This is a genomic window from Pseudomonas sp. TE12234, from assembly GCF_054061835.1.
Genome location: NZ_JBSSEP010000018.1, coordinates 1 through 56021, shown reverse-complemented (window position 1 = coordinate 56021; position 56021 = coordinate 1). Strand labels below are relative to the sequence as shown.

The following is a 56021-nucleotide window of genomic DNA, read 5'->3' as shown; positions in this document are numbered from 1 at the left end:
GTTACATGTGCAGTTGGGGCGCGGGTACGGCGGCAAGAGCCCAGGAACTCAAATTGGCAGGTGTTTCGCTGTATGCCGCGCGGCAAAAGATCCATACGTACAAGTTTTCCAAGTCGTGGATGCGCATGATGGCCATGGGCATCACCGAGCAAACCTACGACAGTCCCACCCGGATCAAACCCGAGGCGGTGCGCCAGAGTTTTTACAACGACTGCGTGAAGTACAAGCTGGCACGCAAATGACGGGGGGAGTAGGCTTCTGTCGGCTCGGGCGTCTGGTTTTTCAGTGGGGTCTATATTGAAGGGCCGGGTCCGTAGCAGGTAAGGCAGTGACCCCGAACAAGCGATAACCCTGTGGCGAGGGAGCTCGCTCCCGTTGGACTGCGAAGCAGTCCCTCTCTTTTCATGGAACAGGGGGACGCTGCGCGACCCAGCGGGACGGTGCGGGGTTCCGACAAGCTCCCTCGCCACAGGTTGGTATGAATGACTGGTATGAGGCCGCAAGGCCGTTTTTTCTGATTCACCTGAACGTACATCAACGACATTCAAATCAGGAGATCATCATGACCCAGCTCGACAAAGTGCTGTACACCGCCAAAACCCACACGACGGGTGGCCGCGACGGCGCCTCCCGCAGTGCTGACGGCATTCTTGATATCAAGCTCTCGTCTCCCGGCGCCGGTGGCGGTGGCACCAACCCCGAGCAACTGTTTGCCGCCGGTTGGTCAGCCTGTTTCATCGGCGCGATGGGCGTCGCGGCCAAGGAACTGAAGGTTGCCCTGCCCAAGGACGTGGCCGTCGATGCCGAAGTCGACCTGGGCACCAATGAAGGTGGCTACCTTCTGCAGGCGCGGCTGAACGTCAGCCTGCCGGGACTGGATCGCGAGACCGCGCAGAAACTCATGGACACCGGGCACAAGTACTGCCCCTATTCAAAAGCCACGCGCAATAACATCAACGTCACGCTCAAGCTGGTCTGAATTGAAAAAGGGCCTTGGCGAGTGCAAGGCCAAAAAAAACGGCGCCTCCGTTGACTGGGGGCGCCGTTTTTTCATGAAGCGTCACGAACTAGACCACCGCTCCGAACAAGCGCCCCACCAGTGCGGTCACCCCCATGGCCAGAGCACCCCAAAAGGTCACCCGCCAGGCGCCGATCAAGACCCTGGCACCGCCAGCCCTGGCGGCAATGGCCCCCAGGGCGGCAAGGAACACCAGGGACATGAGCGCTATCCATAAGCCCACGCTGTGCTCCGGCGCGACAAAGGTCACGGCCAGCGGCAAGGCGGCACCCGACACAAAGCTGGCGGCCGAGGCCAGGGCTGCCTGCACGGGTTTGGCGGTCAGGGTCTCGCTGATGCCCAGTTCGTCTCGAGCGTGAGAGCCCAACGCATCATGGGCCATCAACTGGTCGGCCACTTGGTGGGCCAATTCCGGCGAAACGCCTCGATGCATGTAAATGTTGGCGAGTTCGATGTGCTCCGCTTTCGGGTCGCTGGCCAGTTCTGCCCGTTCGCGCGACAAGTCCGCCTGTTCGGTATCGGCCTGGGAGTGCACGGAGATGTATTCACCGGCGGCCATCGACATGGCACCGGCCATCAAGCCCGCCATCCCGGTCACCAGCAGGGTGGAATGGCTGGCGCTGGCGGCCGCGACGCCGATCAGCAGGCTGGCGGTGGAGACAATCCCGTCGTTGGCCCCCAGCACGGCGGCGCGAAGCCAGCCAATTCGATCACTTCGGTGGGACTCGGTATGCCGGTGCATGAATTTCATCGTTGGGAGGACTCACTGTCAGGAGAGGGATCAATACGCAGGGCAGGGCTTCGACCCGTCGCTTCACCGCGTTTCAATCTGCGCCTGCCGTTTGCCGCCGACAATCGATATTTCCTTGAACTGCTCACCGTCGCGCAACACAAACAAGGCGTCCATCCCGCGTTCTTGAGCGAGTCGCGGGCCTTCGATTTCACCCAGCACCATCAGGGCCGTGGCCCAGGCGTCGGCGAGCATGCAGCTGTTGGCAACCACGGTGACGGCGGCGAGCGGGTTGCTTAGCGGGGCTCCGGTCGCCGGGTTCATGGTATGAGCATAGGACCTGCCCGCCACATCGACCCAGTGCCGATAGTCCCCCGAAGTGGCGATGGCCGCGTCGCCAAGTTCCATCACCCCCATCACTTCGCGCACGCCCCGGTTGGGTTTTTCAAGCGCCACGATCCATGACTGGCCCCCGGGTTTGACGCCCCGGGCGCGCATCTCGCCATCGATGCCTACCAGGTAATGGGTGATGCCCCAGCCTTCGAGGCAACGCGCCAGTTCATCGACGCCGAAGCCTTTGGCGATGCCGTTCAGGTCGAGGGTCAGCGGTGCGCGTTTGCGGACTTGATTGTGTTGCGGATCCACCTCCAGCGCGGCACTGGCCGAGGTGCGCACCGGTGGCAACGGCGCATCGAGGGCTGGCGGCGTGACGACCGGCTCGCCGGGGCCGAATCCCCAGGCTTGCACCAGGTCACCGACGGCGATATCAAAGGCTCCCCCTGATTGCTGAGCAACGCGAAGTGCCGTGGACAGCACCGTGGCCAGCTCCTTGGGGACAGCGACCCATTGCTGTTCGGGCGCGGCATTGAGGCGATTGAGGTCGGAGTCTGGCTTCCAGGTGGACATTTGCTGGTCCACCCGGCTCACGGCGCGCGCCAGGCTGTGACTGATGGCCTCGGTCGACAAATCTGGCTCCGCATAGAAAAGCGCGGTGTAACGGCTGCCCATGGTTTCGCCGTTGAGGCTGTAGCGTTGCAGCTCAGTAGACATCTTCAAGGTAGCGTCCTTGTGCCTTGAGCGTCAGCACGCTCAGGTTGAGGGGGGCCAATACTTCATCCAGGGCGTGCATCACGCCTTTGGCCATCTCGCGACTGCCACACACCAGGACCTGGGCGCCTTTTTCAATCAGGCGGCGCAAGGCCAGCGCATCGCTGATCAACCGGTCTTGCACGTAGCTGCGATCCTGAACCTGAGAGAACGCTGCCCGCAAGCGGGTGAGGCGACGGTCCGCCAGGTAGCTGTTGAGCTCCGGCTCGTAGAGAAAGTCCGACGCAGGGTGGCGTCCACCCCAGTACAGGTGCATTGGATGGCGGGCCTTGTTGTTGCGGATAAAACCGGCCAACGGCCCGATACCGGTGCCGGCGCCGATCAGGATCACCGGCTGTTTGCCCGAGGCCGGGCGAAAATGCGGATTGGGCTGGATGAAGGCTTCGATCGGGGCGCCCTCGGGCAGCTCATGGAGGAAGCCGGAACACGCGCCGCCTTCATGTTTGCGTACACAGATTTCCAGTGCGCCGTCGTCCGAGTTGCTGGCCAGGGAGTAGAACCGCGGCTCGGCACTTCCCGGCGGCACGACGCCCACCAGGTCGCCGGCCTCGAAGCACGGCAGCTCGCCCACGGCCTTGAAGCGCAGAACGTGGGTCGGTGCGTTGACCTGTTGCCCGTAGGCAATGCGTTCCACCAGTTGCAATTGATGGGTGCGCGGCCGGTCGGGGGTGTGATTCAGCACCAACTCCTGGCCCATGACAGCGCCCAGTTTCTGGCCCCAACGGCTGAATTCCTGGGAGGACTGGCGGTTGATGGTCTCCAGCGCCAGCAACGGTGTGCCGCCGGCCTGCTGCATCGCCGCGTCAACCTGATGAGCGAACTGACAGAACCGGGCAAATTGGCGATCACCAAAGCCCAGTACGGCAAACGGCAGGCCAGGCTTGAGGCCGCCCTTGCCCAGGCGTGTCAGAAACTGCGAGGCCGAAGCCGGTGCGTCGCCGTCTCCTTGGGTGGCGGTCAGGATGAACAGCTGGCGGGCATGCCCCAGGTTGTTCGAATAACTGTTCATTGGCGCGCTGTGCACTTTGTGTCCGGCGGCGTGCAAGGTGTCGTGCAGGGTCTTGGCAAAGCCCCAGGTGCTGTTGGTTTCAGTGCCGACCAGAATCACGCTGTCGGCCGAATGGGCGGGGCTGTTGTGGCGGATGTTCGGGCCAGCCTTGCGGCGGCGCCACCACAACACAATCCCGGTAACGCTCATCAGGGGTACGCTCAGGGCACAGACCCCGAGTATCAGGCCCAGCCACCAGAGACCCTGCCCGGTGTGCCATTGGTAGATCAGTTCGTAGAGCGCGCGCATCGAGTCATGGGCTTGATAGGACAGCAGGGCGCCGTTGCCTTGATCGACGTAACCGTCCCCCTGGGCCGTGCGCAGGGAAAACACGTCCTTCGGGTTGCCAGGGCTGGGGTAGACCAGTTCGCGCAGGTCGTTGAGGTCGACGTTGCGCAAGGCCGGCAGGTTGGCCACCGGCATGGCCGGACCGGCGCTGACATGGGCCGGGAAGGCCGGTTCAACCGTGCTGCCGTCCGGAATCAGACCGAAGGTGGTGGCGCACAGGAACGTACCGCTCAGCGCCGAGAGCATCAGGCCCACGAGTACAAGACGCCCGACTTCGGCATGCCAGCGCTGACTGAAGTTGCCACGTATGGGCCGCAAAAGGTTACGCCAGCCGCCCAGGCGACGGGCCAGCAACAGCGCCCCGGACACCGACAGCATCAGCATGAACAAGGCACCTGCACCGGCCACACCGTGCCCCGGCGTGCCGAGGAACAGTGAGCGGTGCAGGTCTTTCATCCAGCGTGAAAAGGCCGAGGGCTGGTAGGGCGCAAGGCCCTGGCCGGTCAGGGGATCGACCGTTTCGGCGCCGGCCTGGCCGTTCTGGTTGTAGTAGACGATCACGGTCCCGGACGCGCTGCGTTGGATCTGCTCCACGCCGGAGAAATGGCTGGCAACGCGCCCGGCCAGTTGTCCGACGTTGAGTTGACCGCTGGCGATCGGCGCCTGATGCAGTCGCTCCAGGGCCGGGTCGACCGACAGCATGGCGCCGCTGATGGCCAGAATCATGACCAGCAGGGCGGCGATCAGGCCGGGTATCGAATGGAGCTGGCGAAGCATGTTCAGCCTCCGGATAGGTCGGGTACTACAGATCGTAAGTAAAGGACTGGACGTAGGTACTGCCGGCTGCCGGCTTGCCGGCGCCTTTGGAGGTCAGCGGGACACTGACATCGGCGCGAGACTCGCGCTTGTCTTCGACGGCGCCGTCAATCCGGATCTGGTAACCGGCGTCGATCAAGGTATCCGCCAGCTCAACGCTGACTTTGAGCGTGCGTCCGCTGCCGACGCTGGCGCCGCTGACGCCGTCAAACTCGCTCGGGTTCATGCCACTGCCGCGGGCCCAATCGCCCAGGTGCTTGTAGTACTTGGCCTTCTTGCCGGCGACCCAGAGGGTTTTCTGGTACTGGCCATTGGCATCGGTGACATAGATCGCCAGGTAGGCGTCGTTGCCGCCGTAGTCCTTGAGTTGCGTAGTCAGCGTGACTTCCCGGGCCTGGGCGAGGCCCGGCAGGGCAATGGCGCCGGCGAGGCAGGTGGCTGCAATGATCTTTTTCATGGGAATGTCCTGTTGATCGTCTGGTCGAGAGCCTGAACCTGATTGCTGACAGCAACCTGAAACCCGGGAATTAATCCTCGGCAGCTCGTCATTCGGTGATGGGCCGAGCGAGGTAGTCTCCGGCATCGCCGTCGTCCTTGAAGCGGATCTCCAGCTTGCGCAAATGCAGGGAGGCCGGCGCGTAACTGGCTTCGATCGCGTTGCCCTTGCGATCCAGGCCCCTGATTTCGTAACAGCCGTCGTCGACCTTGATCCGTTGCACGCTCCAGCCATATTGCTGTTGAACCTGCTGGCGCAGCGTTTCGCGCGGCTGCCAGTCGGACACCGGGTCGCTGCAGTCTTCGTCGGCCAGCACATAACCACTGAGCGACAGGCTCAGCAGCACAGCACTGGCCATAAAACCTGATTTCATGATCTGTCTCCTGCCATGGTCGGCGTCTGTGGCATACCCTAAAGTGCAATCCTGACAACCAGCTGAATCTTCAGATTCACGTCAGGTACGGCGATTAAGGTGCTATACGTCAACCATCACAGGAGGTGCCAGATGCGGGTTTTATTGGTCGAGGATGCGCCGGGGCTGGGGGATGCGGTGCGCGAGCAGATCGCCGACGATGGCCACGCCGTGGACTGGGTGCAGCGCCTTGAGCATGCGCGCAACAGTGTGCGCAGCACGCCTTATGACTTGATCCTCCTCGACCTGATGCTGCCCGACGGTCGCGGGCTGGACTTTTTGCGCCAGCAGCGCGCAGCCGGGGATGTGACCCCGGTGATCATCCTGACGGCCCAGGATCAGATCTCCGACCGCATCGCCGGTCTCAATGCCGGGGCCGACGACTACCTGGTCAAGCCATTCGATCTGTTCGAGCTGTCTGCCCGTGTGGCGGCGGTGGCCCGGCGTTACAGCGGCAATCCCAATCCGCAAATCAGATTGGGCGACCTGCAGGTGGACGTCAGTGCGCGCACGGTGCAGCGAGCAGGCGTGACCGTGGACCTGACGGCGCGTGAATGGGCATTGTTCGAGGCCTTCGTCCAGCGCCCCAGTGCGCTGTTGTCCAAGTCGCAACTCGAAGAGCGGCTCTATGCCTTTGGCGCTGAAATCGAGAGCAACACCATCGAGGTCTACATCAGTCGACTGCGCAAGAAGCTCGGCCGTGACCTGATTGAAACCGTGCGCGGCATGGGTTATCGGCTGATGTCCGCATGAAGTCTTCCAGTCTGCAGAAACGTCTGGGCATCGGCCTGACGCTGGGCATGACCCTGCTCTGGCTGGGGGCGACGGTGGGTACATGGCTGGTGGTGCAGCATGAGTTGAACGAGGCGTTCGACAGCGCCCTGGAAGAAACCGCGCAACGCATCCTGCCGCTGGCCGTGCTGGAAATCAGCAACCGCGAAGAGCCCCGCGATGCCCAGCATGTCGCCCCGCTCAAAACCCACAAGGAATACCTGACGTACCTGGTACGCAATGGTGAGGGGCAGATTCTGATGCAGTCCCATGACGCCAACCCGGACATCTTCAGCAAGCACCCGGCGGAAGGTTTCACGACCACGGAAAAGTACCGTTTGTACGGGGCCAGTGCGTTGCGAGAAACGGTGTTCATCGAGATCGCCGAACCCCTGGGCCATCGCCGTGAAGCGGCGCGGGAAGCCTTGTTTGCCCTGTTGCTGCCGCTGTCGGCATTGATCCCGGTCAGCCTGTTGGGCATCTGGTTGTTTGTGCGCATCAGCCTGCGCAGCGTAATAGCCTATCGGCGGGCCGTGGAGGCTCGCGGGGTCGGCGATCTGTCGCCGATCAAGGTGGCGCGCCTGCCGGCGGAAATCGATCCGTTGGCCGAAGCGGTCAATCATTTGCTGGAGCGTTTTCGCAAGGCCCTGGAGGCCGAGCGCAGCTTTACCGCCAACAGTGCCCATGAACTGCGCACGCCGCTGGCGGCGACGCTCGCGCAGATTCAGCGCTTGCGCCACGAAGCGCCAGAAGGCCCGCTGCGGGTGAGGGCGGCGAAGATCGAAAAATCATTGCGCGAGTTGGCGCGGCTTTCCGAAAAACTCATGCAACTGGCCAAGGCCGAGGGGGGCGGGCTGTTGTCTGAAACACCGCAGGATCTGATTCCGCTGCTGGCCCATGTGGTCGATGAGTGGAACCACAGCAGCGGGGGCCGGGTCGAGTTGCGGCTTCCAGCGAAGGCCAGCGTGTATTCGGCCATCGACCCGGATGCCTTCGGCGTCCTGTTGCGCAACCTGATCGAGAACGCACTGAAGTACGGCGCGGCGGATCTGCCAGTCGAAGTGAGCTTGTCCGAATCGGCGCTCTTGCGGGTGATCAATGGTGGCCCGGCTGTGCCGGAACCGGTGTTGCAGCGCCTGACCGAGCGATTTGTGCGGGGCAACAGCGAGGCCAGCGGCTCAGGGTTGGGGCTGGCAATTGCCAGGACCATTGTCGACGGGGTCAACGCCAGAATGCTGCTGGTCTCGCCTGCGACGGGCCGGCCGGATGGTTTTGAAGTGTGCGTCTGGTTGCCAGTGGTGGCGACGCTCGAAGGTTGAGTTTGAGAGGCGCCATTATCCCTGTGCGGCGGCGTCATTCCTGTGCAATCCGACAACAGTGTATGTCCGCAAACCCGCTATTTAGGGGCGTGGTAAACGCTTAGCATCGTCTCTACCCGGTGAACCAAAGGCGTCGGTAGCCCTTGGTTCGCAGGTACAAGCAAGCAAACCTTGAACGAGACGGTGAATATCATGAACTTGGCAAAAGTAGCGATTTTTCTTGCTCTTGGCGGCCTTGGCGCGCCGGCCTTTGCGGGGGAAGCCCCGACAACGACCACACCTGTCGAACGCTACACCTACTCAACGGAACTGGACATCCACAAGGTCATTACCGTGGCCGATATTCCCAATGAGTGCGGACCGGTATCGGCGCAAATGATTTACGAGGACTCCAGCGGTCAACGCCACGTGCTGCAGTATCAAGTGATGGGCACTGGGTGTTCGAACGGTTGAGTGGGCTGCAGACGGTGGAGGGTCGACACTCCATTGCGACGGCACTAGCGAACCCGATGCTCTGACTGGCTGGCGATTTTCTCATCGGCTGCCAACAAGTTGGGGATGTGATTTTTCAGAAACTCCAGCCAGGTCTTTATTTTTGCGTCCACGAATTTTCGTGACGGGTAGATGGCAAACAAACTCAACTCTTCAAAATGATAGTCCGGCAGAACACGCACCAGGGTGCCCGCCCTGAGGCCGGCGACCGCGGAGGCTATGGGTTGAACCCCGATACCCATTCCGCTGGTGAGGGCGACCGTCATGGCATCCGCAGTGTTGACGTGAAAGGACGACTCCGGCGTATTGATCGTCTCCATGCCTTCGGGCCCCTCGAACACCCAGTTTTCAACCGGCATCACTGTGTTGACGATTCTCAGGCAGTCATGGGCATGCAACGCACCCGGCGAGTCGGGCGTTCCGCGTTTCTTCAGGTAGGCCGGCGAGGCGCAGAGAATGCTGTAAGTCGTGCCAAGCCGCTGAGCGACAAATCCCGAATCGGGCAGATCCCGCGCCAACACAATCGACATGTCATAGCCTTCTTCGAGCAAATCCGGCAGCCGATTGGTCAGGGTCAGATCGAACATGACCGAGGGATGTATTTCCCTGTACCGGGCGATGGCGTCGATCACGTAGTGATTGCCGATGGCTGACACCGCGTGAATTTTCAGCCTGCCCTTGGGATCGATTTGCGCGGTACCGGCTTCCTCTTCGGCTTCACGGATCTCTTCGAGGATTTTTTCGCAGCGCTGCAGATAGCGCACCCCGGCTTCGGTCAGCGCCAGGCGGCGGGTCGTGCGGTTGATCAGGCGGGTGCGCAGCCTGGCCTCCAGGCTGGAAACCGCTTTGGAAACGTTCGTCGTGGTGGTGTCCAACAACTGCGCCGCCGCCGTAAAGCTGCCGCTCTGGGCGACAGCCGTAAAGAAGCGCATGGTCTGGAAAACATCCATCGTTTCACCTCACAGGATCATAAAAAGGGGCGGCCCAATACAGGACCGCCCCTTGTCGTGTGTTACTTCATGCGCGGGATGAATCCGGGTACGCCGGTTTCCACCACCGAATTGAAGCGTATCCGCGTCGTAATATCCTGACGGATTTCATGCATGGCCCGGTGGGGCAGGGTCGCAATATCAAAGTTCTCGCGAATATGGCTCAGTGTTGCAGAGGTGGTCAGAAAAGCGACGCCGCGCTGCACCGACCAGGCCAGTGCCACTTGCGCCGGGCTCTTTTGCAAGCGTCGGGCGATGCCGGTAATGACCTCGTCTTCCAGCACGTTCGGTTCCATGCCATGGCCCAGTGGCGCAAACGCCAGGACGATGATTCCGTGAGCCTGACAGAATTCGAGCAGCTCCCATTCGGGCAGATAAGGGTGGGACTCGACCTGCACCACGGCGGGTTTGATCCGCGCCTGGGCCACGATCTCTTTTAGGGCTTGCAGGGTGATATCGGACAAACCGATGGACTTGCACCGGCCTTCATCCACCAGACGCTCCATTGCCCGCCAGGTCTCTATCAGCGTCACGCCCCCGTCGTAAATGATATGCCCGAATGGATCTCGCGGGTCCTGGTCGTCGCCGGGTTGAAAGGCAAAGGGTGTATGGATGAGGTAGCAGTCGATGTAGTCGACTTGCAAGCGTCGGCAGCTCGCCTCGAACGCCGGCAGCACCCGCTCCGGACGGTGGTTGGTGTTCCACAGTTTGGTGGTGATGAACAGGTCTTCGCGCTGGGCCTTGCCTGTCTCCAGGAACGCCTTGAACGCCGCGCCGACCATTTCTTCATTGCGATAGCGTTCTGCGCAATCGAAATGACGAAAGCCTGTTTCCAGCGCGTGTTTGATCGCTTGGGTGGTTACGCTCAGATCCTTGAACAACGTACCGAAGCCAACGGCCGGCATGTCGCCGCAACCGTTTACCAGGGGAAATCGGGTTTCGCGAAGCGCATCGAAAATGGGTTCGTAAGACATGTTTCTACTCCAGTGCCCGCTCGTGTAAATGTTCATGAGTGCGCTTTTGCACTACTGGTACGAAGGTTTCTGTTCGTCGCGAGAGGCCACCCGTTGCTCGAACACGCCGACGGAATTACCGCCGAGGGCGACAAACAAACGCACGGTGTCGAGGTATTGCGCGGTCTTCACCCGGATCTGGCCCAGCAGCGCCTGTTCGTAGGCACGTTCGGCCTCCAGCACCTGGAGGATGCTGTTCTCGCCTTGCGCGTAGGCTTGCTGGTTCAGGCGGAAACTGGTCTCGGCTGCCCGCAGCGCGTCGTCCTGCGCGAGGTTTTCCTCGGCGTCGTGGTTGATGGCCTGCAAGGTGTCCGCGACCTGGCCGAACGAAGTGATGACGGTCTGTTGGTAACCGGCGAGCGTTGCCTTGTAGCCGTCGATGGCCGCCTGACGTTCAGCCTTGAGCGTGCCGCCATCAAAGATCGGGCCGGCGATGCCTGCGGCGAAGCCCCAGAGCGCCGCACCGCCATTGCCGGAAGCGGCCTGAGCAAGCGTTGCGGACAGCGTGACATGGGGGTAGAGGTTGGCGGTTGCGACGCCAACGGCGGCATTGGCCATGTGCAGCTCGGCCTCCGCTTGCAGGATGTCCGGCCGGTCATGGGCCATCTCCGAAGGCAAACTGACGGGCACGTTGGACGGCAAGGCGAACTCGGCAAGATCGAAGTCCGGCGCGATCCAGTCAGCCGGACCTTTGCCGGTCAGGACCGACAGTGCGTGGCGCGCCGAATCGCGCTGCTGGGCGAGGGGTGGCAACAGCGTACGGTCCTGAGCGAGCCGGGTTTCGGCCAGCGACACATCGATTTGTGTGGTGCTGCCATTGGCGTGGGCCATGCGTACCAGTTCGAGGTTCTTGGCGTCATTGGCCAGCAGCTTCTCGACCGCACGCATCTGCGCGTTGGCCGAGGCCACCAGCAACGCCTGGCTGGCGACATCGCCGGTCAGGGTCAGGTAGGCCGCTTCGTAGCGATGCTTCTGCAGATCGGTGAAGGCTTGCTGTTCTTCGACCTGGCGTTTGTTACCGCCGAATACGTCGAGGTCGAAGCCCACTCGCGGGCCAATCGCATAAAAGTTGGAGATCGAAGGGTCCTTGGCATTGTGCGTCCGTGCGCGGCCAGCCTGGGCACCGAAATCGACTTGCGGATACAGCGCGCCTTCCGCCGCGGCGACGGAGGAGGCGGCCTGGCGGATCGTCGCGTCGGCGGCGACCAGTTCAAGGTTGCCGTCGATGGCCCGGCGCACCACCTGATCGAGTTTTGGCGAGCGAAAGGCTGACCACCACTCACCACCAACTTTTTTGCCCAGTTCGATGCGCTGTTCACCGGGCTTGTTGCCGCCCTGGCCAAGACGCTGTTCGGCTTGTTGGTCATAGTGCTGCGAGGTGCTGGCGTCAGGGGATTTGAAGTCAGGGCCGGCGGTGCAGGCGGACAGGAAGATCAGGGTCGACAGCGCACTGATTTTCGTTGGGAACAGATGACGGGATTTCATTTGGCACACTCCACGAAAACTAGTTGGTCGAAACGGGTTTGCGAAGAAAGACAACCAGTGGGCTCACCACCAGCATCACCACCATCAAAATCTTGAACTGGTCGAGCACGGCGATGAACGCGGCCTGGCCGGTGATCATTTCGTTGAGCCCCGCCAGCGCCGGCAAGGGGGCCGACACCAGCGAATGCGCGGCGGCGCGAAACGGAGTCAGGTTGCTGGCCAGCGCCATGTGCATCGCCTGGGTATTGTTGAAGAAGTACAACTGCACGACCGCAACGCCCAGGGTGCTGCCATAAGCGCGCATCAGATTGAAAAAACCGGTGCCTTCCGGGCGAAACTTGGGGTCGAGGGTGTTGAACGCCACTTTGCTGATCGATGGCATCAAGATGCCCAGGCCAATACCCTGGATCGCCCCGGCAATCGCCACCGGCGTCCAGTCCATCAACGGCGAATAACCGAGCATCATCCAGTTGGCGTACGCCACCAGTGCAACGCCCGCCGCAACGAACAGGCGTTGGTCGTATCGATCGGAGTAACGGCTCATCAGGATGAATGACCCGACTAGACCCGCACCGCGCGGCAGCGTCATCAAGCCTGTGGTGACGGGCGGATAGCCCAGGATCTCGTCCAGCATCGGCGAGGTCAGCGCCATGGTCGATAACAGCACGAAGCCAAGGGCGAAAAAGATCACCGTCGACAGCACGAAGTTGCGGTCCCTGAGCAGGCTCTTGTTGATGAAATGCACCTTTGTGGTCAGTACGTGCACGACAAACAGGTACATCCCCAGCACAAAGGCCACCGCTTCGATCCATATCTCGGTCGAGGCAAACCAGTCCAGACGCTCACCCCGGTCGAGGAGCATTTGCAGGCCGATCATGCTCAGGGTGAAGGTGCCGAAGCCGAAGAAGTCATACGGCGGTTTGGTCTCGGCCTTTTTTTCGGCAAGCAGTAGCGCCACCACCAGAAAAATGAACACCGACAGCGGAACACTGGCGTAGAACATCGAGCGCCAGCCGTGATATTCGCTGAGCCAACCGCCGACCGTCGGGCCGGTGGCAATGCCCAGGAGCACAACGGCGGTGAACACCGCGCCAAATTTCGGCCGCCGTGCCGGTGGCAGCGTCTCCAGGGAAATCCCCATGGAGAGCGGCCCCAGTACGCCGCTGGCGATGCCCTGAACAATCCGCGCACCGACGAACTCCAGCGGGGTGGTCGCGGCCGTGGCGAGCAGCAGGCCCACGATGAACAGGACGATCGCGGCTTGATAGACGAGCTTCAAGCCAAAGCGCCCGGCAAGCCATTGCGCAAGCGGCAGGGTGATGGCGCTGGCACCGAGGTAGGCGGTGAATATCCACCCGGCCTGGTCGTCGGTCATCGACACGCTGCCCTGGATAAACCGCAGTGCCGAGTTCGGCAACGGCAGGTTCGCCGACTGCATATAGGTCGCCAGCAACGCGGCGAACCTGAGCGAGCGCGCACCACCGTCCTGCGGGGTAGCAATCGCGTTGGCGTTCATCAGGAGTTACCTGCGGTCAACAGTGCTTTAAGCGGTTGCCACCATGGCGTGCTGTGGCCCGTGTCGACCTTGACCGTGGCGCTGGTGCCGGAATACAGCGGCAGGTCGGGGTTCACTTCGTCCAGCTCGAGACGAACCGGGACCCGCTGGACAACCTTGACCCAGTTACCGGTGGCATTTTCCGGCGGCAGCAGGGCGAAGTCCGATCCGGCGCCAGGGCTCATGCTGGTGACGTGGGCCTTGAACAGGTGATCGGGGTAGGTATCGATGCGGATGGTCGCTTCCTGGCCGGGGCGCATGTGGGTGACTTCCGTTTCGCGGAAGTTGGCTTCAACCCAGATCTCGTGGGCGGAGATCAGCGCAAACGCCGGGGCACCGTTGTTGACGAAGTTGCCGACCTGGAGATCGTCGACCTTGGCGACGATGCCATCATCCGGCGCGTACACCGTGGCATACGAGAGGTACAGCTGCGCCTCGTCGAGCTGCGCCTTGGCCTCACGAACGGTCGGGTGACTGTCGGCATCGATATTGGGGTTGCCGTTCAAGGCGACAACCGTGCTGGCGATCTGTTGTTCGATGGAGGCAATGCGCTGGCGTGCGACTTTGACGTCGGTATCGGCGCGTTCGTAAATGGCACGGGAGACGAACTCAGAGGCCACCAGCGCCTTCTTGCGGGCAAACTCTCGCTGATCGAAATCAGCCGATTCTTTGGCCGATTGCAATTCAGCCTGCTGTTGCCGATAGCTGGCCTTGAGCCCGTCGATGCGCAGCCGCGCCACGCTCAGCTGTGCTTCGGCACGGTTGACGGCAATCTGGAAGGGCTTGGGGTCGATCCGGAACAGCACCTGGCCCTTGTGAACCGGCTGGTTGTCCTCGACCGCGATTTCGATCACTTGCCCGGAAACACGAGCATTGATCGAGGACTTCGCTACCCGGGCGTAGGCGTTGTCGGTCGAAACGATGGGTTGACCCGCCATGTAGTGGGCGTAGCCCACCACGGCGAAGAGGGCAGGTACGCCCATCATCAGCCATGGCCGCAATTTTTCCTTGAGCGGTTTCCTGGCCGGTCCTGGGTGTTCAATGGCTTGCGAAGCCGGGATGTCGAACTGTTTAGTCATGATCGAATACACCTTTAACCGGGAATCGGGCGGCCGGCAGCAAGAAGCGCCTGGGGCCCTGACGTTGATAATTGCCGTTAGAAAGCCAACCGGTGGGCAGTGGGGAGGGTGGCTCCGCTGCCGCTGTTTCGTCGCCGCAATACCCGGTTCGAGCCTCGCTTCAACAAACCTGACACCGAGGAACTTTTGGTTCCTTAATTTTGTGCGATGGTGTAAGAATATCCCTGCACTCACCTTCATTCAAGGATTTTGTACAACATGGCACAAAATAAAGTTCCAGAGGGCAAAGGCCGGGGCCGGCCTCGCGCCTACGACCCGCAGACAGCGCTGCAGCAAGCGCTTGGTGTGTTCTGGAGCACCGGCTATTCCGGCGCTTCTCTAGATAGCATCGCCACGGCGGCGGGCATGAATCGCCCCAGCCTGTATGCGGCTTTCGGTGACAAACACGCGATATACCTCAAGGCGCTCGAGCAGTATTGGGAGTTCGCCGTGGCGTCCATGCATGAGGCGTTGACGGACCCGGCGCTGCCCTTGCGCGAGGCGCTGACGCGGCTTTATGAGGGGCAGTTGTCGATTTACTTTTCGGGCGAGGGCCAGCCCCGTGGCTGCTTCGCCATCGGCACGGCGACAACCGAAGCGGTGGAGGACGCGGAAATACGCGACATTCTTTCCGATCGAATCAACAGGCTCGATGCCGACCTGGAAACGCGTCTGCGTCTGGCCATTGATTGCGGCGAATTGAAAAGCGATGTCGATGTGGCGGCCCTGGCGGTACTGGCCTCATCGCTGCTGCACAGCATTTCGATTCGTGCCCGGGCGGGCAAATCCCGCGAAGAGTTGACGGCGCTCGCACGCAATGCGGTCGGTGTGATCTGCGGTGGCTGAACGACTCGAAGATATTCTGGCCGAGCAGCTTGCGGTGATTTTCTGCGGGATTAATCCAGGTGTGATGGCCGCCGCCCAAGGGCATCATTTTGCCGGTCGCGGCAATCGCTTCTGGCGCACCCTCCATCTTGCCGGTTTCACGCCCCAGGAGTTGCGTGCAGAAAACGACCGAACGATCCTGCAGTATCAGTGTGGATTGACAGCTGTGGTCGAACGGCCAACGGCGCGAGCGGATCAGTTGTCGATGCATGAGTTCACCGCAGCCGCTGCGGCTTTCGAGGAGAAAATCACCCGCTACGCGCCGCGTTTTGTCGCGTTTCTCGGCAAGGCGGCGTATTGCGCGTTATCCGGCCAACGGGACGTTGCGTGGGGCCTCCAGCCCCGGACCTTCGGTAATGCTTCGGTGTGGGTCCTGCCCAATCCCAGTGGGCGCAATCGCGCATTCACCCTTGAGCAACTGGTGGACGCGTATCGCCAGCTCAATGACGCAGTCGGCGTGGACCGGGTTTCGGCGTTTCAGGGCTGACGATCGGCCAGTTCTTCCAGCAGGTCGGAGGATGGCGCGAAGAACAGGCCTCCAGTGACTGCCGTGCTGAAATCCAGCAAACGGTCATGGTTGCCTGCGGGTCTGCCGGCAAACATGTTTTCGAGCATCTGTTCGAGGGGGTCGGGCGAGCGCGCATAGCCGATGAAGTAAGTGCCGAATTCTCCCGCACCAGGCTCGCACCTGACTGGCACGCTCACGGCCCGGCACCAATGTTGCAACGATGACGATCGCGCTGCTGGAAATTGGCTTGCAGATGGATTGAGGCTCGGGGGATGGGTTGTCCGTTGGCATTGACGTAGGCGTGGGCGGTTCCGTGAGCAGCGGGGCAGGGTTGAGAGACATGGGCAAAGATTAGCGGTGAGTCCGCCATCGAGGCGGAGGGCAAACGTTAAACCGATGAAAATCTGTGCGTCGGTTTTCCGCCATCCTCAATGTCAGTGTTCAGGCGCGGCATGAACCGGCTCGCATTGCATGGATTTTGGTCTGTATGGACGTAGCGGTTTTGAAAAAAAACGGCTGATTTGCACCGAAGTTGGATCCACATCGACAGCTGTAACTGCCGGAAATCTTGAAGTTTGTTTTCAAAGCCAGCGCTAACTTTCGAAAAGATAACGATAAAGTTATTTGAGAGCGTTTCCTGTTCCAACCTAATACCCAAGTCACCACTGAGAATGGGAAAACAGTGCATTTGATGCAGGTCAGTGTTGATTGGTTTGTCGGTATTTTGACGCCATTCTGCGCTGATTTTTATTTTTTTTTATTATCGTGACGAGCTATTGACGTGCTGGCTATGTGCTTATACGCTCAATTTACGCTGATGGAAAAGTCCTCTACTCAACAAACAATTCACCTCTGCGCAGGGAGGCTGTGCTATGCGACCAACACTTGTCATTAAATCCGTTTTGATTCTGATGCTCGCTAATGGTGCGGTTGCTTTTAATGCGCAGGCGTCGACTTTTTTCAATGAATTTAATCGCATGAACAATTCATGCGATGCATTAAGGTCGCAAGCGGGGAATGCGCTGGAAGAGCCTTCCGGTAGCGAGCTACTTACGCTTGGAAACGGCCTGGGTGTGCCTTCACTGGTCACCGATGTCTACTTCGATGGCGCTCAATCGGCGAAATTCAGCAGCGTCGTACATCACTCCGGCTCTACGGAAAGTGTCAATGTTCCTGCTTGCGACGGATTAATGGCGGGGACCACCAATGATCAGGTAATGGTTGATCTTAAAAGCCAGGTTACCGAGTTGACGGGAATAACCAATCAGCCGAAAGCTGTCCCGCTTTCTGCAGTGGCCTGGCTGTTCTCTTCGGCGTTATTTGGTTTCATTATGGTAGCCAACCGTCGGAAAGTTTAACTAGTGCCTGGGTTCGTTTAGGCGCCAGTTGATTTTTTAAACAAATATTTTTCCTGGTCGATATGTGTTTTTCCTTGTTTTTCTATCGGGGGATGGCGTCGATTAGTTGAGTTGTAATAGATGCACTGGGGGCGGTGTTCAGGCAAATGGATTTTGATGGTGGCCTGAATGAAATTAATTTGACGCGCTAACTAGAGGGTCGATTGCAAGGATTCAAGTCGCTGTAAAATAACAAAAATTTCTCTGGCTGAGGTAGTGCCGAATGAAATTGACCAACGACAAGCCCGAAGCGATTACAGTCTCGTGTTTTTTTTGGCATGAAGGGGGAGATAGTGATTTAGCTCCGCTTTTGTGTGAAACTCCTGACAAGGCTACTTAGGCGGAGGGATCCCGATGTTGCGTTTAATGCTACCTGCGCTCTGCGCGCTGGCTGTTTGGCCCAGCATTTCCAGTGCCAACGAAAAAGACGCGGCTTACCTGCTCAATCCGGGAGATGTCATCCATGTCTCCGTTTGGGGCGAGGCCAACATGGATCAAGACGTCACCGTACTTCCCGATGGCAGGGCCTGCATCAAACTGGTGAAATGCATCCAGGTGGCAGGGCTTGAAACCGCCGCCGCCGAATCGGCCATCGCCGCCAAACTCGTCAAATACATTCCGGATCCCGACGTCAGCGTCAGCATCAAGGACCCAAAAGGCTATCTCTTCTACTTGCAGGGCAAGGTACTAAAGCCCGGGCCAGCGCAGATGACCGGCCCAACCACCGTGCTGCAAGCCTTGAGCATGTCGGGTGGGTTGGACAAGTTTGCGGATAAGGATGGCATCAAGGTTATTCGAAACAACGGAACTACCCAAAAGTTATTGCCCGTTCACTACAGTGACTTGATCTCCGGGCGTGACATGTCCACCAACTTTGAACTTCAGGCCGGCGATACGTTGGTCGTGCCTTGATTTTGCGTGAGGTATCGGGGCTTAGCCTGCTTATGCTGCGAACAACTGGAGCTGCGACGGCATTATTGTTTTTGCCGTATTCGGGGGTGGCCTGTGCGGCCACCTGGCAATCGACGGTAGCCGTGCCGACGACTGTCGAACACGATAGTAATCCCCTGCTCGTCGGGAACAACAAAAAGGCCGTGACCCGTACGATCATCGCTCCCGATGCGACGATCGTGGGAACGTCCGACCGGGATCAGTTGAACATCGGTCTGGGAGTGAACGTCGTGCATTCATCTGACACCTCCGTCGTTCGGGATCGTGAAGACCCCAACCTGCGGTTGGGCTGGCAGCGTGACACCGAAACCGGTGCGTACGGGCTGACGGCGAGCTATGTCGAGAGTTCGACGCTCTCCAGTACCGTTCAGGAAACCGGCGTGATCGCCCCCGACGGCACCCAGAAGCAATCCACGGTGGGGGGCAACTGGCGTAGCGCGCTGAGCGACCGGACGACGTTGGCCGACGAGGCCGAATACACGGACGTCAGATATGACATTAATTCCCTGACCAGCTATGACGAGCTGTCGAACCGAGTGAGCCTGAGCTATGCCTGGAGCGATCGTCTCGAGCTGTTCACGCGTTTTGGCGCCAGGCGCTACGAGCCGACGTCCGGCTCCGGTGTTGCCTCTTCAAACAGCTATACGCCCACCGCAGGTTTCAACTTCAAGATCTCCGAAAATCTCGAAGGGTCGGCGTACGCGGGCGTCAACCAGGTCTCGGGTACGAACAGCAATCCGACGGGGCAGGGCGGGTTCAACCTGCATTATGCCGGCGAGCGCTTTGACACGACATTCGACGCCAGTCGCAGCACGATCGCCAACGGTGATGGCGGCTTCGTCGAGAGTGACAATCTGCGGGCTACATGGAGTTATTCCGTCGATGAGTTGATTCGTACCGGTATCGATACCTCATGGCAAAAAACCACAGGAGTGTCAGCCAGCACCCTTAAAAATTTCAATACCTGGGTCAGTCGTGATCTCTCGCCTTTTTGGGTTGCGCGCCTATCCTTCTCCTACAAGCAACGCCTGCAAAGCGGTTTTGCCGATGCCAGTGCCAACGTCGTGGGGTTAACCCTGACCTATAGTTACCCCGAACTCTGAAATTCAGCTGTGTGAGAACTATGGCCTCTGAATACGAAATGTCGGTTAACGATTACATCGCGATAGTCAAGCATCATGCCGTATTGGTGGTGGTGAGTATCGCTGTGATATTCGCGGTAAGCGTCATGGTGGCGATGGCCATACCCCCCGTCTATCAGTCCTCCGGCACGATCCTGGTCGAGTCCCAGCAGATTTCGCCCGACCTGGTGGCGGCAAACAACAACACGTTTGCCGACGAGCGTATTGAGGTCATTCGCCAGCGCGTGATGACCCGTGAGCACCTGGAAGCGATCATCGACAAATACAATCTCTTTGCTTCGGAGAGCCGTCGGCTAAGCATTACCGAGAAAATCGATGAGATGCGTAACTCGATTACCGTTTCCCTGGTCAGTGCTGCCGTCAAGGGGCGCGGAGAGGTCACCATCGCGTTTCGCCTGGCTTTTGAACACAAGCAGCCGGAGGTCGCGAACGAGGTCGCCAAGGAACTGGTGAGGCTGTTTCTGGATGAAAACATCAAGCAGCGTACCGAGCGAGCCAGTGAGACGACCGAGTTCCTGACCCAGGAGGCCGACAAGCTCAGGGTTGAACTGGAAACCCTGGAGAACCGCCTGGCGGACTTCAAGCAGGCCCACAGCAACGCGCTGCCCGAGCACCAGGAATTGCGCATGAACATGTTGTCGCGCGCCGAGACCGAACTTAAAGAGGTCGATCGCGACTACAAGGCAGCCCGCGAGGAGTTGCGCTTCAACGAGCTGGAAGTTTCCGCAGCCAGTGCCGGCGTAGCGAGCAAACCCGGAGCGTCGGGTACGGCGGCTGATCAACAGCAGGATTTGCCCAGCCTCAAGGCGGAGTACGCCCGGTTGTTGTCGCTGTATACGGAAGCCCACCCCGATGTGCGCGCCGTCAAACGCAAAATTGCCGCGCTCGAGTCTGCCAATGGCGGGAATAGCGGTGCAATGACGTCGGTCAGCATGGATGTTGCCAAGGCTCAGGCGCGGGTCGCGGCATCCGAAGCACGGATCAGCTCTCTGGCCGATCAGAAGAAGGAAATCCTCGCCAAAATCAATGCCTATGAGGCGCAGATTCTTGAGACGCCGCAAGTCGAGCGCGGGCTGGTCACACTGATGCGCGACCATGACAACGCGCGCAAGAAGTACGAGGAAATCCGCACCAAGGAAATGGGGGCGAAAATCTCCGAGAGCCTGGAGCAGGAAAACAAGGCCGAGCGTTTTGTGCTTCTCGAGGCGCCGTTGATGCCCGAGAAACCGGTCAGGCCCAATCGTAAAAAAGTCGTTGCCATGGGCTTTGTACTTGCCCCGGTCGGCACTGGCGCACTGGTGATGCTGCTGGAAATGTTGAACCAGCGCGTGCGCGGTGTGGAGGCGCTGACAAGCGTGTTGGGTAAACGCGTATTGGGTACCATCCCCTATATTCACACCAAGGCAGAACTTGCACGCCGCAAGCGTTGGCGCCAGTTTCTGATCCTCGGTGGAGTCGTGCTGATCGCCGTCCTTCTGGTGCTCGTGCACTTGTTCTACATGCCTCTGGACCTACTGGTGTTTAAGGCTCTGGCACGGTTTGAATAAGGAATACAGCCATGGAAATAATCAAGCCAGCGAGCGATAAAGGGGAGCCACAGGCTTCGTCGAGTCTCGTGACTACCTCGAGCGGACAGCCTGCCCCAGCCCCCACGCTCAATGCCCTCAGTTATGTGCAAACCAAGGTCGTTCCGCTACGGGCCGACCACCTTGAGCGTCACCGCATCGTGGCCTACAACAAGAACTCCCCCATGGGCGGGGCGTTCGATTTGCTGCGTACGCAGGTTCTCAAAGCCATGGAGGAAAATGGTTGGCGTACGCTGGCCATCACCTCGCCGACACCGGACTCCGGTAAAACGGTATTGGCGATCAATCTGGCGATGAGTATTGCGCATCACACCACCAAGACGGCGTTGCTGGTGGACTTCGATTTGCGTCGACCGAGGGTGGGTGCCTGCCTGGGCCTGCCGATGGAAAAGTCGCTCAATGAATTGCTGGCCGATGAAGCCGAACTGCAAGAAGTGCTGGTCAATCCGACATTGCCGCGTTTTGTGGTCTTGCCAACACGGGAACCGATCCCGCTGTCCACCGAAGTGCTGTCTTCGCCCGCGGTCAGTCATTTGATTACCGACCTTCGCGATCGCTACAACTCGCGTATCGTGATTTTCGACTTGCCACCGGTGTTGAGCTCCGATGATGTGATCACGGTCTTGCCTAAATTCGATTGCGTCCTGCTCGTGGTCGCCAATGGAATGAACAGCAAGAAAGAGATCGAGGAAAGCCTGCATCACCTGGGCTCGGCCAACCTCATTGGTACGGTGCTGAACAAGGCCGAACCCCAAAACCGCTCTTACTACTAGAACGTCAGTCTCGGGCGCTCGGCGTTTATCGCCAGCGCCTGCTGTTAATGCCAGGGGTGCTTCTGCTCCCACTTCCAGGCGTGCGTCACTATTTGCTCAAGCGAGGCAAACCGCGGCTGCCATCCCAGTAATGCCTGGGCCCGGCGTGGGTCGGCCACCAGGCGTGGCGGGTCTCCGGCGCGGCGTGGCGCGTCGCTCACGCAGATGTCCTGGCCAGTGACCTGGCGTACGGTGTCTATGACTTGCTGCACCGAGAAACCTTGACCATTGCCAAGGTTGAACGCCGTGCTGGCACCCCCTTCCAGAAGATAGTCCACGGCGAGTGCGTGAGCGGCGACGAGATCTGCAACGTGTACATAGTCGCGAATGCAGGTGCCATCGGGTGTGTCGTAATCACGGCCAAACACCGTGATCGATGGGCGCCGGCCCGAGGCCGCTTGCAGGATCAATGGCAGCAGGTGGGTTTCAGGTTCATGGCGTTCGCCCAACTGGCCTTCGGGGTCTGCTCCAGCGGCATTGAAGTAACGCAGGCAGACCGATTTGAGCCCGTATGCGCGGTCGAAATCTTCAAGCATCTGCTCCACCATCCACTTGCTGCGCCCATAAGGGTTGATCGCGGCCTTGGGGTGTTGTTCGTCGATCGGCACGTACAACGGGTCGCCATAGACGGCGGCGGTCGAGGAGAAAACGAAGTGCTTGACCCCGGCACGGACCATGGCCTGAAGGAGCGTCAGGGTGGCGGCGAGGTTGTTTTGATAGTACTTGGCCGGTTCGGCGACAGACTCTCCCACTTGTATGAATGACGCGAAGTGAAACACGGCATCGAAGTGGTGCCCGGCAAACAGGGCGTCCAGCGCCCGTGCGTCGGCGATGTCCAGTTCGACCAGGCTCCCGCCCGTCAACGCGCTGCGATGGCCGGTTGAAAAGTTGTCTGCCACCACCAGTTCATGACCGGCGCCCAGCAGCTGCTTGACCATGTGCGAGCCGATATAGCCCGCGCCCCCCACCACCAAAAATTTCATCCTGATCTCCATTCTCCTGGAAACTGTTACTGAGCCATTGAGCTTGTGACATTGCCTGGCGTGGCGCCTTTTTTCAGAAACAGCCAGTTCGACGCCTGCACGCCGTCGAAGTTGATTGTATAGCGGCCATCTGCGTAGGTGGCGGGCAGCTTCTTGATTTGCCCTGGGGCGTCTTGAGAAAACAGGGTCAAGCCCTGTGGTGCCTGGATGGTCAGCGTGCCTTCCAGGGGCTCGACATAAAACGGTGTCTTGCCGTCATCCTGGGGGACGGCACGCGCGCCCAGTGAAATCAGTAGATCCTGCGAACGGCCCACAGGCATGTCGTCCAGACTTTGTACCACCACACTGGCGTTGGCGGTCTTCACGTTCACCTCGATCTTGCCAAGGGCGATCGACTTACCGCCGATCCAGCCGGTAGCGGCCTGGGTGCGCGGCGTATTGATGGTGTAGACGCCTTGTTTCCAGTTGCGCTTGAGCTCGCCGGTGTCTGTGGTGGCCTCGCTCGCGTTGGCGTCCAGCAGCGACTGATTGGGGTCGTGAAACACCTGGGCATCGCCCGGAATCGTACTCTGCTGCAACCAGGGCAACTCCGGTGTCGATGGCATCGCGATTTCCAGCTTGCCTTTCTCCATGGCGGTGCGCAGCAGTGCCGAGTTGGCCGCGCTGATCGACTGGTTGAACAGGGTGTCCGGCGTCGGTGCGAAGACGTAGGTTGTCCTGGCTGGTGCAACGTCGCCGCGGCGATACAGCAAGGCAGCGGCGGGCAGGGTGGCCAGCAGCGCCGGATCGTTGTAGGCATGCCAGTTGTCGGCCGTCATCCAGCCACCGGTCAACGGCTCCTGACTGTAGGCATATTGCATCAGCGCATCCCAGCCCTGGTGACTGGCAGTGCCCGCCATGTACAGCGGCAACGAATGGCGGTCAGGGGTCGGGAAGGGTTCGTTGTTCCACTCGGTGACCGTCAGTGGTTTGCCGACGACCTGGCCGGCGGCGATCCAGTTGACGATGCCTTCGCTGGTGAGCGGATTTTTTTCCAGTTGGCCAAGCCCCCCATAGCTATGGACGTCAATCACATCGCCGGCGGTCAGTGCCGGTAGCGAGTTCAGGCCGTTACCGCCCCAGCTGCTGGTCGTGGCAATGGGAACCTTCACACCGAGGGTGCGCAGGTACTGAATCATGTCGACGTTGAAGCGCTGCTCCAGGTCGTTGAGGAACAGCTTGGAGGGACCGGGCTCCCATGAGCGCCAGGTCTGGCTGGCAGACAGGTTGTGCTGCCGGGCAAAGGCCTCGGCCTCGGCCATGTAGACCTTGTTGTGCTTTGGCACCTTTTTGTCGGGCAACAGGGCATTGCCGTAGTGGTGAGTCACATCGTTTTCGTTGGTGATCAGTATGGCGGCGATCGCCGGATCGTCTTTGTAAGCGAGGCCGGTATAGGTGTTGACGTGGGTCAGGTAGCTTTCGGCAAAGCGCTTCATCGCTTGCTGGATAGTGCTGTTCACATAGGCATAGCCCTTGAGATCAGCGGTGTTCTTACTGTTTTTCGGCATTTCCTCGAAACCGAAGATATTGTCCTTGGCGCTAACGGCTCGCTCGACGTGCATATCGAGCCACACGTAAATGCCTTCGTCCTTGAGGCACTTGATCCACCAATCGATTTTCTTCAGCGATTCCGGGCTGAGTTGCTGGGTGTCCTGTATGACGTTGCCGTCGCCAAAGATGTTCGGAAAGACCCAGGGTGAGTCATGGTGATGCAGTCGCACGAGATTGAAGCCCAGTGCCGACAAGCGTTTGGCCTGCAGCTTGATGGCATCGTCAGGCGTGCGGTACAGCGCATAGGCGGAGAGGTTGGTGCCCCAAAAGCGCGCCGGGGTGCCGTCCGCGAACAGCAGCTGCTCGCCGGCAGCTTTGACGAAGCCACGCTTGCCCGCGGGCTTTTCCTGAGCGTTGAGAAAGGACAGGTCGACCGGTGAGGTTTTCCAGTCGAGCTTGTCTGTCGGCCAGTTCTTTGGCTGGTCCATTCCGAAGCGCTCGGAAGCGGTAGGGCCGAGCGTCACATCGCCCGAGACACTCAAGGTGGCGGTGAAATTCTGGCGACCGGGTTCGATCGAGTTCTTGTAGAAAAAAGCGCGTACCTGAGATTTATCACCCGGTTCAAAGTACACACTCTCCAGCGCAGGCTCGAAACGCATTTCGATGCGCCGCCCTTGTGCGTTGCCCCAGGACCAGCCGCGATTGTCGGGCAGCAAGGCAGGCTCGCCCATCTCACCCGGGAACAGGGCCGGGTCGAACCGGAAGACAATGCCGCCACCGATCACGTCCTGCTTCAGGCTGTGTGCGTCCACGGCAAAGTTCCAGGTCAGTTTCTGCCCGTCTTCTTTCTGGACCTGCGCGCTCAAATCGAAATCCAGCGCTTTGTTCTGCCCGGCCAGGGAATAACGATAGGGCCCGTCGACCTTGAACTGACCCGCCAGATACGTCCAGGCCCAGTTTTTGTCCCAGAAGGTCAACGCACTGACAAGGGCAGGGCTGCCACCGCGCACCAGCATCGGCAGACCACTTCGTTCATCGACGCTGGCGACCCAGTCCGAAGCCCAGATACGTAACGGCCAAAACGCAGAAAACAGCAGGAGCAGGAGCAGTATCTGGGGACGACGAAACAATGGGGCCATGGGTTCTACCGGAGTTGGAGGTGGGCGCTCGCTGTGACGGCTGGGGAGGTCTGTTTGAGCCTGCGTGCCATCTGAGCATAGGCGACGCCCAGACCGGCCACCGACCAATACACCACGGGGATTACCGTGATACTGCTGACAGTCACGATGGTGATCAGGATCCCGGCCAGTGTTGCCAGGAGCGCACGTCCGAGTCGGCGTGCCTCATTTTCCTTGTTGGGGAACGAACGCATCCCCTTGCGGATGCCGTGCAGAACGCAGACGAAGAACATGACGAAAAGTGCCAACCCGATCAGGCCGACCGACAGCGCCACGCCGATATAGGTGTTCACGATATCGATGATGCCCTGGCCCTGGATCAGGGACTGCATTTCCGGTGTGCTGCGATAATCGAAGGACCCCAGCCAGGGGTTGCGCTGGATGACGATCACGGCGTTGTCGATCAGCTGCTGCCGGTAGGTGATGTTTTCCACTTCCACCGTGCCAATGAACGGCAGCAGATCAAGCACTTTCTGCCCGCCCGGCACCACGGCCAGCAGGGGTAGGGCAAGCATGCCGGCCGCCCCCAGCAGCATCAGGCGCTTGAACGCTTTGCGGCCGGTGCTGATGAACGCCACGATCATTACCGCGGTGCCGATCCAGGGACCACGCGACAGTGGCGCGAACAGGCCGCCAGCGAGCAGGAGCGCGCCGAGGCTGCGTTGCAGTTTGCTGCGGACTTCCTCCTGCAAGTACAGATAAAAACCGATGGCGACACTGATGACGAAGCCCAGCGCGATGGCCTGGCCGGTGGTGACACTGGCGCGTAACGAGCCACCGCGGGTCAGGTAGCCGGACATCTCCCAGGGTACGCCCAAGGCACCGTTCAGCGCGCTGTAGAGCAGCCAGTTGCGGGTGTACTCGAAGAGGCCGATCAGTGACAGCAGCATGGCCGCCAGAACAAAGCCGAACAGGGCGTCCTTGAAGTCGCTGAGGTTGCGCAGTGCCCGGCTGGCCACGTAGTAAGGCAAAAAAACTTCGATGAACAGATACAGCGTTTGCCGCAACGTATCGGTGACGGTGGTTTCGCGCAGGTACAGCAGGCTCGTCAACAGGATGTTGGCGGCCAACAGTCTGTCCGGCCAGGTGCGTCCGAAAGGTACCGTGTCTGCTCGTCTGCGCAGGGCGAAAAAAGCCGGAAGCAATACGCACAGTGCCAGGAGGCGAACATGGTTCAGGCCGAAAAAATAATTGATCACGCCGAAGCCGGGGATCTCCACCGTGGCGGGGGGCATGAGGAACAGCAGAAAGAAAAAAAGCGCCACGGGATTGCGCTCGCGTTTACGGGCAACGGTCAGCACGATCGCGGCGACGCCCGCGTAAATCCAGAAGCTGTGCGAGAAGAACGCCAGTAACGTCAAGGCAAACCACAGATTGCGCCGACGCGTGAAATCACGGTCGGGAATCAGGTCTGCGGCGGGTCGGCGAGCCATGGCAAAAACGACGCCGGCGAGGACCAGAATGACGATTAACGCGCGAAAGTGCTCAGGCATGGTGGGTCGTTCTTATCTGATTGATGAGCGACGGCTAGTCGAATGGCAAAATGCGACTATAGTACCTTTCGTGCCATTGAGTCCGGGGTTGATGTTATGCCGTTAGCCGATTCATCGCCATCAGTCGGTCTTCGCAAGAAAGCGATATCTGCGGGGGTATGGAATATCGGGGCGCTCGTAACGTCCCAAGCGTTTCGCCTCGGCGGCAACCTGATCATGGCCCGCCTGCTCATGCCGGAAATGTTCGGCGTCATGATGATCGCCACCACGGTCTCCGTGGTTCTGCACCTGCTTTCCGATGTGGGGTTGCGTCAGAACATCATCCAGAGCCCACGTGGCGACGACCCGGTTTTTCTCAACACCGTGTGGACCGTGCAGATCGTTCGCGGGCTTATCCTGTTTGCCTCGACCCTGCTGATCGCGGGTGTCGCCTGGTTTGCTCAAGCCCTCAATCTGTGGGCGAACAATTCGACTTACGCCGCACCCGAGTTGCCACTGGTACTGGCCGTGACAGGTCTGCTGGCAATCATCTTTGGCTTGCAGTCGACGAAAGTCGATTTGGCCGTGCGCGCTTTCCAGCAGAAAAAAGTGGTCATCGCCGAGTTCGTGTCGCAGTTCGCCGGGCTGTTGGCGATGCTGGCCATCGGTTATTTCACCCGGTCCATCTGGTCACTGGTGGTGGCGGGCCTGGTCTCGGCGATCGTCAGCACGGCGATGGGGCACCTCTGGTTCGAGGGGCCGCCCAATCGTCTGAAGTGGGAGCGTGATGCGCTCAAGGAACTGGTCGTCTTCGGCCGCTGGATTTTGCTGTCGTCGGCACTGGGCGTATTGGCCTTGTACGGTGACCGCGTCTGGTTTGGCGGCAGCATGACGGCTGCCGAGCTGGGGGTCTACTCCATTGCCGTACTGATTTTGGGAGCACTGCAGCTGGGCATACAGAAGGTTTTCGGGGCCGTGGCATTGCCGGCCTTCAGCGAGGCCACCAGGACCCATGACACTGCACGTCTGCAGACGTTGTATTACCGCCTCAAGATGATGTTCGATCTACTCTGTCTGTTTTTCTGTGGCTTGTTCTGGACCGGCAGTCCACTGCTCATCCACGTCTTGTACGATGAGCGTTATGCCCAGGCTGGCGACATGATGGCGATCCTTTCACTGTCTTTTTTCACCATGCGCTATATGTTGGCTCATCAGGTCTGGATTGCCCTGGGGTTCACCAAGTACCAGGCCATGGACAACATCATTCGGGTGGTCTCGCTGTGGGTGCTGCTGCCTTTGCTGCTGGCCATCGGCGGGGTCAAATACGCGATCTGGGGTGCCGCGCTGCACACATTCCCTACGCTTATCCTGGTTTTCTATGTCAACTATCGTCTGGGGATGCTGGATCTCAAGCGTGAACTGATCGTGCTGCCCATGCTGGTCGTGGGGGCCTTGTGCGGAGAGTTGTTGACGAGCCTTGCCAAGTGGCTTTGATTTGAACTATCTCTGTTATTACCGGTTCCGTGGGGGAGTCAATGCGGGTTGCTCACAAAAATCGTGACGTTGACGTTTAGTTGAAATTTCCAACGCAACCTGGCTGTCGTGGAGCTTTGAATCGTGAAAGAAACTGATTTGAAAACCTCTGTGATGGGGCGCAGAGATTTCCTCCAGGCATGTGCCCTGTTGAGCCTCGGAGGGCTTGTGTTTGGCGTCTCCGAAGTCGTTGCCCGGCCTACTCCTGTCAAATCCGAGTTTGTTGTCATCAACGGATGGGTGCTGCCTGCCCAGCATTTTCGGCAAACACAAGCATGATAAAAGATTACCGGACGCAAAAAGAACTGCGTGACCACTATGACGTCTGCATCATCGGTGGCGGGCCGGCCGGCATTACGCTGGCGTTGCGTCTGGCCGGTAACGGGCGGCATATCGTGCTTGTAGAGGGCGGTGGGCACGAGTATTCACCGGTTTCGCAGGAACTCTACCAGTGCCCGTCGACAGGCCTCGATGTCTACGCAGCGGAAACACGCCTGCGCTTTCTGGGCGGAACCTCCAATCACTGGGCCGGACGATGCCGCCCATTCGAGCGCTCGGACTTTGCCGTGGCCCCTCCCATACACTTGCCCGGCTGGCCCATCGCGTTTTCCGAGATCGAGCGCAATCTGGAGGCGGCCATGGACATTGTCGATCTTCCACCGCACTCCGGGTTCAAGGCGATCAATGCCAATCTGGATGGCGACGACTTTGTAGCCGATCGCTTCCTGCTCAGCCCACCGACGCGATTTGCACAGAAATATGCCAGGGAACTCAATGAAACCGAGGGCCTCGATGTATTCATCAACTGCAACTGCGTCGATCTTGAGTTCGATAGCAAGACCGGCCGCATCGAGACGATAGTCGTCTCCGATTACGAAATGCATCGGGAAAAAGTCAGGGCCAAACAATTCATTCTGGCCACCGGCGCGATCGAGAATGCCAGGCAGTTGCTCAACAGTGAGTCCCTGGCCGCTGGCGGTATCGTCAGCAAGGACGGTTTTGTCGGCAGATGCTTCATGGAGCATCTGAACGTGGACATGGGCACCTTCATCCTCAAGGACGGGCAGGGGACGGATGCCCGGCAGTACTTCACGACCGATGCCTTCGTGACGGAGCACGAGTCGGGTAAAGGAAACGTGACGGCCTCGCTGGTATCCGAAGTGAAAGCCTATGGGCGAACGGCGGCGATCAAGGATTTTTTCGAGAATCTCATCTGCGACATCGGGGCGGAGCACAAGATCGAGTTCATTACCCGGTTCGATTGCCCGGGGGATGGAGTGCTCGGCACATTGATCGAGCAATTCCCCAACCCCAATAGCCGCATCTCGTTACTTGACGAGCGGGATGCGTTGGGGATGAAAAAAATAAACGTTCACTGGGAGCTGACCCCGGCAGACAGAAATACCGTCAAGTCCATAGGGCTCGAAGTGGCCAAGTGTTTTGCCGATACGGGGCTGGGCTTTGTCAAACTGGAAGAGTGCGTTTATGACGTCGAATTGCCGCTGAAGGTCAATCCCCATGCCCACCACATGGGCACCACACGGATGGCGGCCTCGCCTGAATTTGGTGTGGTCGATGAAAACTGCAAGGTGTTCGGGGTCGAGAATCTTTACGTGGCGGGCAGCAGCGTCTTTGCGACGGGAGGCGCCTGCAACCCGACGATGCCGCTTCTGCAACTGGCGTTGAGGCTGGCGGACCATCTGAACCAGGAGATGGGCCCATCGATAGGAAGGTATTCCGGAACGGGAGAGTTTGTCGATTTTCCGAGTTGAAACTTAAAGAGGAGTCTACGCTTAGGGTAGTGGTAATAAAGATCAGGGTCGTCGAACTCTGGCACGGATGTATATCGCTGAATATTGAGGCTGACAGGATGATTGGTCTACTAAAACGCGCTATCGCTCACTACGCCAAGACAACAGGGCGTGGAACTTCACTCTATAAAAAGTTTTGTAAACCGGACGGGTATGAATGGGCTCAACACATGGGGCGCTGGGGAGGACTGCACTCCGTCGGTAAGGGGGCCTGGATCAACCTGGGGTGCAACATCACCGACCCCGCGATGCTTCGACTCGGCGACAACGTAGGATTGTCCGATTGCACGATATTCGGCCATGACGGCATCGTCCATGTCATCAATGCGCGTGACGGAACCAAGCTCGATTCTGTCGGCGGTGTCGATATCCGTGCCAATTCCTTTGTCGGCCATGGCGCGATCGTCATGCCGCGCGTAACGATTGGCCCGGACTCAGTGGTGGCCGCTGGCGCGGTGGTACTGAGAGACGTTCCGCCCGGGATGGTGGTCGGGGGTAATCCAGCCAGGGTTATCTGCACGATGGAAACCCTGGTGAAAAATATCAAGGAGCGTTGCGCCGAGTACCCCTGGATGAGCCTGATCGAGAATCGTGACGGGTTGTTCGACCCTGAGCTGGAACCGAAGCTGCAAGCCATGCGAGCCGAGTATTTCTTTGGCGAAGAACAACACAATGGTTAGTGCCGAACTTGATGTGTTGGTGGTTAATTACAATACAGCCACTTTATTGCAGCCGATGTTCAATGCGTTACGCCAATCAAATAACGCGGATCGCACGCGTTATTTGGTGGTGGACAATGCCTCTGCCGATAATTCACTGGAGTGTCTGGCCAATGTTTGTCCAGAGGCATTGCAAGTGGCCAATGACAGTAATGTCGGTTTTGGCCGGGCCAATAATCAATTGGTTGAACACCTTCAGGGCAAGTACGCGTTACTGCTCAATACCGACGCCTTCGTTGCGGCGGATACCCTGAACAAGACCCTCGAATACATGGAGGCGCACCCGGATTGCGGAATCCTGGGTGTTCGCCTGGTGGGCCGGGACGGGGATTTGCAACCCTCCTGCCGCTATTTTCCAACGCCATTGAATGTCTTCATGGCGCGTACGGGGCTTGAGCGTTTTTTCCCCGGGGTGAAGAAAGTCGATGACATGACCTGGGACCATAACTCGGTACGTGAGTGCGACTGGGTGCCCGGATGCTATTACCTGATTCGTCGAGAAGTCATCGATCAGGTTGGCCTGTTCGATCCACGCTACTTTCTCTACTACGAAGAAGTTGACCACTGCAAACGCGTCAAACAGGCCGGCTGGAAAGTGGTGTATTACCCGCATACCACGGTGGTGCACATCGGCGGCGAAAGTGCCAAATCCGTCGATGCACTCAACGCGGCCAGTCGACAGATACCCAAGCTGCAAATCGAAAGCGAGCTTTTGTACTTCCGCAAACATCACGGTTTGCTCGGGCTGGCCTGGCATATGTTGCTGGTGAGCCTGGGGGATCTGATCCTGGCGCTCAAGGCGCTGTTGAAGGGCCGAGGTCGAGCGGCCATCGGGGCGTGCTGGCAGCATGCCCGTGCTACCTGGGCGCTGCTGCGTGACACCCGACTCGCTAGCCAACCAACACGGTAGATCAATTCATGTTCGAAAACATACGTGCGGACTTGCGTGCATACGCGGGTGATTGGGCCGCTCAGGGATTCTGGGTGATGTTGGTCTACCGGTTTGGCCGCTGGCGCTACGGCGTGCGGCCAGCGCCATTACGCAAGGTGTTCTCCTTTATCTACAAAGTACTCTTCAAGTTTGTGCAGATCATCACGGGCATCGAATTGCCCTGTGAAGTCGTGGTCGGCCGCAACTTCGTCATCGATCACTTTGGCGGCATCGTCATCAGTGGATACGCGCAGTTCGGCGATGACTGCCGCATCCGCAACGGCGTGGTCGTCGGGCTGAAGAATGTGAAGGACCCGATTGCCCCGGTGTTCGGCAACAACGTGGACATCGGCACAGGCGCCAAGGTGTTGGGCAATATCCGCATTGGCAACAATGTGGTGATTGGTGCCAATGCGGTGGTGCTCACCGATGTGCCGGATAACTCGATTGCAGTGGGGGTGCCTGCGACGATCAAGACCAGGCAGAGCGCAGAAGCCAGGGAATTCACTTGAACGCCATGGCTAACGGCATAGGCGTGGTCGTGATCGGGCGCAATGAAGGCCTGCGGCTGGAGCGTTGCCTGGCGTCGCTGGCCGGCATGGCACAGCAGATTGTCTATGTCGATTCGGGCTCAACCGACGGTTCCGTGCAGTTGGCACAGAGGCTTGGCGTCGAGGTGGTCGAGCTGGACATGACGATTCCCTTTACTGCCGCGCGTGCGCGCAATGAAGGGTTCGCCTGCGTGAAGCGTCTGTTGCCCACCGTGCGATACGTGCAATTCGTCGATGGTGATTGCGAGGTCGTCGCGGGCTGGCTGAGCCGGGCACAGGCCTTTCTGGAGGCACAGCCCGAGGTGGCAGTGGTGTGCGGACGGCGTCGTGAACGTTTTCCGCAACGTTCGATTTACAACCTGATGTGTGATCTCGAATGGGATACGCCGGTGGGTGAGGCCAAGGCTTGCGGGGGCGATGCCCTGATGCGCGCCGATGCCTTTGCCGCGGTGTCCGGTTTTCGCCCGGATCTCATCGCCGGGGAAGAGCCTGAACTCTGTGTACGACTGCGCGCCAGGGGCTGGAAGGTCTGGCGCCTGGCAGACGAGATGACCTTGCACGATGCCGCCATGACCCGCTTCGGCCAGTGGTGGCGGCGCACCTTGCGCGGTGGCTATGCCTTTGCCGAGGGCGCGTTTCTGCATGGGGCGCCGCCGGAGCGACATTGGCGGCGCGAGTCTCGACGTGCCTGGTTCTGGGGGTTGTTGATCCCGCTGCTGACCTTGATCACCAGCCTGCTGATCGGATGGTCCGGGCTGCTTCTGCTGCTGGTCTATCCGTTGCAGGTCGTGCGTCTGGCGCGTCGGGGGGACGGAGCGTCTGGCAATAATTGGGTGCTGGCTTTCTTTCTTGTGCTGGGAAAATTTCCCGAGATGCTCGGGCAAGTCAAGTTTCTACTGAACAGATTCGGTGCCGGAAAGTCGGCTTTGATCGAATACAAGTGAGACTTCTATGAATAACTGGCTGGCACTGAAAAGCATGTTTTCCTTACATGCCGGGTATTCCCTCAGGGCAATGAAGAACAAGCTCAAGATGCTGGTTCTGGTGATCAAGAACCGCGCCGAGTTAAAGGTGTTTTTATCGCGCATGTCCAATGCCCTGGGCAAAACCGGTCTGGAACGGTTGGGCGGCGATTGCCTCGGTGTCGTTCACTGGCCCTATATCAGCAAAAGCTGGACCTCCCGGGATCGCCTTGGCGTATTGGCCTCGCACTACGAAGTGGTGACCAAAAGCTGCCCGCAATTACTGCTGTATGGGCGAGACGAAAGTCTGGTCTTGAGTGATCTATCGGATTTTTCGGCGGGTTGCTCGCTGGTTCTGGATCGCCCTGTATGGTTCATGCGCGAAGGAGAACTGGTGCTGAACCTGTTTCAGGAAGACTTGCGCATCGCCTCAATCGCCTTCACGTTGTGCATTGCAGAGGGTGAACTGTGCATCTTCATCGGCGCGGTGCAAGGGATACACAAAGGCATTGAAAGTGAGAAGTCCCTGGGCATTTACCGGGACCTGACCAAGGACTTCGAAGGTCTGCGCCCCAGAAGCTTTCTCATAGAAGTCATCAAGTACATTGCAACGAACATCGGTGCGGAAAAAATTTATGCCGTAGGGGATGGATACCGTCACCATCGCCATCCGTATTTTGGTGCTCACAAAGCTCAAGAATTGTTGGCCGATTATGATTCGATCTGGCTGGAACATGGAGCGATTCCCTCCCGGCGCGAAGATTTTTTCGAGATCCCCCTGGCCTCATCCAGGAAGCCGCTTGATGCCATCGCTTCAAAAAAACGCGCCATGTACCGTCGGCGTTACGAGCTGCTCGACAGCACTTTCACAAAAATAGATAACGTCTTGAAAGGCTGCTATGCCGCGCATTGACGCTCAAGGCGCCTGTACTACTGTGGAAGTGACTGCAGTAACCACCCATCGAAACGACAACTAAGCTTGGTCCCTATGCGTATCGCTTACTTCATCAATCAATACCCGAAGGTCAGCCACAGCTTTATTCGTCGCGAGATTCTGGCACTGGAACGCCAGGGCTTTGTCGTGCAGCGCGTTGCGTTGCGTGGCTGGGATGCCGACGAGTTGGTGGATGCCGAGGATGTGTCGGAACGCGATAAAACCCGTTATGTACTGCAAGACGGTGTCAAAGGCCTGTTATCGCCAGTGCTGCAGGTGCTGCGTGCCGAGCCGCGACGCTTTTTTTCAGCGCTGTGGCTGGCGTTACGCATGAGCCGGCGTGCCGATCGTGCCTGGCCTTACCACCTGGTCTATCTGTTCGAAGCGTGCCGCCTGCACACCTGGTTACAGGACTGCGACGCCGGGCATGTGCATGCGCATTTCGGCACTAACTCAACCGAGGTGGTGATGCTGGCCAACGCACTCGGCGGGCCGGCGTACAGTTTCACCGTGCATGGCCCGGAAGAGTTCGACAAACCACAGTTCATTCATTTGGGCGAGAAAGTCCGGCGTTCGGCTTTTGTTGCGGCGATCAGCGCCTATGGGCGCAGCCAACTGTTTCGCTGGGTGGATCATGCCCATTGGCCGAAAGTGAAAGTGGTGCATTGTGGCCTGGAGCAAGCGTTCCACAATGTCCCGGCGGTGGCTGTGCCGTCCGCGCCGCGCCTGGTGTGCGTGGGGCGCCTGTGTGAGCAGAAGGGCCAGCTGCTGTTGCTGGAAGCGGCCCGCATCCTCGCGGCACAAGGCGTGGCGTTCGAGTTGGTACTGGCGGGCGATGGCGAAATGCGCGGGCAGATCGAGGCATTGATCACCCAGTACGGTTTGCAGGCCCAGGTGCGAATTACCGGCTGGATCAGCAGCGAGCAGGTGCGCGCGGAAATCCTGGCGGCGCGGGCCATGGTCCTGCCCAGCTTCGCCGAGGGCTTGCCGGTGGTCATCATGGAAGCCATGGCCTTGCGCCGGCCCGTGCTGACGACCTATGTCGCCGGCATTCCCGAGCTGGTGCGTCAGGGCGAGAACGGCTGGCTGTTTCCCGCCGGCGACGTGGACGAATTGGCGGCGGCGCTGGCCGATTGCCTGGCGCAACCGGTCGAGGTCTTGCAACGCATGGGCGAGGCGGCTTATCAGCGGGTACTGGAGCGCCACGATATCGATACCGAAGCGGCCAAGCTGGCTGCCTTGTTCAGGGCGCACGCATGATGACCTTGTTTAACGGGCTGTTCAGCGCACTGTTGATCCTCATCGTCCTGCCGGTGCTGGTGCTGTTTGTCCAGGTGCTGCTGGCGTGCCTGCCGGCGCGGTCGCTGCCGCCGGCGAGAGGATCGCGCCCCAGGGTGGCGGTGCTGGTGCCGGCGCACAATGAGTCCTCGGTGATCGTCGCGACCTTGAACAGCATCCTGCCGCAATTGGCGCAAGGCGACCGCCTGTTGGTGGTCGCGGACAATTGCTCCGACGACACGACGGCGCTGGCGCGCGCGGCGGGCGCCGAAGTGGTCGAGCGCAGCAATCTGCAGCAGCGTGGCAAGGGCTATGCGCTGGACTTCGGGGTACGTCACCTGGCCAGCGCCGCGCCGGATGTCCTGATCATTGTCGATGCCGACTGCCAAGTGAGCGAAGGCTTTATCGAGCGGTTGGCCATCTGTTGCATCGACGCCGGGCGACCCGCCCAATCGCTGAACCTGATGCTTGCACCGGCGGGCTCCGGGTTGAAAGTGCAGATTGCCGAGTTCGCCTGGTGCGTGAAGAATCTGGTGCGTCCACGAGGCTGGGCGCGGATCGGGTTGCCCTGTCAGTTGATGGGCACGGGAATGGCATTCGCCTGGCGCGACCTGCCTTTGATCGAATTGGCCAGCGGCCACATCGTCGAAGATTTGAAGATGGGCCTGGATTTCTGTCGCAGTGGCAAGCCGCCGTTGTTTTGCCCCGATGCGCGGGTGACCAGTTATTTTCCGCGCAGTGAAGAGGGCCTGACGACCCAGCGCACGCGCTGGGAGCATGGCCATCTGGGCGTCATCCTGGGCGATACGCCAAAGTTGTTTATGGAATCGATTGGCAAGCGTAACGGCAGCCTGCTGGCCATGACCCTGGATCTGCTGGTGCCGCCGCTGGCCTTGTTGACCCTGGTCCTGGTGGCGGCATTCGTCCTTTCATGGCTGGTGTTTCTACTGGCCGGAATGTTGGCGCCGGCGTTGATTGCATCGGTCGGGGTCGCGCTGTTGGGGGTGACGATCCTGTTGGCGTGGAGCCAGTTCGGCCGGCAGATCATTGCCTTTTCGGCCCTGATGTACGCGCCGTTCTATGCCGTCAAAAAAATTCCCCTGTACATCGGCTTTCTGCTCAAGCGCCAGGTTGAATGGGTACGTTCCAAGCGAGACGACAACTGATGCGCACTTTGGCCTGGCTGCACAAATGGCAGACGATCATCCACAAACTCAGGGTGGTCAATGAGGGTGATGACGAACACGCGCTGATCGATGCGTTATCCCACCCTGAGACGGCGACCGTATTGGGGTTCGTCAACGCCCACGCCATGAACCTGGTGGCGGCCAACACCGCTTACTACGACTCGCTGTCGGCGGCTGACGTGTTGCTGCGCGACGGTTCCGGCATGGCCATTCTCTTGCGCAGACTCGGCCTGGCGCCGGGGCTGAACATGAACGGTACGGATTTCATCCCCAGACTGCTGGCCGCTTACAAGGGGCGGCGCGTGGCGTTCTGGGGCACTGAAGAGACGTATCTGCTCAATGCCGTGCGGCACTGCGAAGCGACGTATTCAGTGAACGTTGTTTCAGCTCACCACGGTTTTTCCGATGTGGACGCCTATATCGCGCTGGCCCGGGAGTTTCAGCCGGAGCTGGTGGTCCTCGGCATGGGCATGCCCAAGCAAGAAGCCGTTGCCGCAAGGCTCGCGAACAGTGGCGTGCCGTGTCTGATCGTCTGCGGTGGGGCGATTCTGGATTTTCTCGGCGGCAAAGTGAGTCGCGCCCCGCAATGGATGCGCCGTCTCGGTTGCGAGTGGGTGTTCAGGTTGATCAGTGAGCCGAAGCGACTGTTCACGCGCTATGTGGTGGGCAACCCGATGTTTCTGCTGCGCACATTGATTTTCCGGGAGCGCGCGGCGGCGACCTGACACGCGAGCGATCACCCTCGCCGCAAAAAGGCGCGGATAAAAACCGGGCCGTGGTGCCTCACCTGCCTTGCAAAACCCAGGCACAGCATCTTTACTCCTCGGGGGTAATATCGAATTGATGGCCTATTTTTTTGGGGGGCTTCTCCAGGATTGTTGCCGGAACTCTTGTCGGGCAGTCCTGACACCATGCAGGAAGAGGCGGGTAATCGGTCCTTCCTGTCGAGTCCGAATATCGTTACTTGCAAACTAATTCAACCTCTTCTCGACGTGTGCAAGTGAGCCAATGAAAGAAAATATAGCGGCACTGATACGCAAGCTAATTTCTCCTTCTTTACGATTCGAGATAAGAAAAGCGGTTTCCTGGTTGCGAGACATATTGAGTCGGGCCTGTTTCTGGCGCTGGGAAATCGTCAGATTCAAGCTACGGGAAAATAGCCCCTTCCACGTCATCTATGTCGGCAGGAAAGCCCAGCGCGAATTCGCGAAAGTGCTCATGGGAGCCGATTCCGCCGCCTCCGATACTCCACTGAAATCAGACTCGTCAAGCCAGGCGGTGCTGGTCAGTGAAATGCCGACCCCGGGCGCATTGTGTGTGCCTCAATATTTGAGTGCCGTTGTGCCGCTCAGCCGATCAATCGACGAGATCACCGCGCGATACAACACCGAACTACGGCGAAACCTGCGCAAGAACCGTCTGCGCTATCGCATGCAGCAGGCGTTGAACGACGACGAAATCGAGATCGCCGATCTGCAGATGCTGCAGCCCTACGCCAAGGCCAGGCATGGCGCAGCCGCCTCTCAGATCGAAACCCATGAAGTTCGACGGGTGGCGAAAAACGCCGGGCGTCTTGATCTGGTGCTGCTCGAAGACGAAGTGGTCGCCTGCCATCTGGGGTGCGTGATTACCCGCGCCGGCAAGCGCTACTGGAGCACCATCCGCTTTGGCTACCCTGAAACCGTGTATTCAGACGCCAAGAAACTGCGCGAAATAAACTCGATCACCACGTTCATGGCGCTGGAATGGGCGCTGGAAAACGGTTTTGACTATTACGACATCGGCACTTGCCTGGCGCGCCCGGACGATGGGCTTCTTGAATGGAAAAGAAGACGCGGCGGGGACGTCGATACCCTGGGTAACTACGGATATATGTTTGTAAGACTGCCCAAGACCGGTGCTGCGCAATTTCTCTGGGAGACCCCGCTGTTTGCTGTGGAAGGTAAAAAACTGACCCTTCATTTAGGGCTGCCCGACGGGCCGAGTGATGACGAGATCGCGAGCCGCTACCGTGAAATGGGTTTTGGTGGACTGTCCAAAATATATCTCCACTGTGCGCGCAAACCGCAAGAGTCAGTGCTCGAAACCCTGCGTGGCCGCTACAGCCATCTGAAGACTGCCCCAATCATGGAGTGCGTTATATCCGCCTGAATGGATTTCGGAATTAAACGAGTACAGCTTCAAGTGTCGGATATAAGCACTAATTCTGTATAAGCACATTAGAGTGGACGTTCATATGTCGGATATAGAAGCAGTGGCGAGTGGCGGTCCCGCGAAGTGGAGCCTGGCTGCCTATAAACACATGTTGAAGACGCGACTGACGCGAAAGCCTTCATTGTTGCTGCAAAATGTCGCCGTCAAGTCCTGGGAAATCGCCCCGGGCGAGACGGCCATCGCTCCACCCGCCTTTTACCTGCCCAACCAGCTGGAGCGCGTGACGGGTTGGGCCGGGGACCTCTTTTATCCCTTCGAACATCCCCGCCGCACAATGGAAGGTATCGGCCGTGTTGAACACGGACCTACCCGTGGCTACCTGCTCAAGGACGCCTGGCTGATTGATGGCGCGCTCTACAAGGGCAATGCCAAATCCTGGCTGTCGCCGCGATCGGGATGGTTGCCCAGGATTCGTGTGGAAAACGAAATTGACCGTGGAGCGCTGTATTGCACGGCGGGTGGCAATAAATGGTTCGGTTCCTGGTTGATGGATGATTGCATCACCTACCCATTGGCCTGCGAGGAAGGCGTGCCGGTGACCACGGCCACCTCGGACAAACTGGTCTCTACCTCCCGCCACGGCATCCTGCATGCCCCCGGGTATGAGGAGTGGCTGGGGATGAAGCCGGTTCGTTTACGCAATGCGTTTTTCCGTGAACTGGTGATTTTTGACGACCTCAGCCAGAACCGCCACAAGCACCTGCGCTTCCGGGAAATGGGTAACAAGTTGCTGTCCCACGTCAATGCCAGTTCTCACCCCGGAGTGTTCATTCTGCGCGGTGACAAGGGCGAGTTGCGCTTGTTGCGCAATGAACTGCAACTGGCGGAACGCCTGCGCGACCGCCGGGGCTTTCGCATCATCGATCCGGCCAAATCCGATGTACCGACCATTGTCGCGGCCTGCGCCGGGGCCAGAACCGTCGTGGGGATCGAGGGCAGTCATCTGATCCATGGCGTCAACGTCCTGCAGCCGGGTGGTTCGCTGCTGGTTCTGCAGCCGCCTAACCGGTTCCTCTGCTTTTTCAAATACCTGACGGATCGCGACCAGCAGAACTTCGGTTTCGTGGTGGGGACCGAAGAGGGCAATGGTTTCAGTATCGACGCCGATGAGGTCGAGCGAACCCTGGACCTGTTCCCGGCAACCGCTTAATGAGGCTGGCCAGCAAAGCTGGCCACGCCCATCGATAACAGCCCCCGAAACCCGAGATCGCCCCGGTCCTCAAATCCGGCTAATAGGCATGTTTGCCGGAGAAGGCCAGCACAGTGCGCGCCAGAATGGTGAAGTCGAGCCACAGCGACCAGTTGTTGATGTATTCGATGTCCGAATCAACCCGCCGGATCATCTGCTCGATATCCCTGGTTTCACCGCGAAAGCCCCGTACCTGAGCCAGGCCTGTGATGCCGGGCTTGATGTTGTGACGGGCAAAGTAGTCCGAGATGTCGGGCGAGTATTGCGCGTCGTGCGCAATAGCGTGCGGCCGCGGACCTACCAGCGACATTTCCCCCATCAAGACGTTGAACAACTGTGGCAGCTCATCCAGGCTGGTTTTGCGGATAAAGGCGCCCACCCTGGTTTTGCGTGGATCGTTCTTTTCAGCCTGCTTGACGACACCGTCATCCGGCTGATGGACAACCATGCTCCTGAATTTCCAGATCCGGAAGGAATCGCCACTCCAGCCCATGCGTTCCTGGCGAAAGAACACAGGCCCCGGACTGTCGAGCTTGATCGCAATGGCGACCAACGCCAGTACCGGCGCCGCCACTAACAGGATGAGGAAGGCCAGGACCTTGTCCTCGAGGTTCTTCATGAACAGTCGCATGCCCATCAATGGCGTTTCAGACAACGTCAGCACGGGAATCCCGGCAATTTCCCGAACGCTGTGATTGATCAGGCGCAGCGAGAAAATATCAGGCACCCAGTTAACGGAGATGTGCTTGTCGAACAGCTTCAGGTAAACGTCCTTGATCACGTGCGAACCATCCAGCGGTGTCACGAAATACACGGTACGGATGGAATGTTGCACAACCAACTCATCCAGGTCGGAGATATGGCCCAGGATCGTCAAGCGTTGTGCGCTCTTGGAGCCGTCCTTGCCTTGATCATCGCTGCCGCCGATCAACACGGAACCGACCACCCGTTCACCCAGCCAGGGGTTGTTGCTGATTTTCTGGTGCAGGAAGTTGGCCAGCTCGCCCGTGCCGATGATCAGCGCGTTTTCCCGTTGAGCGGGGTGAGCCAGGAATTTCTTCTGTAGCTCGCGGGTGGCCAGGTGCAACAGCAGTTGAGCGAAGTAGCCAATCACGAACAACTCGCCCACCAACAGGCGCGAATATTGTTCGCTGGTTTTGGTTAGAAAGGCCATGGCGACCAGAAAACAAAAAGCGGCGGTCCATGCCTTGAGCAGCTTGAAAGCTTTGACGGCGAACCCGACGTTGCTTCGGTAAATCGCATAATGGTCGTAGACGACGGCCAGGGCCCCAAGCAGTAGCAGGACCATGATGACATAGGCCTGCGAGATGTAGCCGATGTGATAGTTGATCAAATACCACGCGACGCCGGTCACGGCGAGACCATCGAGACCGGCCTGAATAACGATACTGGTGCTGCTTCTTCGCTGGAGTACGGAACGGCTAGTGTTAGGCTCAAATATCATATTTAGACCTCATTGCTGCCCCCCATCGCGCTGACTGATAACGCGACTCAGACCAAAACTGCCCTCGTTAGAGAGCGTTCGCGTGCGCGTCATCACAAGCATCCCCCGCTCGTGGTACGCCACCTTCCATCCCGATTGCAGACCTGGGGCAGAATGTGACAACGCGTGGTATCACTTTAGCAGTACGCTGGAATCCTTCACGGAATCGTCGCAGTTTTCTAACACTCATTTAAGCATCCGCCAGGCAGGGGATTGACGTTGCTTATCGGCCAGGCACGATGCCGACCACCGCCAAGGCGTGTGCTCGGGATTGACGGGGTTTTGCGGGGAGAGTCTGGGCGATCAGCGCCCGGTGCCGTTCGTCGAATGACCGGCGGAGGCGGGGGCCATGGCCCCCGTTGTAACATTTTCGTTTTTGCAAGCCGTTCTCAGTCGTTCATGCCGTCTTCAATGGCGATGCCTTGCGCACGCATTTGCTTGATCAGTTCAGCACGGGTGCCGGGCAGGTTGAGCATGGTCTTGGCACGCAACGCCGCCACTTCTTCGGCGCTGTAGGGCTGGTAATCATCCGGCGTGCTTTTGCCCGCCAGGCCGTCTTTGCGCATCAACCAGTTGAGCAAGTCCGCCAGCTGCGCATTGTTCAGCGCCGACTGCGACATGCCCGGCACACGCACCAGAAACTCGCGGCCACCGGGGACTTTCAGGAAGTTACCGACAAAGCCCGCCATGCGCGGCGTGTCATTGGCCGCCGAACCCATGCCGTTGCCCAGGTGACAGCCGGCACATTGCAACTGGTAGTTGACGCCGACGCTGTAACCGGCCTCGGCGATGGGCTTTTGCGGTTCTTCGTTGCCCGGCGCGTGACGCTGCGCCGGGTTGGGAATGGCGCGGGCATACACCTGTGGGGTGATCAGGAGGCAGGCCAGGCCCAGGGAAAGCAACATACGCATGACATGTACCTTTTGCGGGTGGCAGGTCTTAACAAAGAAAAAAAACAGCAGACACCAAAAGAAAAAACCGCCGATTGCCAGGCAACCGGCGGTAACGCGCGTGTCAGACCGCCACGCCGCGGATGATCGAAACGGTGCAGTGGTAGATGTGCGATTTGGCGGCCAGGCACCAGTTCACATCGTTGTTGTTGAACGGGCGATAGGCCGGTTCTTCACTGTCGTTACGGGTACAGGCGCACTGGGCGCAGCTTTGCTTACCGCAGCAGTCGTTGTACGAAATGATGTAGTCCTTGCCGTCGGCCGGGTTGCGGCAGGTGCCGATCCAGGTCACTTGCGAGGCTTCGGTACCCGGTGGGCAGGAGGTCACCGAACCACCACAGCAGCTGCACAGAAAGCCGTCGATGGAGCAGTAGCGCCAGTAGTCGCAGCTGTTCGGATCACCGGGGTCGCCGGCTTTCGGGTCGGTGGCGGCCAGTGCCTTGCTGGTGCGATCCAGTGGCAGCAGCAGGGGCAGGGCGGCACCGGCCACCATCAGCGAGCCCATGCGCGACAGCAATTTGCGGCGTGAGGTGGTGTCGGCGACACGGCGAGTCGAGCGCTCGAACAACAGATCCAGCAGTTTCATAAACGTCTCCCTGCCTTATCAGTGGCTATGGCCGTGGCTGTGGTCGTGATCATGGGTGTGAGGTTGGGCATTGAGGTACTGCTGCAAAGTGGCGTGCTTGAGGTGCTCGACTTCGAACAGGCTGTCCAGGTGCTCGCGGGAGTTGACCAGGCCTTTGGCGCGCAGGGTGCCGGCCTTGTCGATCAGCGCGGCGTAGGGCAGCTTGCCGATCTGGTAAGTCATGCCGACTTCCGGGCCGACCACGTAGGTGGCGTCTTCGAGCTTGTGTTCGCGGATCAGTGCTTGCTGGGCATCCATGTCGCCATCGCTGATGAACACCACGTCGAGCGTACCGGCCTGTTCCCTGGCGATGGACTTGATCGCCGGCAGCAGCGACTTGCAGATCGGGCAGGTCGGCGAGAGGAAGAACAACAGTTGCGATTTTTCACCGGCATAGCCGAAGTTCACCGGGCGGCCTTTGCGGTCGGTGGCGGTCACTTGCGGCGCGGCTTCGTTGACGGCCACGCCTTTGTCGACCATCAGTGCACCGGCCGGGGCCAGACGACCGTGCAGCACGCCAATCTGACGAACCAGGCCCATGACGACGAACGCCACGGCCACCAGCAGAACCCAGAGCAGAACGTTGGAAACAATCAAGCCTTCCATTGGATCACCTACCAATCAATTTGAGCAGAAGAGGGGAGTTCGCCAGCAAGCCATCGGCTGCGGCGTAAATGAGCAACGCGACAGCCGCCGCGGCAACCGTGACAAAACCATCGAATAGCGTCATGTCGCGGGCAATCGGCGCGACGCTGGCCAGCAGCGCCAGCACCACCAGCACGCTGTTGCGCAGCAGCAGGACCGGGCGCAGCGGTTGCGCCTGATCCGGGCCGGCACAGCCACAGTCGATGTCGCGACGACCGCGCCACAGGTTGATGCCAATGGCTGCGGCATACAGCGCCAACAGACCGGCCGCGCTCAACGCGGCCCAGCCACGGCTGACCGGCACCAGCAGCGCGAAGGCGATGGCCAGTTCCAGCAGCGGGATCAATCGGGCGACCGGGCGCGCCAGCGAATCGGGCAGCAGTTGGTAGTCCGCTAGCTGTCTGGCGAAGCGTGCCGGTGCTCGCACCTTGTGGGTCGCGGCACTGGCCAGCAACACCGCGATGGCGACGGCGCTGGCAATGATGAAGATCGGATCTGAGTGCATGGCCGAACCTCTTAGTAGCTCATGACCTGAGTCGCGGTTTTTGCGACTTTTGCCATGCTGCCGGTGTGCTGGTTGGTCTTGAGATCGAAAATCTGCAAGCCGCCTTCAACGTCGGCACCCAGCAGCAACGGTTTGTCGTCGCCGGTGGCCTGCATGCTCCACACCGGTGCCGGTGCTTCCAGGGTCGCGATCTTCTTCTGGGTCTTGAGGTCGTAGGCCCAGATGAAAGTGCTCGGGTCTTCCCACTTCATCGGTTCGTGAGCGTCATGCATCAGCACGTACAAACGATTGAGCTTCGGCGCGACCGCCATCAACTGCCAGCCGCCCGGGGCCCAACCGGACTTCTTCTCGGCATCGGTGACCAGCGACCAGCTCGGCAGGATCTTCGGCGTGTCGCCGGAGAAATCCACTGCGCGCACGGTACCGGTGGTGGTGGTGAAGTAGTAGGTGTCGCCGACGTTGACCGCGCGCTCCACCAGTTTCTCCGCGTTGGGGTCGAAGAACGGCGTGCGGTTGCGCGCGGTTTCCTGGCCCTGGTCGTTGAGGGTCACCACCTGCAGGCTGCCGTCGCCGCACAGCGAGGCGAAGCGGCGCTTGCCGACCGGGTAGTTGAGTACGCAACCCGGAATCGCGATTTCCGTGGCGACGGCCTTGGTCTGGGTGTCGACCACGGTCACCGACGTCGACGGGGTGAAGTTGTAGACGTAGACAAAACGGTCATCGCCGCTGGTCTTCAGGCCGTAGCGCTGGGTCAGCGACTCGGCGCGCTTGTTCGGAATCAGCACTTCCCAGGCAGGCGACAGGGTCGAGCTGTCCCACGCCGTCAGCACATCGGTGCGGGTGCCACGGGTGCCACGGGAGTACCAGATGTCGGCGCTGTAGATCAGTTTGCCGTCATGGCTCAGGGCCGAAGGTGCGGCGAAACCGGTCGGCACCATGCCCAGTATGCGTTTCTGGTCCGGGTCGACCACGGTGATGCGGCCGGCGACGAAGCTGTCGAACTCGACATCGACGACGAACGCCCGGTGTGCTTCAGCGGGGAACGGCAAAACGGTCTGACCGATCGTGTCGGCGGGCAGGTCCGCACGGGCACTGTTCAAACCGAGTACAAGCAGGCTCAGGCCTAGCGCTGACTGTACGGAGATCCTGTTTGTTCGCATAAGGGGAACTTCCTGAATTGTTGGTAACGCGGATCGCGGGTGAGTGGGCAGATTCTGACGATTGAATAGTGCCTCGCCCGGCAACCCCGGGAATTGCCCTGCCTGCCAAGTGTTTGTGTATCTGTGCCAGTGTCACGGACGCGCCACAAAACCGGGGTATGCGATCCCCTGTGGGAAGGGGGCTTGTCGGACCGCCGCACCGCCCCGTTCGGCTTCGATGCATGCGATCCCCTGTGGCGAGGGAGCTTGCTCCCGCTCGGCTGCGCAGCAGTCGTCAACCCTGACAACTCGGTCTGTCGGGAGAAAGCCGGGGGGCCGCTTCGCGACCCAGCAGGACGGTGAGGCGGTCCGACAAGCTCCCTCGCCACAGGGGTTTGTGCGTCAGGCGAGGGGGAGGGAGAAGGTAAACACCGCGCCACAAGGCGCCTGGTTCTGCGCCCAGATGTCGCCCCGGTGCCGGCCGATGATGTTTTTGCACAGCGCCAGGCCAATGCCATTGCCGCTGACCTTGGACGAGAAGAAACCGTCGAACAGCTTTTCCTGCGCCTGGGCCTGAATCCCGCGTCCGCAGTCTTCGATGCGCACCAGCGCCATGCCCTTGTCGGCGCTGGCATGGATGCGCAGCAAACGCCGCTCCAGCGGCAGATCGGCCATCTCTTCAATCGCATTGAAAGCCAGGTTGAGGATCACCTGACCGATCAGCACCTTCTCGCAACTCACCCGTAGCGGCTCGGGCGAGGTCACGACGTCCACGCGTACCAGGCTCGGATCGGCACGCAGGCTGATGAAATATTGGGTCTCGCGCAGCAGTTCGTTGAGGTCGATCAGCTCTTCGCTCTGCTCCAGCTTGACCACGTAATCGCGCACGCTCTTGATGATCACCGAGGCATGCTCGATCTGCCGCACCGCGCTCTGCAAGCCCCAGGCGACGCCTTCGTCGGCGTCGGCGGCTTTGCCCAGGCGAATCACCGCGCCTTCGATGAAGTTGCGGGTGGCGGCCAGGGGTTGGCTCAACTCATGGGCAATCGCCACGGCCATTTCACCCATGGCGTTGTAGCGCGCCAGGTACTCGAGTTTTTGCTCGCTGACCCGCCGTGCTTCTTCGGCCTGCACCTGCTCGGTGACATCGCGGAACAACAGCAGGTGGCCGACCAGATCGTCTTCGATTTCGATAAAGCGGCAGGTCGCATCGTGCCAGCGCCACTCGCCGTCACGCCGTTGCACCTGATAGTGCACGCTGAAGGGCGCGTGGTCCGGCGTGACATTGGCCAGTTGCTGCAGCAGTCGCTGGCGCGAAGGGTCGTCGCACCAGGCCAGGAAATTCTTGCCGAGCAAGCTGTGCACGTCGCTGTTGAGCAAGTGGGCGGCAGAGTCGCTGAGAAAGCGGATGTCCCCCTCGGGCCCGAGCACCGCCACGCCTTCGGCCAGGTCCTGCATAAAGGCCTTGAGTCGGCTTTCGAAGCGCTTGAGATCGCGCTTGACCTTGTCCTCCCTGGAGATGTCGCGGAACTGCACCATCAGCACATCGCGACCTTCCAGGTGCACCAGGGTCGCCACCGCCTCGGACAGAATCTCCACCCCTTGCTTGGAGCGATAGCACCACTCGATGGCGCGCTGGCCGGTGCGGGCGGCGCCTTCGAGCCAGCGCAAACCCACCGAGCGCCGGTATTTCGGTGCGTCGCGGGTCATGTCCGGCGCCTTCAGCGGGGTCAGTTCCTCCAGGGTAAAACCCAGCGCCGCCAGGGCGGCCGCATTGGCCCAGAGAATCTCCTTGGTGTGCGCATCGTGAAGAATGATGCACAGCGGCATGGCTTCGATCAGCGCATAAAAGTCGTTCGGTTTTGGCAAATACATCACACAGCCCTTGGCGGCAGAGGGTTCTGATCGGCGAAGTCAGAAGTATGGCTTTTTATACCGTCTCGCGCCCATGGATGCGCTCAGAGGTAACCGGTGTCGGCCTAGGGGTTTTCTTTAGTCGGGGGGCTGCACGCACCAATAGTTGCGCCGGGGTGGGGTTTTTACACTGGACCGCAATGCAAGGGTGAGCACGTCGATCCCCTGTAGGAGCGAGCCTGCTCGTGATGAACCTGAAAGCGCCGCGGGGTGCCAGGTTTCCAGCGTCATCGTTGACGACCATCGCGAGCAGGCTCGCTCCTACGGAGTAGCTGTCGCCCTGCCAACAATAAGCAAAAACGGAGAAAGCCCATGCTGCGTTCAGCGGTCGCGCAACAAGACGCTCTGCCAGGCGTTGACCAGAATATCGTCGAGAGCCCTGCCTTTGCGCAGGTGCTGGAAGAAGTGCGTCAGCGTCGCAGCGAATTCGACAGCCTCTCCCACGTACCAAGGGACATGATCGAGCGCTTCAAGCAGGTGGGCATCTACCGCGCCGCCACGCCGAAATGCTACGGCGGCGACGCCCTGGCGCCGGCACTGTTCCTGCAAATGATCGAACGCATCTCCGAAGCCGACGGCTCCGCCGGCTGGGTCGCCAGTTTCGGCAGTGCAGGCGTCTACCTCGCCGCATTGCCACCAGAAACCCTGGCTGAAATCTATGCCGACAGCCCGGACCTGGTGTTCGCCGGCGGCCTGTTCCCGCTGCAACCCGCCGAGGCGGTAGAGGGCGGTTGGCAGGTCAACGGTACCTGGAAATTCGCCAGCGGCTGCAAGGGCGCAGACTTGCTCGGTGTGGGTATCGGCGCGGCAGGCGGCAAGCCGCGCACCGCCGTATTCCGTCCGGAGCAGGTCGACATCGTCGAGAACTGGGACGTGGTCGGCCTCAAAGGCACCGGCAGCCATGACCTGCGGGTGACCGACAAGCGCATTGATGAGCGCTGGACCTTCATCCGTGGCGGCGCCGCGACCATCGACGAGCCGTTGTTCCGCTACCCGTCGATTGCCTATGCCGCGCAGGTGTTGGCGGTGGTCAACCTGGGCCTGGCCCGTGCCGCCCTCGATGAAGTCAGCCGCATGGCCGGCGGCGGTGGCATCACCGGCGCTCCGAAACTGGCTGACCGCGCTTATGTACGCATCGAGATCGCCAAGGCCGAAGCCAAACTCAGCGCCGCGCGCGGTTTCTTCTACGGTGCCACCGAACAGGTTTGGCAATCGATCCTGGCCGGCAACCCGGTCACGCCCGAGCAGACCAGCCTGCTGCGCCTGTCGGCGATCCATGTTTCCCAGGCCGGGGCCGACGTGGTGCAAAGCGCCTACAGCCTGGCCGGCACCACCGCCATTTACCTGCGCCATCCGCTGCAACGCTACCTGCGCGACTCGATGGTGGTGACACAGCACGCCTTCCTCAGCGAAGGGCTGTACGACGGCGCCGGCTCGGTGTTCCTCGGCGTGCCGCCGTTCCCGGGCTACATCTGAACCCTTTTTTCAGCGCTCTCCATTTCAAGGATCAACACCCATGACCCAGACCACTCAAGAACCCTTGCGCGTCGTCTTCTGCATCGGCATCACCCAGAATTTTTTCGACCTGCCCACCGGCGAAGGCCTGAGCGTGTGGAAAGGCTTCAGCCAGATGATGGGCTCCCTGGGCGCGATGCCGGGCATCACCGTACTCGGTGCCATGGATGACGATCGCCTGATGGTCGGCCCGTCCACCACCTCGCCCTGGACCGTGTACATCATGGCCGACGTCGACTGCCACCAGTCGGTGATCGACGCCTGCAACCTGTTCCGCACCACGCCGGTCGGCGAATACAGCCTGTGGCGCTACGCCAAGGTCGAAGCGCGCATCGGTCGTCCGCTGACCATTCCCGACGCGGCCAGGGTGTAAGCCATGGACGAGGCCTTGCTGCAGCGTCTGGCGACGCTCGAAGGGGAAAGCGCGGTGCGGCGCTTGATGGCGCGCTACATGGACCTGTGCGATGTGCCGAGGGCGGTGACTCAGGTCAGCGAGTTGGCCCGGTTGTTCACGGTCGATGCGATCTGGGAAGGCGTTGGCAGCGCCACCGCGCAGATGTTTGGCCAGCACCAGGGTCGTGAAGCGGTTGCCGCATTCGTCGGCGGTTACCTGCCACCGTCGGCGCACTTCCGGCTCAACCTGCATTACCTCACCAGCGAGTCGATCTTGGTCGACGGCGGCACGGCGCAAGGGCAGTGGATCATGCAGCAGATTTCCACCTACGCCGATGGCCGCAGCGAGTTGTTCGGCACCCGGCTGAACATCGATTTCCGCTGTGTCGACGGTGTCTGGCTGATCGCGCATTTCCGTACGCAACGACTGTTCAACAGGGAGCTGAGTGCATGAGTACGTTCATCAGCGAATTCCTCCTCGGCGGCAGCGGCAAACGCGTGGCCATCAAGGATTCCATCGACATCGCCGGCCATCCGACCCGTTCGGGCAGCCGTGCGTTCGCCGATGCACCCGCCGCGACGAAAAACGCCGAGGTGGTCGACGCCATTCTCGCAGCCGGCTGGCAGATCGTCGGCAAAACCAACCTGCACGAACTGGCCTTTGGCGTCACCGGCATCAACGACTGGACCGGTACGCCGATCAACCCGCAAGCCCCTGACCGGGTGCCGGGCGGATCCTCCAGCGGTTCGGCGTCAGCGGTCGCGGCGGGCCTGGCGGACATCGCCATTGGCACCGACACCGGTGGTTCGGTGCGGGTGCCGGCGGCGTGTTGCGGGGTGGCCGGGCTCAAGCCGACTTTTGGTCGTGTCAGCCGTGTCGGTGCGCATCCGCTGGAATCGAGCCTCGATTGCGTCGGGCCGTTCGCCAGGCGCATGGACGACCTGATCGCGGCGATGCAGGTGATCTGCCCGGGCTTTGAAGCGCAGAGCTTGCCAAACGCCAGTGCAAAGGTCGCTTTCCTGGAAGTGGGCTGCGATCCGCACCTGCAAGCCAGTCTCGGTGCCGCCGCCGACCGTGCCGGATGGCGTCGCGGCAACCTTCGGCTGAGCGAATTCGAAGCCGCGTTCGCGGCCGGCCTGACTGTGATCAATTTTGAAAACTGGGCCGCGTTCGGTCATCTCACCGGCAAGGGTCTGATCGGCGCCGATGTGGAAACCCGTTTGCTGGCCGCCAGCCGCACCACTCGCGAAGAACTGGCCCATGCCGAAGCCGTGCGCACGCGCTTCACGCAACAGGTGGACGCCGCGCTGGAAGACTTTGCAGTGCTGTTGTTGCCAACGCTGCCGACCTTGCCGCCGACCCTCGGCGAAGCCCGCGCCGGCAGCAAGGCCGTGGCCGGCATGACGCCGCTGGTACGGCCTTTCAACCTCAGTGGCCATCCGGCGCTGACGGTGCCGGTGGAACTCGATTGCGGCGGGCTGAAAGTCGGCCTGCAAATCATTGGCCGCAAAGGTCAGGACGAACTCGTCTGCGCCTTCGGTGCGCAACTGCAAGCCTCTACCAATCAATCATAAAAAGAAGCCATGAGGAGAACCGCATGAGCACTCATGAATACCGGCTGATCGCATCGACGAAAAGCCCGGAAGATCTGGTCCAGCACGACCGCGTCGATGTCTCGCTGTACAACGACCCGGCGCTGTTCGAAGCCGAGCTGGAGAAGATTTTCTACCGCACCTGGGTGTGGGTCGCCCATGAAAGCGAAGTGCGCAACGCCGGTGACTTCAAGACCGCCACCATCGGCCGTCGCCCGGTGATTGTCGTGCGCGACAAGAAAAACACCATCAACGTGCTGGAAAACCGTTGCCGGCATCGCGGCGCCACCGTGTGCGAGAAGCACAAGGGCAACGCCACCGGTTTCACCTGCCCGTACCACAGCTGGTCCTACGGCCTGGATGGCAAGCTGCGTGCGCTGCCGTATCCGGATGGTTATGAAGGCATCCTGGAAAAATCCGAACTGCCGCTGACTCTCCTGCGCGTCGAGAGCTACGCCGGCATGATCTTCGCCAGCTACAACGACGAGATCGAACCGCTGGAAGACTTCCTCGGTGGCGCCAAACACTGGATGGACCTGTTCATGAAGCAGGGCGCCGGTTACCCGATCAAGACCCAGGGCGAGCACAAGTTCAGCTTCAAGGGCAACTGGAAGATCCAGCTGGAAAACACCACCGACGGCTATCACTTCCCGATCGTGCACAAGTCGTTCATGTCCTCGGTGGATGAAGAAACCTCGGAAATGCTCTCGTTCATGACCGATGAGCAAGCCGTCACCCACTCCCTGGGCAACGGTCACAGCGTGATGGTGATGGTGCCGGAGCACGTCGACCTCGATCACGACGACGGCACCGAGCAATTGCAGGAGCGTTTCGCCCACGTCACCGAAGAACTGTCGAAAACCCTGCCGCCCGAGCAGGTACGTCGCATCGTGCGCTCGCTGCACGGCGCCGGGTTCAACCTGAACCTGTTCCCCAACGTGGCGATGTCGATGTCGTTTTTCCGCGTGCTGCGCCCGGTGTCGGTGACGGAAACCGAGATCCGCCACGTCGCCCTCGGCATGGACGGCGGCCCGGAAATCGCCAACCGCGAACGCATGCGTATCCATGAACACTTCCAGGGCCCGTTCGGTTTCGGCAGCCCCGACGATGCCGAGGCCTGGGACCGCGTGCAGCGCGGCTCGTATGCCGGCGTCGACGCGCCGATCCTGGTCAACCGCGGCCTCAATCGCGAAATCACCGCTGAAAACGGCGACAAAGTCAGCCACGCCACCGACGAGGGCGGGATGCGCGGTGCCTACGACATGTGGAAAAGGATGATGAGCCAATGAGCAATCACGACACCCTGAACGGTTTTTCCGGCCCGCTGGCCCAGGCCATAGAATTCATCTGGCGCGAGGCCGAACTGCTCGACCACAAACACTATGCCGAGTGGGCGACCTTGTGGAGCGAAAGCGGCAAGTACATCGTGCCGATCGACCCTGACACCGAGGACTTCGAAGCGACCCTCAACTACGCCTACGACGATGCGCGCATGCGTGACTTGCGCATCGAACGCCTGACCGCCGGCTACTCGCCGTCGGCGGTGGACGCGGCAAAAACCATCCGCACGGTCTCGCGTTTCCGTCTGGTGGAAGCGGCCGGCGACATCGTCGAAGTCAACTCGGCGCAGTTGCTGTACGCCTACAAGCGCGGTGTGCACACGCCGTTCGTGGCCGACCTGAATCACCGTATCCGTTTCACCGATGGCGTGCCGACCCTGGAGCGCAAAGTGGTGCGGCTGATCAACTCCACCGACAGCCTGAGCGCGCTCGGCTTCCTTTTGTGAGGGCAACAGCATGAGTCGAGTAGCCCTTGTAACGGGTGCCTCGCGCGGACTGGGCGAATGCATCGCCCGCCGTCTGCATGGGGCGGGGTATCGTGTCGCGCTCGCCGATGTGCGCCTCGACGGCGTGCAGCAACTGGCCGCCGAGCTGGACGGCAGCGGCGCCACGGCCGTAGCCATCGAACTGGACGTGCGCAGCAAGGCGGATTTTCAGCGGGCCCGTGACCTGCTCGCCGAGCGTTGGGGCGGCACCGACATTCTGGTGAACAACGCTGGCGTGTCGAAAGTCGCGGCGCTGATGGACATCACGCCGGATGAGTTCGACGAGTCGATGGCGATCAACCTGCGCGGCACTTTCGTGGCCTGCCAGGTATTCGGTGCGCATTTCGCCCAGCGTGGCTTTGGCCGCATCGTCAACATCGCCAGCCTCGCCGGGCAGAACGGCGGCACGGCCACCGGCGCGCACTATGCGGCGGCCAAGGGGGGCGTGGCGACGCTGACCAAGGTCTTCGCCCGCGAACTGGCACCGCAAGGGGTGACGGTCAACAGCATCTCGCCCGGTCCCCTGGACTTGCCGGTGGTGCGCGAAACCGTGGCCCCGGAGCGCCTGGAACAGATCCTGAAAATGATCCCGGCCGGCACCCTCGGCGACCCTGCGTACATCGCCGACAGCGTCCTGCTGTTGATCGCCGATCACGCAACGTCGGTAACCGGCGCGTGCTGGGACATCAATGGTGGCCTGTTCATGCGTTAAGCAGCAGAAAAATGCCTCCCTGTAGGGGCGAGCTTGCTCCTACAGGGGGGATCGGCCCAAGCCGCAGTGTTAAATCAAAACAACAGAATTCAGGTGACCCAATGATGAAGGTGAAGATCGAAAGGATCGTCGACGAAGCGCTGGATATCCGTTCCTTTCGCCTCGTGCGCAGTGACGGCCAGCCGCTCGACACCTATGAGCCGGGTGCCCACGTCGACCTGACCGGGCCGACCGGGGTGACCCGCCAGTATTCCCTGTGCAGTCCGCCGCAGGACCGCCGTGCCTACCTGGTGGCGGTGAAGAAAGAGCCGCAATCGCGCGGGGGTTCGCTGGCGCTGCACGAACAGGTCGAAGAGGGCATGGAGCTGGAGATGGGCGCGCCGCGCAACCTGTTCCGTCTCGACCCGGGCGCCACCGAGCATGTGTTGTTCGCCGCCGGAATCGGCGTCACGCCGCTGCTGAGCATGGCCTATCGGCTGGCGGAAAGCGGCCAGCCATACCGCCTGCATTACTTCGCCCGTTCGGCGCAGTACGCGGCGTTCAGCGAATTGCTGGCGACGAATTTTGCCGACCACGTGGAATTCCACTATGGCGTCGAACCAGCGGATCTGGACGCCGCACTGAGCGAGTGCCTGGACCGCGCCGGCAATGCCGCCCATGTCTACACCTGTGGCCCGGCGCCGTTCATGAACAAAGTGGTGGAAGTGGCGGCGCGCAGCCGTGCGGATGACGCCATTCACCTGGAGCACTTCGCGGCGGACCCGGCAGCCAACAGCGCCCCGGCCGGCAGCTTCGAAGTGGAACTGGCCAGCTCCGGGGTGGTGCTGCAAGTACCGGCCAATACCAGCCTGGTCGATGTGTTGCAGGCCCATGGTTGCGACATCGACACCGAGTGCCGCGAAGGCCTCTGCGGCACCTGCATCGTCGACGTGCTCGACGGCGTGCCGGAGCACCGTGACAACTGCCTGTCGAACAAGGAAAAGGCTTCCAACCAGCAGATTTGCGCCTGCGTTTCCCGGGCACTTTCCGCTCGTCTGGTATTGGACATCTAAGCGCTTTCTTCACTGGAAAGCAGACGCCGGAGCTTGTTGAATGGCGCCCGGCGACCTTCGAGGGAGGCGAGGGCAGGAAGACGAAACAGGTTCACCGAGCCGCTCGACGAAGCAGCCGGCAATAACAACAAAAACGTGAGGCTTTGCGGACATGACTACAGCATCGGCGGTGCGAAATGGGGCGTTCGAAAGTTGGTTGAGCCAGGTGAACCAGGCCTGTGGGCGTTTCGATGCCCGCGCGCTGGACACCGATTTTTATGGCGAGCTGGCGGAGTTTCGCAGCGGTGCGATCAAGCTCAGCGTCGTCGACATGGCGCACGTGCACCTGTATCGCACCAGCAAGGATGTCAGTCTCAGCAGCGACGGGCACTATTACGCAGTGTTCCAGATGCGTGGCAGCTCGCAGCTGGAGCAGGGCGACAACCGCGCGCAACTGGGCTACGGCGACATCGCCCTGATCGACGCCTGCCGTCCGAGCGACATGACCTACAACGAGGACTCCCGACAGCTATCGCTGATCCTGCCGCGTCAGGTGGTTGAGCGCGGCTCGCACTTCACGGCGGTCAATTGCGCCACGCGCATCGCCGCCAACAATCCCCTGGCCGCGATGGCCAACAAGCTGGTACTGGAGACCCGCCAGCAGGAAGGGCTGGACATGCAGGAAAGCGAAGCCGTACTCGACGCCCTGGCCAGCCTGCTGCTGCCGGGGATCAGCGCCCGTGACAGCGGCAGCGATGCCCATGAGCGGCAGTTTCGCAAGATCATCGCCTTTATCGACCAGCACATCAGCGACGAAGAACTCTGTCCGGAACTGATTGCCCGTGAGGTGGGCGTTTCGGTGCGCGGCCTGTACCGCATGTTCTCCAAGCGCGGCCTGGTGGTGGCGCAGTACATCAAGCACCGACGCCTGGACTTCTGCGCGGAAAACCTGCGTCGCAGTGATGTCGATCAGAAACTGTCGGCACTGTGTTACGCCTGGGGCTTCTCCGACTCCAGCTACTTTTCCTCGGCCTTCAAATCCCGCTTCGGCGTGTCGCCGGGGGCTTATCGCAAGCGGTATAGCCAGAACTGACATCCGCCATTGCTGTTGCATGGTCCGACCCCATCGCGAGCAGGCTCGCTCCCACATTTTCTTTGTGGTCACAAATGCCCTGTGGGAGCTGGCTTGCCAGCGATGGCGGTGTGTCAGGCGCCATTGATGTTGGATGGTCCGACCCCATCGCGAGCAGGCTCGCTCCC

Annotated in this window: 54 protein-coding genes and 1 pseudogene (1 of these 55 running past the window's edge); 34 read left to right on the top strand and 21 right to left on the bottom strand. The window is 60.2% G+C overall.

All coding sequences use genetic code 11. The features are described from left to right. Nucleotides 1-242: the 3' portion of a hypothetical protein gene (locus ACVWYU_RS23825; RefSeq protein ID WP_090319728.1), read on the top strand. 88 nt of this gene lie to the left of the window's left edge; only the last 242 of its 330 coding nucleotides appear in the window; its start codon lies beyond the left edge, outside the window; its stop codon occupies nucleotides 240-242. A gap of 320 nt (nucleotides 243-562) precedes the next feature. Further along, nucleotides 563-979, top strand: a complete 417-nt coding sequence (locus ACVWYU_RS23820; protein ID WP_457373810.1) for an organic hydroperoxide resistance protein — start codon at nucleotides 563-565, stop codon at nucleotides 977-979. Nucleotides 980-1067: 88 nt separating this feature from the next. Here the strand turns inward: ACVWYU_RS23820 and ACVWYU_RS23815 are convergent, their stop codons facing one another. The 5 genes from ACVWYU_RS23815 to ACVWYU_RS23795 all read right to left on the bottom strand — a co-directional run bounded on the left by ACVWYU_RS23815 (nucleotide 1068) and on the right by ACVWYU_RS23795 (nucleotide 5876). Beyond that, nucleotides 1068-1769 carry a VIT1/CCC1 transporter family protein gene (locus ACVWYU_RS23815; protein WP_248914221.1) on the bottom strand — a complete coding sequence of 234 codons (702 nt, stop codon included), beginning with the start codon at nucleotides 1767-1769 and terminating at the stop codon, nucleotides 1068-1070. A 63-nt stretch (nucleotides 1770-1832) separates the two neighbouring features. After that, nucleotides 1833-2798, bottom strand: a complete 966-nt coding sequence (locus ACVWYU_RS23810) for an FAD:protein FMN transferase (RefSeq protein WP_457373856.1) — start codon at nucleotides 2796-2798, stop codon at nucleotides 1833-1835. After that, nucleotides 2788-4968 (bottom strand): PepSY domain-containing protein, encoded by a 2181-nt coding sequence (locus ACVWYU_RS23805; RefSeq protein ID WP_457373809.1) that lies wholly within the window; start codon nucleotides 4966-4968, stop codon nucleotides 2788-2790. Before ACVWYU_RS23805 ends, ACVWYU_RS23810 begins: the two co-directional genes overlap by 11 nt. A 25-nt stretch (nucleotides 4969-4993) precedes the next feature. Continuing rightward, a complete protein-coding gene (locus ACVWYU_RS23800; protein ID WP_247255098.1) occupies nucleotides 4994-5464 on the bottom strand; it encodes a DUF2271 domain-containing protein in 471 nt (156 codons plus the stop codon). Nucleotides 5465-5552: 88 nt separating this feature from the next. Next, nucleotides 5553-5876: a PepSY domain-containing protein gene (locus ACVWYU_RS23795; RefSeq protein ID WP_457373808.1), complete on the bottom strand. Its 324-nt coding sequence runs from the start codon at nucleotides 5874-5876 to the stop codon at nucleotides 5553-5555. A gap of 132 nt (nucleotides 5877-6008) precedes the next feature. Between ACVWYU_RS23795 and ACVWYU_RS23790 the strand changes: the two genes are divergently transcribed. From ACVWYU_RS23790 to ACVWYU_RS23780, 3 genes are all read left to right on the top strand, one after another. Further along, nucleotides 6009-6668, top strand: coding sequence for a response regulator transcription factor (locus ACVWYU_RS23790; RefSeq protein WP_090319747.1), 660 nt, complete (start codon nucleotides 6009-6011; stop codon nucleotides 6666-6668). Then, the gene (locus ACVWYU_RS23785) at nucleotides 6665-8005 is read left to right on the top strand and encodes an ATP-binding protein (RefSeq protein ID WP_457373807.1); all 1341 of its coding nucleotides are present in this window, start codon (nucleotides 6665-6667) and stop codon (nucleotides 8003-8005) included. The genes ACVWYU_RS23790 and ACVWYU_RS23785 overlap by 4 nt, the downstream gene beginning before the upstream one ends. A 192-nt stretch (nucleotides 8006-8197) precedes the next feature. Then, nucleotides 8198-8458, top strand: coding sequence for a DUF2790 domain-containing protein (locus ACVWYU_RS23780; protein WP_090319753.1), 261 nt, complete (start codon nucleotides 8198-8200; stop codon nucleotides 8456-8458). A gap of 44 nt (nucleotides 8459-8502) precedes the next feature. On the opposite strand, the gene ACVWYU_RS23775 is transcribed toward ACVWYU_RS23780, so the two are convergent. The 5 genes from ACVWYU_RS23775 to ACVWYU_RS23755 form a co-directional block, all read right to left on the bottom strand. Next, entirely contained in the window at nucleotides 8503-9447 is a 945-nt protein-coding gene (locus ACVWYU_RS23775; RefSeq protein ID WP_248914226.1) for a LysR family transcriptional regulator, read from the bottom strand. A gap of 62 nt (nucleotides 9448-9509) precedes the next feature. Beyond that, nucleotides 9510-10460: an aldo/keto reductase gene (locus ACVWYU_RS23770; RefSeq protein ID WP_247255095.1), complete on the bottom strand. Its 951-nt coding sequence runs from the start codon at nucleotides 10458-10460 to the stop codon at nucleotides 9510-9512. A gap of 51 nt (nucleotides 10461-10511) precedes the next feature. After that, the gene (locus tag ACVWYU_RS23765; protein ID WP_457373806.1) at nucleotides 10512-11984 is read right to left on the bottom strand and encodes an efflux transporter outer membrane subunit; all 1473 of its coding nucleotides are present in this window, start codon (nucleotides 11982-11984) and stop codon (nucleotides 10512-10514) included. A gap of 19 nt (nucleotides 11985-12003) precedes the next feature. Then, nucleotides 12004-13500 carry a DHA2 family efflux MFS transporter permease subunit gene (locus tag ACVWYU_RS23760; protein ID WP_457373805.1) on the bottom strand — a complete coding sequence of 499 codons (1497 nt, stop codon included), beginning with the start codon at nucleotides 13498-13500 and terminating at the stop codon, nucleotides 12004-12006. Continuing rightward, nucleotides 13500-14618 carry an HlyD family secretion protein gene (locus ACVWYU_RS23755; protein WP_248914229.1) on the bottom strand — a complete coding sequence of 373 codons (1119 nt, stop codon included), beginning with the start codon at nucleotides 14616-14618 and terminating at the stop codon, nucleotides 13500-13502. The genes ACVWYU_RS23760 and ACVWYU_RS23755 overlap by 1 nt, the downstream gene beginning before the upstream one ends. A 258-nt stretch (nucleotides 14619-14876) precedes the next feature. On the opposite strand from ACVWYU_RS23755, the gene ACVWYU_RS23750 reads away from it, so the two are divergent. After that, a complete protein-coding gene (locus ACVWYU_RS23750; RefSeq protein WP_247255091.1) occupies nucleotides 14877-15503 on the top strand; it encodes a TetR/AcrR family transcriptional regulator in 627 nt (208 codons plus the stop codon). After that, complete coding sequence (gene mug, locus ACVWYU_RS23745) at nucleotides 15496-16029, top strand: G/U mismatch-specific DNA glycosylase (protein WP_457373804.1); 534 nt, start codon at nucleotides 15496-15498, stop codon at nucleotides 16027-16029. The genes ACVWYU_RS23750 and mug overlap by 8 nt, the downstream gene beginning before the upstream one ends. On the opposite strand, the pseudogene ACVWYU_RS23740 reads toward mug, so the two are convergent. Next, a pseudogene (locus tag ACVWYU_RS23740) lies at nucleotides 16020-16223 on the bottom strand (Dyp-type peroxidase); the annotation flags it as partial. The gene mug and the pseudogene ACVWYU_RS23740 overlap by 10 nt on opposite strands. A gap of 699 nt (nucleotides 16224-16922) precedes the next feature. On the opposite strand from ACVWYU_RS23740, the gene ACVWYU_RS23735 reads away from it, so the two are divergent. The 5 genes from ACVWYU_RS23735 (at nucleotide 16923) to ACVWYU_RS23715 (ending at nucleotide 21899) form a co-directional block, all read left to right on the top strand. After that, the gene (locus ACVWYU_RS23735; protein ID WP_390955476.1) at nucleotides 16923-17408 is read left to right on the top strand and encodes a hypothetical protein; all 486 of its coding nucleotides are present in this window, start codon (nucleotides 16923-16925) and stop codon (nucleotides 17406-17408) included. A gap of 393 nt (nucleotides 17409-17801) precedes the next feature. Further along, the gene (locus tag ACVWYU_RS23730) at nucleotides 17802-18359 is read left to right on the top strand and encodes a polysaccharide biosynthesis/export family protein (protein WP_247255087.1); all 558 of its coding nucleotides are present in this window, start codon (nucleotides 17802-17804) and stop codon (nucleotides 18357-18359) included. A 26-nt stretch (nucleotides 18360-18385) separates the two neighbouring features. After that, nucleotides 18386-19501, top strand: coding sequence for a porin family protein (locus ACVWYU_RS23725; RefSeq protein ID WP_390959901.1), 1116 nt, complete (start codon nucleotides 18386-18388; stop codon nucleotides 19499-19501). A 20-nt stretch (nucleotides 19502-19521) separates the two neighbouring features. Next, nucleotides 19522-21087 carry a GumC family protein gene (locus ACVWYU_RS23720; RefSeq protein ID WP_390955477.1) on the top strand — a complete coding sequence of 522 codons (1566 nt, stop codon included), beginning with the start codon at nucleotides 19522-19524 and terminating at the stop codon, nucleotides 21085-21087. Between the two features lie 11 nt (nucleotides 21088-21098). After that, nucleotides 21099-21899, top strand: a complete 801-nt coding sequence (locus ACVWYU_RS23715) for a CpsD/CapB family tyrosine-protein kinase (protein ID WP_247255085.1) — start codon at nucleotides 21099-21101, stop codon at nucleotides 21897-21899. Nucleotides 21900-21943: 44 nt separating this feature from the next. On the opposite strand, the gene galE is transcribed toward ACVWYU_RS23715, so the two are convergent. The 3 genes from galE to ACVWYU_RS23700 are packed head-to-tail and all read right to left on the bottom strand — an operon-like array spanning nucleotide 21944 to nucleotide 27122. Beyond that, nucleotides 21944-22921: a UDP-glucose 4-epimerase GalE gene (gene galE / locus ACVWYU_RS23710; RefSeq protein WP_457373803.1), complete on the bottom strand. Its 978-nt coding sequence runs from the start codon at nucleotides 22919-22921 to the stop codon at nucleotides 21944-21946. Nucleotides 22922-22947: 26 nt separating this feature from the next. After that, the gene (locus ACVWYU_RS23705) at nucleotides 22948-25590 is read right to left on the bottom strand and encodes a glycosyl hydrolase family 5 (protein ID WP_457373802.1); all 2643 of its coding nucleotides are present in this window, start codon (nucleotides 25588-25590) and stop codon (nucleotides 22948-22950) included. Nucleotides 25591-25595: 5 nt separating this feature from the next. After that, entirely contained in the window at nucleotides 25596-27122 is a 1527-nt protein-coding gene (locus tag ACVWYU_RS23700) for an O-antigen ligase family protein (RefSeq protein ID WP_457373801.1), read from the bottom strand. 96 nt (nucleotides 27123-27218) lie between these two features. Here ACVWYU_RS23700 and ACVWYU_RS23695 point away from each other — a divergent pair, with 96 nt between their 5' ends. The 13 genes from ACVWYU_RS23695 (at nucleotide 27219) to ACVWYU_RS23635 (ending at nucleotide 40371) form a co-directional block, all read left to right on the top strand. After that, nucleotides 27219-28595 (top strand): oligosaccharide flippase family protein, encoded by a 1377-nt coding sequence (locus tag ACVWYU_RS23695; protein WP_457373800.1) that lies wholly within the window; start codon nucleotides 27219-27221, stop codon nucleotides 28593-28595. 123 nt (nucleotides 28596-28718) lie between these two features. After that, complete coding sequence (locus tag ACVWYU_RS23690) at nucleotides 28719-28913, top strand: twin-arginine translocation signal domain-containing protein (RefSeq protein ID WP_247255080.1); 195 nt, start codon at nucleotides 28719-28721, stop codon at nucleotides 28911-28913. Beyond that, entirely contained in the window at nucleotides 28910-30406 is a 1497-nt protein-coding gene (locus tag ACVWYU_RS23685) for an FAD-dependent oxidoreductase (protein WP_457373799.1), read from the top strand. The genes ACVWYU_RS23690 and ACVWYU_RS23685 overlap by 4 nt, the downstream gene beginning before the upstream one ends. A gap of 98 nt (nucleotides 30407-30504) precedes the next feature. Next, nucleotides 30505-31125: an acyltransferase gene (locus ACVWYU_RS23680; protein ID WP_090327263.1), complete on the top strand. Its 621-nt coding sequence runs from the start codon at nucleotides 30505-30507 to the stop codon at nucleotides 31123-31125. Continuing rightward, nucleotides 31118-32074, top strand: coding sequence for a glycosyltransferase family 2 protein (locus tag ACVWYU_RS23675; RefSeq protein ID WP_090319815.1), 957 nt, complete (start codon nucleotides 31118-31120; stop codon nucleotides 32072-32074). The genes ACVWYU_RS23680 and ACVWYU_RS23675 overlap by 8 nt, the downstream gene beginning before the upstream one ends. 8 nt (nucleotides 32075-32082) lie before the next feature. After that, nucleotides 32083-32607 carry a serine O-acetyltransferase gene (locus ACVWYU_RS23670; RefSeq protein WP_090319817.1) on the top strand — a complete coding sequence of 175 codons (525 nt, stop codon included), beginning with the start codon at nucleotides 32083-32085 and terminating at the stop codon, nucleotides 32605-32607. Nucleotides 32608-32612: 5 nt separating this feature from the next. Continuing rightward, nucleotides 32613-33590, top strand: coding sequence for a glycosyltransferase family 2 protein (locus ACVWYU_RS23665; protein WP_247255076.1), 978 nt, complete (start codon nucleotides 32613-32615; stop codon nucleotides 33588-33590). A 7-nt stretch (nucleotides 33591-33597) separates the two neighbouring features. Continuing rightward, on the top strand, nucleotides 33598-34521 hold the full coding sequence (locus ACVWYU_RS23660) for a DUF535 family protein (protein ID WP_247255075.1): 924 nt from the start codon (nucleotides 33598-33600) through the stop codon (nucleotides 34519-34521). 75 nt (nucleotides 34522-34596) lie between these two features. Beyond that, nucleotides 34597-35802 carry a glycosyltransferase gene (locus ACVWYU_RS23655; protein WP_457373798.1) on the top strand — a complete coding sequence of 402 codons (1206 nt, stop codon included), beginning with the start codon at nucleotides 34597-34599 and terminating at the stop codon, nucleotides 35800-35802. Further along, nucleotides 35799-36986, top strand: a complete 1188-nt coding sequence (locus tag ACVWYU_RS23650) for a glycosyltransferase family 2 protein (protein WP_248914239.1) — start codon at nucleotides 35799-35801, stop codon at nucleotides 36984-36986. Before ACVWYU_RS23655 ends, ACVWYU_RS23650 begins: the two co-directional genes overlap by 4 nt. After that, nucleotides 36986-37732 carry a WecB/TagA/CpsF family glycosyltransferase gene (locus tag ACVWYU_RS23645; protein ID WP_457373797.1) on the top strand — a complete coding sequence of 249 codons (747 nt, stop codon included), beginning with the start codon at nucleotides 36986-36988 and terminating at the stop codon, nucleotides 37730-37732. Before ACVWYU_RS23650 ends, ACVWYU_RS23645 begins: the two co-directional genes overlap by 1 nt. 283 nt (nucleotides 37733-38015) lie before the next feature. Beyond that, a complete protein-coding gene (locus tag ACVWYU_RS23640; RefSeq protein ID WP_457373796.1) occupies nucleotides 38016-39158 on the top strand; it encodes a hypothetical protein in 1143 nt (380 codons plus the stop codon). Between the two features lie 85 nt (nucleotides 39159-39243). Beyond that, complete coding sequence (locus ACVWYU_RS23635) at nucleotides 39244-40371, top strand: glycosyltransferase 61 family protein (RefSeq protein WP_457373795.1); 1128 nt, start codon at nucleotides 39244-39246, stop codon at nucleotides 40369-40371. Between the two features lie 79 nt (nucleotides 40372-40450). On the opposite strand, the gene ACVWYU_RS23630 is transcribed toward ACVWYU_RS23635, so the two are convergent. The 7 genes from ACVWYU_RS23630 to ACVWYU_RS23600 all read right to left on the bottom strand — a co-directional run bounded on the left by ACVWYU_RS23630 (nucleotide 40451) and on the right by ACVWYU_RS23600 (nucleotide 47653). After that, on the bottom strand, nucleotides 40451-41875 hold the full coding sequence (locus ACVWYU_RS23630) for an undecaprenyl-phosphate glucose phosphotransferase (RefSeq protein ID WP_090319839.1): 1425 nt from the start codon (nucleotides 41873-41875) through the stop codon (nucleotides 40451-40453). Nucleotides 41876-42303: 428 nt separating this feature from the next. After that, nucleotides 42304-42825: a cytochrome C gene (locus tag ACVWYU_RS23625; RefSeq protein ID WP_090319841.1), complete on the bottom strand. Its 522-nt coding sequence runs from the start codon at nucleotides 42823-42825 to the stop codon at nucleotides 42304-42306. 103 nt (nucleotides 42826-42928) lie between these two features. After that, nucleotides 42929-43450: a methylamine dehydrogenase light chain gene (locus ACVWYU_RS23620; RefSeq protein ID WP_027620621.1), complete on the bottom strand. Its 522-nt coding sequence runs from the start codon at nucleotides 43448-43450 to the stop codon at nucleotides 42929-42931. A gap of 18 nt (nucleotides 43451-43468) precedes the next feature. Next, nucleotides 43469-44095 carry a methylamine dehydrogenase accessory protein MauD gene (gene mauD, locus ACVWYU_RS23615; RefSeq protein WP_090319844.1) on the bottom strand — a complete coding sequence of 209 codons (627 nt, stop codon included), beginning with the start codon at nucleotides 44093-44095 and terminating at the stop codon, nucleotides 43469-43471. 4 nt (nucleotides 44096-44099) lie between these two features. Continuing rightward, a complete protein-coding gene (locus tag ACVWYU_RS23610; protein WP_457373794.1) occupies nucleotides 44100-44639 on the bottom strand; it encodes a MauE/DoxX family redox-associated membrane protein in 540 nt (179 codons plus the stop codon). Nucleotides 44640-44650: 11 nt separating this feature from the next. Continuing rightward, nucleotides 44651-45799 (bottom strand): amine dehydrogenase large subunit, encoded by a 1149-nt coding sequence (locus tag ACVWYU_RS23605; RefSeq protein ID WP_457373793.1) that lies wholly within the window; start codon nucleotides 45797-45799, stop codon nucleotides 44651-44653. Between the two features lie 381 nt (nucleotides 45800-46180). Further along, nucleotides 46181-47653, bottom strand: a complete 1473-nt coding sequence (locus ACVWYU_RS23600) for a sensor histidine kinase (RefSeq protein WP_247255066.1) — start codon at nucleotides 47651-47653, stop codon at nucleotides 46181-46183. Between the two features lie 351 nt (nucleotides 47654-48004). On the opposite strand from ACVWYU_RS23600, the gene ACVWYU_RS23595 reads away from it, so the two are divergent. The 9 genes from ACVWYU_RS23595 (at nucleotide 48005) to feaR (ending at nucleotide 55854) form a co-directional block, all read left to right on the top strand. Next, nucleotides 48005-49168, top strand: a complete 1164-nt coding sequence (locus ACVWYU_RS23595) for an acyl-CoA dehydrogenase family protein (protein WP_247255065.1) — start codon at nucleotides 48005-48007, stop codon at nucleotides 49166-49168. Between the two features lie 40 nt (nucleotides 49169-49208). Next, on the top strand, nucleotides 49209-49580 hold the full coding sequence (locus tag ACVWYU_RS23590; RefSeq protein WP_090319860.1) for a hypothetical protein: 372 nt from the start codon (nucleotides 49209-49211) through the stop codon (nucleotides 49578-49580). Nucleotides 49581-49583: 3 nt separating this feature from the next. Beyond that, nucleotides 49584-50054 (top strand): nuclear transport factor 2 family protein, encoded by a 471-nt coding sequence (locus ACVWYU_RS23585; RefSeq protein ID WP_457373792.1) that lies wholly within the window; start codon nucleotides 49584-49586, stop codon nucleotides 50052-50054. After that, nucleotides 50051-51175 (top strand): amidase, encoded by a 1125-nt coding sequence (locus ACVWYU_RS23580; RefSeq protein ID WP_457373791.1) that lies wholly within the window; start codon nucleotides 50051-50053, stop codon nucleotides 51173-51175. Before ACVWYU_RS23585 ends, ACVWYU_RS23580 begins: the two co-directional genes overlap by 4 nt. Nucleotides 51176-51198: 23 nt before the next feature. After that, nucleotides 51199-52482, top strand: coding sequence for an aromatic ring-hydroxylating oxygenase subunit alpha (locus ACVWYU_RS23575; protein WP_457373790.1), 1284 nt, complete (start codon nucleotides 51199-51201; stop codon nucleotides 52480-52482). Then, nucleotides 52479-52979: an aromatic-ring-hydroxylating dioxygenase subunit beta gene (locus ACVWYU_RS23570; RefSeq protein ID WP_247255061.1), complete on the top strand. Its 501-nt coding sequence runs from the start codon at nucleotides 52479-52481 to the stop codon at nucleotides 52977-52979. Before ACVWYU_RS23575 ends, ACVWYU_RS23570 begins: the two co-directional genes overlap by 4 nt. A gap of 10 nt (nucleotides 52980-52989) precedes the next feature. Beyond that, a complete protein-coding gene (locus ACVWYU_RS23565; RefSeq protein WP_457373789.1) occupies nucleotides 52990-53730 on the top strand; it encodes an SDR family NAD(P)-dependent oxidoreductase in 741 nt (246 codons plus the stop codon). A gap of 101 nt (nucleotides 53731-53831) precedes the next feature. Then, nucleotides 53832-54782 carry a PDR/VanB family oxidoreductase gene (locus tag ACVWYU_RS23560; RefSeq protein WP_390955499.1) on the top strand — a complete coding sequence of 317 codons (951 nt, stop codon included), beginning with the start codon at nucleotides 53832-53834 and terminating at the stop codon, nucleotides 54780-54782. A 151-nt stretch (nucleotides 54783-54933) separates the two neighbouring features. Then, the gene (gene feaR / locus ACVWYU_RS23555) at nucleotides 54934-55854 is read left to right on the top strand and encodes a transcriptional regulator FeaR (RefSeq protein ID WP_457373788.1); all 921 of its coding nucleotides are present in this window, start codon (nucleotides 54934-54936) and stop codon (nucleotides 55852-55854) included. The last annotated feature ends 167 nt before the right edge of the window (nucleotides 55855-56021 follow it).

Bases quoted from the DNA above. Each gene is read 5' to 3' on its own strand.
- ACVWYU_RS23595 (WP_247255065.1), top strand. From the start codon at position 48,005: ATGCTGCGTTCAGCGGTCGCGCAACAAGACGCTCTGCCAGGCGTTGAC.
- ACVWYU_RS23755 (WP_248914229.1), bottom strand. From the start codon at position 14,618: ATGACTAAACAGTTCGACATCCCGGCTTCGCAAGCCATTGAACACCCA.
- ACVWYU_RS23605 (WP_457373793.1), bottom strand. From the start codon at position 45,799: ATGCGAACAAACAGGATCTCCGTACAGTCAGCGCTAGGCCTGAGCCTG.
- ACVWYU_RS23785 (WP_457373807.1), top strand. From the start codon at position 6,665: ATGAAGTCTTCCAGTCTGCAGAAACGTCTGGGCATCGGCCTGACGCTG.
- ACVWYU_RS23700 (WP_457373801.1), bottom strand. From the start codon at position 27,122: ATGCCTGAGCACTTTCGCGCGTTAATCGTCATTCTGGTCCTCGCCGGC.
- feaR (WP_457373788.1), top strand. From the start codon at position 54,934: ATGACTACAGCATCGGCGGTGCGAAATGGGGCGTTCGAAAGTTGGTTG.
- ACVWYU_RS23625 (WP_090319841.1), bottom strand. From the start codon at position 42,825: ATGCGTATGTTGCTTTCCCTGGGCCTGGCCTGCCTCCTGATCACCCCA.
- ACVWYU_RS23770 (WP_247255095.1), bottom strand. From the start codon at position 10,460: ATGTCTTACGAACCCATTTTCGATGCGCTTCGCGAAACCCGATTTCCC.
- ACVWYU_RS23645 (WP_457373797.1), top strand. From the start codon at position 36,986: ATGCGCACTTTGGCCTGGCTGCACAAATGGCAGACGATCATCCACAAA.
- ACVWYU_RS23630 (WP_090319839.1), bottom strand. From the start codon at position 41,875: ATGATATTTGAGCCTAACACTAGCCGTTCCGTACTCCAGCGAAGAAGC.
- ACVWYU_RS23650 (WP_248914239.1), top strand. From the start codon at position 35,799: ATGATGACCTTGTTTAACGGGCTGTTCAGCGCACTGTTGATCCTCATC.
- ACVWYU_RS23675 (WP_090319815.1), top strand. From the start codon at position 31,118: ATGGTTAGTGCCGAACTTGATGTGTTGGTGGTTAATTACAATACAGCC.
- ACVWYU_RS23780 (WP_090319753.1), top strand. From the start codon at position 8,198: ATGAACTTGGCAAAAGTAGCGATTTTTCTTGCTCTTGGCGGCCTTGGC.
- ACVWYU_RS23565 (WP_457373789.1), top strand. From the start codon at position 52,990: ATGAGTCGAGTAGCCCTTGTAACGGGTGCCTCGCGCGGACTGGGCGAA.
- ACVWYU_RS23775 (WP_248914226.1), bottom strand. From the start codon at position 9,447: ATGGATGTTTTCCAGACCATGCGCTTCTTTACGGCTGTCGCCCAGAGC.
- ACVWYU_RS23760 (WP_457373805.1), bottom strand. From the start codon at position 13,500: ATGAACGCCAACGCGATTGCTACCCCGCAGGACGGTGGTGCGCGCTCG.
- ACVWYU_RS23805 (WP_457373809.1), bottom strand. From the start codon at position 4,968: ATGCTTCGCCAGCTCCATTCGATACCCGGCCTGATCGCCGCCCTGCTG.
- ACVWYU_RS23800 (WP_247255098.1), bottom strand. From the start codon at position 5,464: ATGAAAAAGATCATTGCAGCCACCTGCCTCGCCGGCGCCATTGCCCTG.
- ACVWYU_RS23695 (WP_457373800.1), top strand. From the start codon at position 27,219: ATGCCGTTAGCCGATTCATCGCCATCAGTCGGTCTTCGCAAGAAAGCG.
- ACVWYU_RS23685 (WP_457373799.1), top strand. From the start codon at position 28,910: ATGATAAAAGATTACCGGACGCAAAAAGAACTGCGTGACCACTATGAC.
- ACVWYU_RS23720 (WP_390955477.1), top strand. From the start codon at position 19,522: ATGGCCTCTGAATACGAAATGTCGGTTAACGATTACATCGCGATAGTC.
- ACVWYU_RS23580 (WP_457373791.1), top strand. From the start codon at position 50,051: ATGAGTACGTTCATCAGCGAATTCCTCCTCGGCGGCAGCGGCAAACGC.
- ACVWYU_RS23715 (WP_247255085.1), top strand. From the start codon at position 21,099: ATGGAAATAATCAAGCCAGCGAGCGATAAAGGGGAGCCACAGGCTTCG.
- ACVWYU_RS23820 (WP_457373810.1), top strand. From the start codon at position 563: ATGACCCAGCTCGACAAAGTGCTGTACACCGCCAAAACCCACACGACG.
- ACVWYU_RS23660 (WP_247255075.1), top strand. From the start codon at position 33,598: ATGAATAACTGGCTGGCACTGAAAAGCATGTTTTCCTTACATGCCGGG.
- ACVWYU_RS23610 (WP_457373794.1), bottom strand. From the start codon at position 44,639: ATGCACTCAGATCCGATCTTCATCATTGCCAGCGCCGTCGCCATCGCG.
- galE (WP_457373803.1), bottom strand. From the start codon at position 22,921: ATGAAATTTTTGGTGGTGGGGGGCGCGGGCTATATCGGCTCGCACATG.
- ACVWYU_RS23590 (WP_090319860.1), top strand. From the start codon at position 49,209: ATGACCCAGACCACTCAAGAACCCTTGCGCGTCGTCTTCTGCATCGGC.
- ACVWYU_RS23795 (WP_457373808.1), bottom strand. From the start codon at position 5,876: ATGAAATCAGGTTTTATGGCCAGTGCTGTGCTGCTGAGCCTGTCGCTC.
- ACVWYU_RS23815 (WP_248914221.1), bottom strand. From the start codon at position 1,769: ATGAAATTCATGCACCGGCATACCGAGTCCCACCGAAGTGATCGAATT.
- ACVWYU_RS23750 (WP_247255091.1), top strand. From the start codon at position 14,877: ATGGCACAAAATAAAGTTCCAGAGGGCAAAGGCCGGGGCCGGCCTCGC.
- ACVWYU_RS23680 (WP_090327263.1), top strand. From the start codon at position 30,505: ATGATTGGTCTACTAAAACGCGCTATCGCTCACTACGCCAAGACAACA.
- ACVWYU_RS23790 (WP_090319747.1), top strand. From the start codon at position 6,009: ATGCGGGTTTTATTGGTCGAGGATGCGCCGGGGCTGGGGGATGCGGTG.
- ACVWYU_RS23810 (WP_457373856.1), bottom strand. From the start codon at position 2,798: ATGTCTACTGAGCTGCAACGCTACAGCCTCAACGGCGAAACCATGGGC.
- ACVWYU_RS23655 (WP_457373798.1), top strand. From the start codon at position 34,597: ATGCGTATCGCTTACTTCATCAATCAATACCCGAAGGTCAGCCACAGC.
- ACVWYU_RS23570 (WP_247255061.1), top strand. From the start codon at position 52,479: ATGAGCAATCACGACACCCTGAACGGTTTTTCCGGCCCGCTGGCCCAG.
- ACVWYU_RS23765 (WP_457373806.1), bottom strand. From the start codon at position 11,984: ATGAAATCCCGTCATCTGTTCCCAACGAAAATCAGTGCGCTGTCGACC.
- ACVWYU_RS23600 (WP_247255066.1), bottom strand. From the start codon at position 47,653: ATGTATTTGCCAAAACCGAACGACTTTTATGCGCTGATCGAAGCCATG.
- ACVWYU_RS23670 (WP_090319817.1), top strand. From the start codon at position 32,083: ATGTTCGAAAACATACGTGCGGACTTGCGTGCATACGCGGGTGATTGG.
- ACVWYU_RS23735 (WP_390955476.1), top strand. From the start codon at position 16,923: ATGCGACCAACACTTGTCATTAAATCCGTTTTGATTCTGATGCTCGCT.
- ACVWYU_RS23560 (WP_390955499.1), top strand. From the start codon at position 53,832: ATGATGAAGGTGAAGATCGAAAGGATCGTCGACGAAGCGCTGGATATC.
- ACVWYU_RS23585 (WP_457373792.1), top strand. From the start codon at position 49,584: ATGGACGAGGCCTTGCTGCAGCGTCTGGCGACGCTCGAAGGGGAAAGC.
- ACVWYU_RS23620 (WP_027620621.1), bottom strand. From the start codon at position 43,450: ATGAAACTGCTGGATCTGTTGTTCGAGCGCTCGACTCGCCGTGTCGCC.
- ACVWYU_RS23705 (WP_457373802.1), bottom strand. From the start codon at position 25,590: ATGGCCCCATTGTTTCGTCGTCCCCAGATACTGCTCCTGCTCCTGCTG.
- ACVWYU_RS23730 (WP_247255087.1), top strand. From the start codon at position 17,802: ATGTTGCGTTTAATGCTACCTGCGCTCTGCGCGCTGGCTGTTTGGCCC.
- mauD (WP_090319844.1), bottom strand. From the start codon at position 44,095: ATGGAAGGCTTGATTGTTTCCAACGTTCTGCTCTGGGTTCTGCTGGTG.
- ACVWYU_RS23575 (WP_457373790.1), top strand. From the start codon at position 51,199: ATGAGCACTCATGAATACCGGCTGATCGCATCGACGAAAAGCCCGGAA.
- ACVWYU_RS23640 (WP_457373796.1), top strand. From the start codon at position 38,016: ATGAAAGAAAATATAGCGGCACTGATACGCAAGCTAATTTCTCCTTCT.
- ACVWYU_RS23635 (WP_457373795.1), top strand. From the start codon at position 39,244: ATGTCGGATATAGAAGCAGTGGCGAGTGGCGGTCCCGCGAAGTGGAGC.
- ACVWYU_RS23665 (WP_247255076.1), top strand. From the start codon at position 32,613: ATGGCTAACGGCATAGGCGTGGTCGTGATCGGGCGCAATGAAGGCCTG.